The 57,671-nt window shown below is 45.2% G+C and carries 48 protein-coding genes (2 of these 48 only partly in view); 19 read left to right on the forward strand and 29 right to left on the reverse strand.

The features are described from left to right. Positions 1–1,249, reverse strand: partial view of a BCCT family transporter gene (locus OCU74_RS08795; RefSeq protein ID WP_087479368.1) — the 5' portion only. It extends 326 nt beyond the left edge of the window; the window shows 1,249 of its 1,575 coding nt (coding positions 1–1,249); the start codon lies at positions 1,247–1,249; its stop codon lies beyond the left edge, outside the window. Between the two features lie 484 nt (positions 1,250–1,733). Here OCU74_RS08795 and OCU74_RS08800 point away from each other — a divergent pair, with 484 nt between their 5' ends. Beyond that, positions 1,734–2,210, forward strand: a complete 477-nt coding sequence (locus tag OCU74_RS08800; RefSeq protein ID WP_087479369.1) for a MarR family winged helix-turn-helix transcriptional regulator — start codon at positions 1,734–1,736, stop codon at positions 2,208–2,210. A gap of 131 nt (positions 2,211–2,341) precedes the next feature. On the opposite strand, the gene OCU74_RS08805 is transcribed toward OCU74_RS08800, so the two are convergent. Further along, the gene (locus OCU74_RS08805; RefSeq protein WP_087479370.1) at positions 2,342–2,707 is read right to left on the reverse strand and encodes a MarR family transcriptional regulator; all 366 of its coding nucleotides are present in this window, start codon (positions 2,705–2,707) and stop codon (positions 2,342–2,344) included. A 309-nt stretch (positions 2,708–3,016) separates the two neighbouring features. Between OCU74_RS08805 and OCU74_RS08810 the strand changes: the two genes are divergently transcribed. Continuing rightward, positions 3,017–3,697, forward strand: coding sequence for a DUF2982 domain-containing protein (locus OCU74_RS08810; RefSeq protein ID WP_087479371.1), 681 nt, complete (start codon positions 3,017–3,019; stop codon positions 3,695–3,697). Here OCU74_RS08810 and OCU74_RS08815 read toward each other — a convergent pair. The 8 genes from OCU74_RS08815 to gyrA all read right to left on the reverse strand — a co-directional run bounded on the left by OCU74_RS08815 (position 3,691) and on the right by gyrA (position 13,405). Then, a complete protein-coding gene (locus tag OCU74_RS08815; RefSeq protein ID WP_087479372.1) occupies positions 3,691–4,347 on the reverse strand; it encodes an MBL fold metallo-hydrolase in 657 nt (218 codons plus the stop codon). The two genes, OCU74_RS08810 and OCU74_RS08815, sit on opposite strands and share 7 nt — an antisense overlap. Before the next feature lie 76 nt (positions 4,348–4,423). Further along, entirely contained in the window at positions 4,424–5,512 is a 1,089-nt protein-coding gene (locus OCU74_RS08820) for a DUF1513 domain-containing protein (protein ID WP_087479373.1), read from the reverse strand. Then, entirely contained in the window at positions 5,493–6,542 is a 1,050-nt protein-coding gene (locus OCU74_RS08825; protein WP_087479374.1) for an imelysin family protein, read from the reverse strand. Before OCU74_RS08825 ends, OCU74_RS08820 begins: the two co-directional genes overlap by 20 nt. Beyond that, on the reverse strand, positions 6,539–7,918 hold the full coding sequence (locus OCU74_RS08830; protein WP_087479375.1) for a di-heme oxidoreductase family protein: 1,380 nt from the start codon (positions 7,916–7,918) through the stop codon (positions 6,539–6,541). The genes OCU74_RS08825 and OCU74_RS08830 overlap by 4 nt, the downstream gene beginning before the upstream one ends. 69 nt (positions 7,919–7,987) lie before the next feature. Beyond that, positions 7,988–9,250, reverse strand: coding sequence for an imelysin family protein (locus tag OCU74_RS08835; RefSeq protein ID WP_087479376.1), 1,263 nt, complete (start codon positions 9,248–9,250; stop codon positions 7,988–7,990). Positions 9,251–9,405: 155 nt separating this feature from the next. Further along, a complete protein-coding gene (locus tag OCU74_RS08840) occupies positions 9,406–10,002 on the reverse strand; it encodes a GTP cyclohydrolase II (protein WP_087479377.1) in 597 nt (198 codons plus the stop codon). Between the two features lie 308 nt (positions 10,003–10,310). Beyond that, positions 10,311–10,487, reverse strand: coding sequence for a hypothetical protein (locus tag OCU74_RS08845; protein WP_087479378.1), 177 nt, complete (start codon positions 10,485–10,487; stop codon positions 10,311–10,313). A gap of 269 nt (positions 10,488–10,756) precedes the next feature. After that, positions 10,757–13,405, reverse strand: coding sequence for a DNA topoisomerase (ATP-hydrolyzing) subunit A (gyrA, locus tag OCU74_RS08850; RefSeq protein WP_087479379.1), 2,649 nt, complete (start codon positions 13,403–13,405; stop codon positions 10,757–10,759). A gap of 402 nt (positions 13,406–13,807) precedes the next feature. Between gyrA and ubiG the strand changes: the two genes are divergently transcribed. The 4 genes from ubiG to yfaE all read left to right on the forward strand — a co-directional run bounded on the left by ubiG (position 13,808) and on the right by yfaE (position 18,734). Then, a complete protein-coding gene (gene ubiG / locus OCU74_RS08855) occupies positions 13,808–14,515 on the forward strand; it encodes a bifunctional 2-polyprenyl-6-hydroxyphenol methylase/3-demethylubiquinol 3-O-methyltransferase UbiG (RefSeq protein WP_087479380.1) in 708 nt (235 codons plus the stop codon). Positions 14,516–14,942: 427 nt separating this feature from the next. After that, a complete protein-coding gene (gene nrdA / locus OCU74_RS08860) occupies positions 14,943–17,228 on the forward strand; it encodes a class 1a ribonucleoside-diphosphate reductase subunit alpha (RefSeq protein WP_087479381.1) in 2,286 nt (761 codons plus the stop codon). An 88-nt stretch (positions 17,229–17,316) separates the two neighbouring features. Then, complete coding sequence (nrdB, locus tag OCU74_RS08865) at positions 17,317–18,450, forward strand: class Ia ribonucleoside-diphosphate reductase subunit beta (RefSeq protein WP_087480084.1); 1,134 nt, start codon at positions 17,317–17,319, stop codon at positions 18,448–18,450. Positions 18,451–18,452: 2 nt separating this feature from the next. Beyond that, the gene (gene yfaE, locus OCU74_RS08870) at positions 18,453–18,734 is read left to right on the forward strand and encodes a class I ribonucleotide reductase maintenance protein YfaE (RefSeq protein ID WP_087479382.1); all 282 of its coding nucleotides are present in this window, start codon (positions 18,453–18,455) and stop codon (positions 18,732–18,734) included. 58 nt (positions 18,735–18,792) lie between these two features. Here yfaE and OCU74_RS08875 read toward each other — a convergent pair whose 3' ends face one another. Both OCU74_RS08875 and OCU74_RS08880 read right to left on the reverse strand, forming a co-directional pair. Next, positions 18,793–19,071 carry a 30S ribosomal protein S6 modification protein gene (locus OCU74_RS08875; protein WP_087479383.1) on the reverse strand — a complete coding sequence of 93 codons (279 nt, stop codon included), beginning with the start codon at positions 19,069–19,071 and terminating at the stop codon, positions 18,793–18,795. 268 nt (positions 19,072–19,339) lie between these two features. Further along, positions 19,340–20,575: a CinA family nicotinamide mononucleotide deamidase-related protein gene (locus OCU74_RS08880; RefSeq protein ID WP_087479384.1), complete on the reverse strand. Its 1,236-nt coding sequence runs from the start codon at positions 20,573–20,575 to the stop codon at positions 19,340–19,342. A 327-nt stretch (positions 20,576–20,902) separates the two neighbouring features. Between OCU74_RS08880 and OCU74_RS08885 the strand changes: the two genes are divergently transcribed. Continuing rightward, complete coding sequence (locus OCU74_RS08885) at positions 20,903–21,445, forward strand: glycine cleavage system protein R (protein WP_087479385.1); 543 nt, start codon at positions 20,903–20,905, stop codon at positions 21,443–21,445. Positions 21,446–21,664: 219 nt separating this feature from the next. Further along, positions 21,665–23,272, forward strand: coding sequence for a methyl-accepting chemotaxis protein (locus OCU74_RS08890; RefSeq protein WP_087479386.1), 1,608 nt, complete (start codon positions 21,665–21,667; stop codon positions 23,270–23,272). 59 nt (positions 23,273–23,331) lie between these two features. Here OCU74_RS08890 and nspC read toward each other — a convergent pair whose 3' ends face one another. The 7 genes from nspC to OCU74_RS08925 form a co-directional block, all read right to left on the reverse strand. Further along, on the reverse strand, positions 23,332–24,465 hold the full coding sequence (gene nspC / locus OCU74_RS08895; RefSeq protein WP_087479387.1) for a carboxynorspermidine decarboxylase: 1,134 nt from the start codon (positions 24,463–24,465) through the stop codon (positions 23,332–23,334). A 198-nt stretch (positions 24,466–24,663) separates the two neighbouring features. Then, on the reverse strand, positions 24,664–25,908 hold the full coding sequence (locus OCU74_RS08900; RefSeq protein WP_087479388.1) for a carboxynorspermidine synthase: 1,245 nt from the start codon (positions 25,906–25,908) through the stop codon (positions 24,664–24,666). A gap of 16 nt (positions 25,909–25,924) precedes the next feature. Then, a complete protein-coding gene (locus OCU74_RS08905) occupies positions 25,925–28,813 on the reverse strand; it encodes a pyridoxal phosphate-dependent class III aminotransferase (protein ID WP_087480085.1) in 2,889 nt (962 codons plus the stop codon). A gap of 583 nt (positions 28,814–29,396) precedes the next feature. Next, complete coding sequence (nhaA, locus tag OCU74_RS08910) at positions 29,397–30,560, reverse strand: Na+/H+ antiporter NhaA (RefSeq protein ID WP_087479390.1); 1,164 nt, start codon at positions 30,558–30,560, stop codon at positions 29,397–29,399. Positions 30,561–30,706: 146 nt separating this feature from the next. Beyond that, positions 30,707–33,157 (reverse strand): ABC transporter permease, encoded by a 2,451-nt coding sequence (locus OCU74_RS08915; RefSeq protein ID WP_087479391.1) that lies wholly within the window; start codon positions 33,155–33,157, stop codon positions 30,707–30,709. Continuing rightward, positions 33,138–33,809, reverse strand: coding sequence for an ABC transporter ATP-binding protein (locus OCU74_RS08920; RefSeq protein WP_087479392.1), 672 nt, complete (start codon positions 33,807–33,809; stop codon positions 33,138–33,140). Before OCU74_RS08920 ends, OCU74_RS08915 begins: the two co-directional genes overlap by 20 nt. Positions 33,810–33,889: 80 nt before the next feature. Continuing rightward, on the reverse strand, positions 33,890–35,257 hold the full coding sequence (locus OCU74_RS08925) for an MATE family efflux transporter (RefSeq protein ID WP_087479393.1): 1,368 nt from the start codon (positions 35,255–35,257) through the stop codon (positions 33,890–33,892). A gap of 245 nt (positions 35,258–35,502) precedes the next feature. Between OCU74_RS08925 and OCU74_RS08930 the strand changes: the two genes are divergently transcribed. Further along, the gene (locus OCU74_RS08930) at positions 35,503–36,954 is read left to right on the forward strand and encodes a DUF2867 domain-containing protein (RefSeq protein WP_087479394.1); all 1,452 of its coding nucleotides are present in this window, start codon (positions 35,503–35,505) and stop codon (positions 36,952–36,954) included. A 19-nt stretch (positions 36,955–36,973) separates the two neighbouring features. Here the strand turns inward: OCU74_RS08930 and OCU74_RS08935 are convergent, their stop codons facing one another. The 3 genes from OCU74_RS08935 to rsuA all read right to left on the reverse strand — a co-directional run bounded on the left by OCU74_RS08935 (position 36,974) and on the right by rsuA (position 39,671). Continuing rightward, positions 36,974–37,639 carry a DUF2913 family protein gene (locus OCU74_RS08935; protein ID WP_087479395.1) on the reverse strand — a complete coding sequence of 222 codons (666 nt, stop codon included), beginning with the start codon at positions 37,637–37,639 and terminating at the stop codon, positions 36,974–36,976. Between the two features lie 8 nt (positions 37,640–37,647). Further along, positions 37,648–38,853 (reverse strand): Bcr/CflA family multidrug efflux MFS transporter, encoded by a 1,206-nt coding sequence (locus tag OCU74_RS08940; RefSeq protein ID WP_087479396.1) that lies wholly within the window; start codon positions 38,851–38,853, stop codon positions 37,648–37,650. A gap of 116 nt (positions 38,854–38,969) precedes the next feature. Further along, a complete protein-coding gene (rsuA, locus tag OCU74_RS08945; protein WP_087479397.1) occupies positions 38,970–39,671 on the reverse strand; it encodes a 16S rRNA pseudouridine(516) synthase RsuA in 702 nt (233 codons plus the stop codon). An 88-nt stretch (positions 39,672–39,759) separates the two neighbouring features. Between rsuA and OCU74_RS08950 the strand changes: the two genes are divergently transcribed. From OCU74_RS08950 to OCU74_RS08965, 4 genes are all read left to right on the forward strand, one after another. After that, on the forward strand, positions 39,760–41,505 hold the full coding sequence (locus OCU74_RS08950) for a DEAD/DEAH box helicase (protein ID WP_087479398.1): 1,746 nt from the start codon (positions 39,760–39,762) through the stop codon (positions 41,503–41,505). A gap of 172 nt (positions 41,506–41,677) precedes the next feature. Next, positions 41,678–41,956 carry a 50S ribosomal protein L25 gene (gene rplY, locus OCU74_RS08955; RefSeq protein ID WP_087479399.1) on the forward strand — a complete coding sequence of 93 codons (279 nt, stop codon included), beginning with the start codon at positions 41,678–41,680 and terminating at the stop codon, positions 41,954–41,956. A 502-nt stretch (positions 41,957–42,458) separates the two neighbouring features. Next, positions 42,459–42,614, forward strand: a complete 156-nt coding sequence (locus OCU74_RS08960) for a hypothetical protein (RefSeq protein ID WP_159457377.1) — start codon at positions 42,459–42,461, stop codon at positions 42,612–42,614. 363 nt (positions 42,615–42,977) lie between these two features. After that, entirely contained in the window at positions 42,978–43,202 is a 225-nt protein-coding gene (locus OCU74_RS08965) for a hypothetical protein (RefSeq protein WP_087479400.1), read from the forward strand. 35 nt (positions 43,203–43,237) lie between these two features. Here the strand turns inward: OCU74_RS08965 and OCU74_RS08970 are convergent, their stop codons facing one another. Beyond that, on the reverse strand, positions 43,238–43,489 hold the full coding sequence (locus OCU74_RS08970) for a DUF1289 domain-containing protein (protein WP_087479401.1): 252 nt from the start codon (positions 43,487–43,489) through the stop codon (positions 43,238–43,240). A 344-nt stretch (positions 43,490–43,833) separates the two neighbouring features. Here OCU74_RS08970 and OCU74_RS08975 point away from each other — a divergent pair, with 344 nt between their 5' ends. Further along, positions 43,834–44,271 carry an META domain-containing protein gene (locus OCU74_RS08975; protein WP_087479402.1) on the forward strand — a complete coding sequence of 146 codons (438 nt, stop codon included), beginning with the start codon at positions 43,834–43,836 and terminating at the stop codon, positions 44,269–44,271. A 45-nt stretch (positions 44,272–44,316) separates the two neighbouring features. On the opposite strand, the gene OCU74_RS08980 is transcribed toward OCU74_RS08975, so the two are convergent. The 3 genes from OCU74_RS08980 to OCU74_RS08990 form a co-directional block, all read right to left on the reverse strand. Beyond that, positions 44,317–45,258: a class I SAM-dependent methyltransferase gene (locus OCU74_RS08980; RefSeq protein WP_087479403.1), complete on the reverse strand. Its 942-nt coding sequence runs from the start codon at positions 45,256–45,258 to the stop codon at positions 44,317–44,319. 10 nt (positions 45,259–45,268) lie between these two features. Next, entirely contained in the window at positions 45,269–45,970 is a 702-nt protein-coding gene (locus tag OCU74_RS08985; protein WP_087479404.1) for a TIGR01621 family pseudouridine synthase, read from the reverse strand. A 111-nt stretch (positions 45,971–46,081) separates the two neighbouring features. Further along, positions 46,082–47,425, reverse strand: a complete 1,344-nt coding sequence (locus OCU74_RS08990) for a sodium-dependent transporter (protein ID WP_087479405.1) — start codon at positions 47,423–47,425, stop codon at positions 46,082–46,084. Between the two features lie 678 nt (positions 47,426–48,103). On the opposite strand from OCU74_RS08990, the gene OCU74_RS08995 reads away from it, so the two are divergent. The 3 genes from OCU74_RS08995 to OCU74_RS09005 all read left to right on the forward strand — a co-directional run bounded on the left by OCU74_RS08995 (position 48,104) and on the right by OCU74_RS09005 (position 53,419). After that, positions 48,104–50,272, forward strand: coding sequence for a methyl-accepting chemotaxis protein (locus OCU74_RS08995; protein WP_087479406.1), 2,169 nt, complete (start codon positions 48,104–48,106; stop codon positions 50,270–50,272). Between the two features lie 409 nt (positions 50,273–50,681). Further along, positions 50,682–52,136, forward strand: a complete 1,455-nt coding sequence (gene cls, locus OCU74_RS09000; protein ID WP_087479407.1) for a cardiolipin synthase — start codon at positions 50,682–50,684, stop codon at positions 52,134–52,136. A gap of 83 nt (positions 52,137–52,219) precedes the next feature. Further along, a complete protein-coding gene (locus OCU74_RS09005) occupies positions 52,220–53,419 on the forward strand; it encodes a cystathionine beta-lyase (protein WP_087479408.1) in 1,200 nt (399 codons plus the stop codon). A gap of 123 nt (positions 53,420–53,542) precedes the next feature. On the opposite strand, the gene pspC is transcribed toward OCU74_RS09005, so the two are convergent. From pspC to pspA, 3 genes are read right to left on the reverse strand one after another with little or no spacing between them, the layout of a single operon-like run. Further along, positions 53,543–53,965: an envelope stress response membrane protein PspC gene (pspC, locus tag OCU74_RS09010; protein WP_087479409.1), complete on the reverse strand. Its 423-nt coding sequence runs from the start codon at positions 53,963–53,965 to the stop codon at positions 53,543–53,545. Further along, positions 53,922–54,161 (reverse strand): envelope stress response membrane protein PspB, encoded by a 240-nt coding sequence (gene pspB / locus OCU74_RS09015; RefSeq protein WP_087479410.1) that lies wholly within the window; start codon positions 54,159–54,161, stop codon positions 53,922–53,924. The genes pspC and pspB overlap by 44 nt, the downstream gene beginning before the upstream one ends. Before the next feature lie 9 nt (positions 54,162–54,170). After that, on the reverse strand, positions 54,171–54,845 hold the full coding sequence (gene pspA, locus OCU74_RS09020; RefSeq protein ID WP_087479411.1) for a phage shock protein PspA: 675 nt from the start codon (positions 54,843–54,845) through the stop codon (positions 54,171–54,173). Between the two features lie 239 nt (positions 54,846–55,084). Here pspA and pspF point away from each other — a divergent pair, with 239 nt between their 5' ends. Both pspF and sapA read left to right on the forward strand, forming a co-directional pair. Beyond that, on the forward strand, positions 55,085–56,092 hold the full coding sequence (gene pspF / locus OCU74_RS09025; protein WP_087479412.1) for a phage shock protein operon transcriptional activator: 1,008 nt from the start codon (positions 55,085–55,087) through the stop codon (positions 56,090–56,092). A 121-nt stretch (positions 56,093–56,213) separates the two neighbouring features. After that, on the forward strand, positions 56,214–57,671 hold the 5' portion of the coding sequence (gene sapA / locus OCU74_RS09030; protein WP_087479413.1) for an ABC transporter substrate-binding protein SapA. 165 nt of this gene lie beyond the right edge of the window; the window shows 1,458 of its 1,623 coding nt (coding positions 1–1,458); its start codon is at positions 56,214–56,216; its stop codon lies beyond the right edge, outside the window.

Consider the following 57,671-nt stretch of genomic DNA (forward strand, 5'->3'; position numbering starts at 1 on the left):
TCTGGAACATCGCCAAAGAGACTTCGGTGATTCCTTTATGGCCAAGTTCCCCAATCTGATGCACAGCCTGATCAATCGCCATTCCGCCGAATACCGACATCCAGACTAATGTTACCAGCGTTGGTACAAACAATACCGCGGTGATAAATTCCCGCACGGTGCGTCCTTTCGAAACTCGGGCAATGAACATACCAACAAATGGTGACCAGGAAATCCACCAGGCCCAGTAGAAGACAGTCCAGCCCTGGAACCAGGCTTCATCTTCCCGGCCATGAGGATTACTCAATGGCAGAATATTTTCGATATAGGAGAGTAACGTCGTTTTAATCGAGTCAAACGTGACGGCATAGCCAATCAGACCAACAGCAATCAATAGGAAGAAAGCGATGATCATATTGATATTCGAAATAACTTTCACGCCACCATCAATACCACGGACAACAGAGATTACCGCCAGCATTGTTACAACAACAATCACAACAACCTGTAATCCCATCCCCGCTTCAATACCAAAGACATGATGAATACCACTGGCAGCTTGCTGTGCGCCAAGCCCCAAAGATGTCGCCAAACCAAACAGGGTTGCAACAACTGCAAGAATATCGACCAAATGTCCGGGCCATCCCCAGGCACGATCACCCAGTAACGGATAAAAAATTGACCGGATAGATAATGGTAATCCTTTGTTGTAACAGAAGAATGCCAGTGATAATGCAACAACACCATAAATTGCCCACGGGTGAAGTCCCCAGTGGAACATTGTTGCTCCCAGAGCAAGTTGAGCCGCTTCAGGTGAGTTGGCAGCAACATTCAACGGTGTTTTATACCATCCGGTATAATACGCAACCGGTTCTGCAACACTCCAGAACATCAGGCCAATCCCCATACCGGCTGCAAATAGCATTGCCAGCCACGACATATAAGAGTAGTCGGCCGTTGCAGACTGCCCGCCCAGACGGATTTTCCCATATGGCGATACAACCAGAACTAAACAGAAAACCACAAAAATGTTTCCGGCCCAAATAAACAGCCAGTCGAAGTTACCAATGATTTTCCATTTTATACCATCTAAAACAGACTTCGCTGTCTCAGGATCAGCAATTAACACCGCCACAAGGAACAGTAAAATCAGCCCGGCACTAATCCCAAACACAGGATTGTGGACATCAAAACCCCATTTTTGAACATTATCCTGCCCAACGGTGTAATCTGTACTATCTATACTATATTTATCAATACCTTTGGTCATAATTCCCCTCATTATGATTTAGCTGTCAAATTATTATTACCTATCCATAGGTAAACCAGCCAAAAATCATTCGTATACATAATGAATAACGCATACCGTTCAAAGAACAATTTATCTTAAATAAATTAATAATACCATCAAATGGTTAAAATATAAGCCAAAAATTAGATAATACAGGATATTATGGTTAAAAATGGGACAATTCAAGAGAAGTACGCCAGGAAATTTGTTTTGTGTACTAATATTTTATGTAAATTGCTTAATGACGAGAATCTTGTGCCACAGGTAAGAGTGGAGCTACGTTGCAACTGAATGACATTCATGCCATCATTTTCATAATTAAATCAACAAAGCACCTGCACAGGTTTTCTTTTGTAAATAAGCCACAAGAAAAACTATGACATCAATGCTTTTCTTCTGTGAACAAGTAAGGTAATGTCCGCGTTGTTTATATTAGTAATCACTCAAAGCCTGGATACCGATTTTGGAAAAACATGAAGAAGTACTGGTAGCTATACGCCAGATTATCCGAGCCATTGACCTCCATTCAAAAAAACTGAGTAAAATTGCCGGCCTGACCGGACCGCAGCTTATTCTGATGCGCTCAATTGAACAGTTGGGCGAAGTGACCATACGTGAACTTTCAAATCATACGAATATGAGTCAGGCAACAGCAACGACTATTCTGGATCGTCTGGAAAGAAATGGTTATGTGCGCAGGGTTCGAAGCATCGCTGATAAAAGAAAGGTTCACGCTCATCTGACCGAGCTTGGTCAGGAACTATTGCATAAAGCGCCTCAGCCACTACAGGATAATTTTGTTTCTCAGTTCCAACAGTTGGAAGAATGGGAGCAGACCTTACTGTTATCTTCGATTCAACGCCTTTCAACGATGATGAATGCAGATAATATTGATGTTGCACCGATGCTGGAAATCGGCAGTATTCTTAAAAATGAATAGCTAAAAATGAATAGCTAAAATAGATCACTAAGAATAGTTAAAATCGGACCACTGATATTCAGAACAAACATTCGTATTCAAAAAATCCGGGTGTATCATTTTACACCCGGTAGCTTTCTGCCGCTGTATGCTCAGGCTCGCTTATAAAGGACTTTATTCCCGGCAAGCTGAACTTTTTCGACCAGATTCTCTTCTAATAGTTTTTTCAGTGCTCCTGTAGCCCAGGAAGCAGCTTTTGTTTCTTCCTGCCCGGCTTCCAGCCCGATATTCTTCGGATTGATACCATCAACATGCTGAGTGACAATGTCCAGGACCTGAGCCTGTTTCGGGGTTAGGTTCGCATTGACTGCTACAGTCTTTGCTGGCTCTGACTTACTCGGAGAAACCGGAGTCGGCGCTTGAGGTTCAGCCTGTTTTGAATTGGTCAGATTTACAGCAAATGCTTTCATGCGCTTTTGCAACTTCTTCTGCACATTACGCTTATGAGCAAGTCTCATCGAATATTCTCCATTACTACTGCCGAGACAGTATTCATTAAACAAAGTGCGGTTTATATCAAAAATCTGTCCTAATTTATAGACAGCGGAAATAATTTGGTGTGAAAACTCAACTTTCCATCAAATTATGGATAATTTTAATACAAAACAGTTCAATTAGTCTGTTGGAGAAAAATGAGAGAGCTGTATCTTCACATCGCTTAAAGATACTATAACCACTTCTGGGTTCAGAGTACCTCCAGAGCAGTAACTCCGGCAATTAAGATGCTCTGATACGAAATCATTATGGACAAATATAGTGGAGCAGATATGCAGACGGTTCATCTTTCAAATTTTGAATTTGACCTTCACCAACGCTCTGTGCGATTAACAATCATCGCATATGCGACTGTTTGTCTGATCATTATCATGACAGCTGCTACTTTTGCGCTGGCTCTGCTTTACACGGCTCTACTATCAGGTCTTGCAACGCTACTCTATTGGATCATACGGAAAAGTCAGGTGAGATATACACTGACAGCAACTCACTTCCAACAACACAATTTCCGGGGTGGCTGGGTTGTAAAATGGAACAACATCAGGGAAATCAGTCAATGTACCTACGATATTGACGGCTGGCATCAGCCCCTGCCGTGGATAGGTATCCGGCTGAAGTCTTACACACCTTATCTTGATAGTATCTGTCCACGAATCATTAGCGAAATTCTACTTTCTCAGCGAGGTCTGCTTTATCTGGGTATGAAACAGCACAATGCGCAGATGTCTGAATTTGAAGACATCGTGCTGGATCCGAGTTTGTTTAAATCAGAAGGCGGGAAAGTATATTCCGGGTTACTGGCAATGCTGGCAAACCGGATGCGCTATCAAAGAAATTACCACGGATACGACTTATTCATCTCTATGAGTGATCTGGGTATCCATGGAGATGAGCTTATTGGCATGGCCCGGCGCTATATTGCCGCAGCAGAACCGGACCATCCACCTCAGTAAAGAGGCATCTCATCGGCAACAAAAGGATTGGAAGCCCGTTCGTGTCCGAAGGTTGACTGAGGACCGTGTCCGGGAATAAATGTGACATCATTCCCCAATGGCCATAGTTTGGTTTTTATCGACTGAATCAGCGTATCAAAATCTCCCTGAGGGAAATCAGTCCGCCCGATACTGCCCTGAAATAACACATCACCGACAAAAGCGACTCTGGCTGACTCACTGAACAGACACACATGGCCCGGAGTATGGCCCGGAGTATGGTAAACCTGAAGCACCTGATGACCAAAAGAAACCGAGTCACCATCATTCAGCCATTGATCGGGCTCAAACGCATAAGTCGGGGGAAAACCAAACATCTGACTTTGATTCTCCAGCCCCTGCAACCAAAACAGATCAGCCTGATGAGGCCCAATGATATCGACCTGACCCAATAGTTTCTGCAATGCCTGAGTGCCGCCGACATGGTCAAGGTGCCCATGTGTTAAAACGACGTGAACAATTTGAACCCCCAAAGTCTGAATTACTTCTGCAAGCTGCTTCTCATCGCCACCGGGATCCACAACAATCCCTTCCATTGTTTCGTCACACCAGACAATGGAACAGTTCTGGGCAAAAGGGGTTACGGGTACAATCTGATACTGAAGAGACATACTTTTCCTTATGAAACCACACGTCAGCGCACTATGACACTCCGACGCGGGTTTGACAAGGACTCCAAACAGGAACTCAGATTGCAGACCAGTGATTATCCCACTGAACATTCACGACTGAAGTCTCTGCCGGAGCAGGATAACGCTCATGGACAACCTTCGCAGCACCGGAGCTGATCTGAAACACACCATTCTGAACAACAACACCAGACGCATCAGGAAGTGCAGCCAGTTCCACCAGCTCCAGCGTTTCTTTTGACCAGATGCCATAGCAGTTTCCGGGAGGAGATGTAGCCAGGATCCACTTATCTGTCGCAGCAATACTGGCAACATAATGATTGAATCTGGCCCAGGATTCCGGCTCAGCTTTCAGCGTGATCATCTCTTCTCCGGGACGGTGCATGGTAATCAGAGCCGGATAATCATCGGGCGTTCCCCGGTATTGCTGACCGCAAAGTACAGTATCAGCGCCATCATGAGCCAGATGACGAATACTCAGATGATGATCACCTAAAGTAACCTGTTCCAGAATTTTTCCCTGAGAGCTCATGTAAGTTAATGATGGCCGCATTGTGTCCGCATTCAGTGCTGTTCTACCATAGGTATGCACACCACCGACACCAATGGCTAATGTTCCGTCCGGCTTGATGATAACTTCATGAGGTCCAAGGCCAAAACCGGAAAACTCAGCTACTTTCTGGTAATCGTGCCGGACATCATAGACACCAATAATTCCCTGACTGGTTTTTCTGTCCCCTTCCGTCACATAAAGGTAATCACCATCAAGCGAGTAAACACCATGCCCATAAAAGTGACGTTGTGACATTGCTGTAACGACTTTAACGGGTGCTCCGCTCATATAATCAAAAACCAGCATGAACATTCCGGGACGGCGACCAAAAGCTACCGCCTGTGAAGCTGCAGGATGGATTGCTACACCATGTCCTCTCGCCGGTAATGGTAAGGTATGTAAAGCATTTCCCTGAGAGTCTGCAACCACAGCCTGATAACGGTTGCTCTCGGTCACAGCACACCCGACGAGTGCCGGCCGGGCAACAGTACGCCGGGTTAACGCACAACCATAAGGCAGCACCGGAACAACCGCGGAAAACAACGCCGCACGCAGTAATTTTCTTCGGGTTTGATCAGTCACCATCGGTTGCATTAAATCCTATCGCCACGCCCAGTCCAACCGAGACTTCATCATGCAAAAGATAGCTCAGCTGCTCCAGTTTATTACGCAAAGATAACGTCTCGCGGTATCCGGCCTTAGTCTGCAAAAACGCAAATAAACCTGACTGTTCAGGCCACGCTGCCAGAATGGATTCAAACTGTATCTTCATCCGGTCAGCCAATGCACTCATTTCCCGCTCCCGCAGAAGATAGTCAAGTCCTTTCCCCTGAGCCAGATACAACGCCTGCATCGCTTCTACATTCGCTTTCAGGTGACTCAAAGAACTACCTGAACGCCATGACTCAGAGAAATAAGGTCTGGGATGCCCAATCTTAGCCATCGGCCGGATTAATTTCGACAATGTATATTTCAGCTGATTGGATAGCAGAGAAATATATTCAGAAGTCCAGGCGGACTGATCCAGAGACAGCCATGGATTAACCTGCCATGCAGAAAACAAAGCCGATGCGCGTTGCGCAAAGTTCTCACCAATCGCCGGAGCCAGCCGACATCCCGTTTCCATCTGTCCGTTCAGGAAAGGAGAATGACGATCATAAAGTAACCACTCGATCGCACCGACTCCCTGTACAGCAACACTTTGCTCAGCAATTTCCGCTACTGTCCATGTTCTATCCTGTTGCAACAACCCCTGCATCTTAAGTCCGGTGGTATTTTTCTTATCCGGCCAGAACTGAATATTCCAGCTCTGTTCCAGTGCCTGTGCCGGACCTCTCGCCTGTCCCTGAAGTGACTGCCATACATGCATCGCTTCCAGCCAGGATGCTCTTACCTCATCAAGAGACTGATGTTGTCGGCAATAACCGTGAATATCTGCTGCCAGTTGACGAGCGTTGCGGGCAAAATCTCTGGCTGCATGAAATTCAATTGCATACACATATTGGCTATCATGGTTAGACTGTTCAGGTAACTGAGCCTGCTTTTCGGTCGTTGACTGACATGCAGTTATCCCCAGAACTGCTAAGTATAGGATGATCCGTTTCACATCTGATTCCCTGTTCATAACGAATTTAAAAATGTAATGAGCGCCTCACGTTCGGAGAGACTCAGGTTCAGCACCCGCTGTTGTGCCGGTTCAGCTTCACCGCCATGCCATAATATAGCTTCCATCAGACTTCTGGCCCGCCCATCGTGTAAAAAATGAGTCTGCCCGCTCACCTCTGCCGTGTAACCAATTCCCCATAATGGCGCAGTCCGCCACTCCCGTCCGCTGGCCAAAGCCTCCGGACGGTGGTCTGCAAGTCCCTCACCCATATCATGTAATAATAGATCGGTATAGGGATGAATCCGCTGGTTGCTCAAAGCCGGTCGCCCGGGAGAATCTCCTGTGTCTAACTCAGGTAAGTGGCAGGATGTACAACCGACTGACCGAAATAAGTTTGCTCCTTGCCTGACTTGCGGATCATCGACATGACGCCGGACAGGTACAGCCAGATGCTGACTGTAAAATTCAACAAACTGCAGAATATTATCGCTCACTTCAGGATGACCGCCATCAGGCATGGTCCGACAAATAGATTGTAATGGTGTACAGTTTGGCTCCGGATAGAGCTTACTGGTCAGTCCCAAATCACCGAGAAAAGCAGATGCATTCTGCTGCATCAGTGAGGGTTGGCCAGCCTTCCAGCCAAACCGGCCAATTACCGTTTCTTTCTGGCGGATATCCCACACCCGGTTCAGCTTTCCTGAAATACCATCGTGATCCTGATCTTGTGGATCAGCAAGCTGAATCAGCGTTGCTTCGGGAATCATTTCCAGTAAACCAAGACCAATCATCGGCGGGGCAATCCGTGCAGAGAACTGAGTCTGAGGATGAAGCGGACCATAGGCAAGATCACGAATCTCCAGATTCGGTTTGCGGAGTATCATCTGTGTTCCGTCAGCAAAAGTAACCGGAACTTCCTGATAGGTGATATATATTTTACCTTCGGGCTTTTGATTGGGCAGAGCAAAATCCTGAAGCTGTCCGCCGTAATTCGGTTCAGGAACAATACCCAGTTTTTGATAGATTTGCTGATCCGCAGCCGTCTGAACCGGAATACTCAGACGAACCAGCATAGAGACAGCTAGTCCTCCAGGCGTTTCCGGTGCATGTCCCCGGCCATCTTTGATATGACAGTTCTGACATCCATTGGTATTAAAAAGTGGACCTAATCCGTCCCGGGCATCTGTCGATGACGGAGCCGGAACCCAGGGATTGCGGAAGAAGCTGTTACCGACACTAAAATCCAGGCGCTTCGACAGCGGTAGATTAGTTGCAGGTTGAGAAAAAGCATTCGCTCCGCTTTTTGTTGTACTGGTTTGCCCTCCGGAGAGAAGATCTGCTGCAAAAAGAGAGAAAGAAAGAAAACAACAGATACCGGCAATGGTAGCCTTCATACGACATCGCTTCCTGATATAAAGCACAAGCGTTATTCCCTGTTCAGGGAATAACGTAAATCTGGACACTTAAAACTCATGATCAGCCGTATCTGGATTCAAGTTACTAATACCCAGAATTCCCGCCGCACGCTCAATCGCACCTGTTTGTTCAACCAAAGCAGAAATAGCCTGATTCACCAAAGCATTGCCCTGAACATTATCCGCGGCAATCAACTGATCAAAATGTTGATTTTGCTTCTCTGCGGAAATCACCAGTTGATAAACCTGAGATCGGGTTGTATCAAACTGTTGCTGGATTTCTTTAGCGGCAGCTTTATCTTGCTGAGCCACAAGCTGATGAATACCTGGTCCGGAGATTAATGTGCCGTCAATGCGTTTATAAAGGCCGGTGTAAACGTTATAAATCCCCTGTTCATCGTAGTAATGTGAGTTATGGGTATTATCAGAGAAACAGTCGTGTTCATCTTCAGTTGAGTTTGCTTCCAGAGCAACTTTCATACGCTCACCGGCTAATTCACCCAAAGACAGAGATCCCATTCCGAATAGCATCTTCCGCAAACCGTTTTCCGGAGTATCAGCCAATAATGTCTGCCGGTAGTTATTCTTCACATCCGCAGACCACTGCTTCTCCATCCACTGTAGATCCTGGACAAGCAATTGCGTAGCTGCGCGCAGATATTCACCTCGACGGGTACAATTCCCATGGGTACATCCGCTGCCGACGATATAATCCGTATAAGGACGCAGGCCGGCTCCCGGCTTGGTTCCGTTCAAATCCTGTCCCCATAACAAAAACTCTATTGCATGATAACCCGAGGCAACGTTAGCTTCTGAGCCACCAATTTCATTCAGACTGGCAATCAACTCAGGTGTGATTGTTGTCGTATCAAGCGAAGAAGCCCCGATTCTTAACGTCTTATTTGCAATAATATTTGCATTTGCTCCTTCATTACCCAACTCATACTGATAATCGGAAGACACATAATCAATCAGACCTTCATCTAATGGCCACGCATTTAGCTGCCCTTCCCAGTCATCAACAACACTATTACCAAAACGAAAGACTTCTGATTGCTGATAAGGTACCCGGGAAGCTAACCAGGCTTGTTTAACCTGCATCATTGTCTTTTCGCTGGGGGCAGTCAGAAACTGGTCAACAGATTGAGACAGATTCTTGGCAGCAGTGAATGCATCGGCATAAACTGCATGGGCTATATCTGCATAATGAGTCACAACCTGCCGCTCAGTCACTACTTTTGCGAAAACCGGGGAACTTGCACATACAGCTGACAGCACAGCTGATAAACATAAGACTGATTTTACTTTCATGGAAGCATCCTTGTTGAATAGAGCTGTAATACTAATGTGAATTATTATTATTTACATGAGAGGATATTACATATCTTGTTTCCGTTTTTCAAAGTAAATATAAAAAAACCCCACAATTGTGGGGCTTTGTATTTTTTCTATGAATCAGTTCACATCTATAGTGAGAGCTTATGCTTACCGTGACTTACTTTGGCTTTCAGGTAATTGGCATTGCCGGCCTTAATATGTGCTGCCGTATGAACAACCTCGACAATCTCAATACCTTGCATCTTCAAATCATTAACTTTCTTAGGGTTATTTGTAACCAATCGAATCTTGGTAATATTTAATGCTTTCAGCATCTGTGCAGCTTCAGAAAACTCTCTTAAATCATCTTCGAAACCAAGTTTCCGGTTTGCTTCATAAGTATTCAGCCCCTGACTTTGCAGCCGGTACGCATCAATCTTATTATACAGGCCAATACCCCGCCCTTCCTGACGCAGGTAGAGAATAATTCCACCACATTCTCCCATCTTAGTAATCGTTTCTTCTAACTGCTCACCACAGTCACATCTTGATGAGTGAAAAACGTCACCGGTCAGACATTCCGAATGCATTCTTACTAAAGGAATCTCTTGATTTAAGTCTGCAGATTTAAAAATCAAAGCAACGTGTTCTTTATCTGTATTCAAACCGTTAAAAGAGAGGATCTCAGCATCAATATCACTTTTTGCTCCGACTTTTAAATCCACTCTGGCTCGCACATCCGCCATATCAATACTCTCTTACTGAAGATATTTTCTATATCTATAGAATCAAAATGTTTATTCCGCTCTTTGCGTTCACCTCTTTAATATGGGGGTGAAGTCACATCATTTCAAACAGAAAATACCACCAGATGCCAAAGAGCAAAAGAGATTATTCTATATAGACTCAGATCACTTCAGGGCATTCAGATGAAGTAAGGTTTAGCAGACGCGGACGTAAGAGAAGGGACTTGTACCATATTCCAACAATGAATTATAAAAAACCCGGTGAATCAGTCGATTACCGGGCTTCATTTATTCAAAACTGCTACCTATCAATGTGTCTGTGACTTCTTCCACATGATCAACTCAATCCAGACTCTTTCAATCTGTTCCAGCTCCTCATCGGTCAAGAGCGATAATGTCGAAGATGTATTAGGAAATGTATATGAATGCTGCGTCATAATCTGCTGGTAGAAGTCTTTCTTCAACTGAATCACTTGAGGGTCCACTGCATATCATCCATTATCGGTAACAAGTAAAAAAATTTTATCATTTTCTCATTTGTTGTCCTGTCTAAATTAAATAAATGGAACTATTATCACATTTGTAATTAGATTTTTTTGCTATGGCTATTGAGTAACTTATTAATTTATTTCTCAATTAGACTGTCAAGCCCTCAATTAAATCAGAAACCACCTCCAACTATAAAAATTCTTGTATAAAAAACCGGGCTAATTAGCCCGGTTTTAAAAGAGTCAATGATATGATTTATTATCAATCAGACATCGTCAGATGACTCTTGTTCATCCGAAGAGGATGAAGATTGCTCATCCGAAGATGATGAAACTTCAGTAATTTCATCATTCGAAACACCGTCTTCTTCGCTAAGAATGTCACTCTCTTCAACTTCATCAATCCGTTGTAAGCCAACAACCTTCTCATCTTCAGACGTACGGATCAGCGTCACACCCTGAGTATTACGACCCACCTGACTAACTTCTCCGACACGAGTCCTAACCAGTGTTCCGGCATTAGTGATCATCATAAATTCATCACCACTATCAACCTGAACAGCGCCGACAACACAACCATTACGCTCAGAGACTTTGATTGAAACAACGCCCTGCGTCGCACGACCTTTAGTCGGGTATTCATCCAGAGCCGTCCGTTTACCGAAACCATTTTCTGTCACAGTCAGAATATCACCCTGCTCAGAAGGAACGATCAGCGAGACAACCTGGTCATCAGCGGCAAGCTTCATTCCCCGGACTCCAGATGCAGTTCTTCCCATCGCCCGGACATGCTGTTCATTAAACCGAACAACTTTACCTGCTTTCGAGAACAACATGATTTCACTCTGACCATCAGTAATATCTACCCCAATCAGTGAATCATCTTCACGCAGATTGACCGCAATCAAACCGTTGGAGCGAACATTAGCAAACTGATCCAGTGAAGTTTTCTTCACAGTGCCGTCTCCGGTTGCCATAAAGATAAACTTATCTTCAGAATATTCAGCAACCCGAAGAATCGCAGTAATACGTTCATTCTCTTCCAGTGGCAGAATATTATTGATCGGTTTACCTCTCGCTGTCCGGGTTGCATGAGGTAACTGATAGACTTTCAGACGGTAGGTTTTACCACGGGTCGAGAAGCACAGAATATTATCGTGTGTATTCGCAACCAGAAGACGTTCGATATAATCCTCGTCTTTCATCTTCGTGGCACTCTTACCTTTACCACCACGACGCTGAGATTCGTAATCACTCAATGACTGATATTTCACATATCGTTCATGAGATAAAGTCACAACAACGTCTTCACGAGCAATGAGTTCTTCCAGATCAATATCATGCGAAGCTGCTGTAATTTCAGTCAATCGTTCATCACCGAAACCGCTTCTTACCGCTTCCAGTTCCTCCCGAATAACTTCCATCAGTCTTTCAGTGCTGGAAAGAATGAGCATCAACTCTGCAATCTCATTCAGCAGTGTTTTATATTCATCAAGAATTTTTTCATGCTCAAGGCCGGTAAGACGGTGCAGTCTCAATTCCAGAATCGCCTGAGCCTGCTGTTCTGTCAGATAATACTGACCATCCCGGACACCGTATTGAGGTTCCAGCCAGTCAGGCCGTGCAGCATCAACACCCGCACGTTCCAACATTGCAGAGACATCACCTAAAGCCCAGCCTCTTGCCAACAGTCCGGCTTTTGCTTCAGCCGGTGTCGGCGCACGACGAATCAACTCGATCACTTCGTCGATATTTGCCAGAGCCAGCGCCAGACCTTCCAGTATGTGAGCTCGTTCACGGGCTTTGCGTAATTCGAAAATCGTCCGGCGGGTTACGACTTCACGGCGGTGATCAACGAAACATTTCAACAATTCTTTCAGGTTGAATAGTTTTGGCTGGCCATTGTCAAGCGCAACCATATTGATACCGAATGTCGTCTGAAGCTGTGTCTGAGAATACAGGTTATTCAGAACCACTTCTCCGACGGCATCACGCTTACACTCAATGACGATCCGCATTCCGTCTTTATCGGATTCATCCCGCAGTGCGCTGATACCTTCGACTTTTTTATCTTTGACCAGCTCTGCGATTTTTTCGATCAGACGCGCTTTATTCACCTGATACGGAATCTCTGTGACAATAATGGTTTCTCTGCCATTCTTATCTGTTTCGATATCCGCTTTGGAACGCAGATAAATTTTACCGCGTCCGGTTTTATATGCGTCAATGATGCCTTTCCGTCCGCTAATCATTGCGGCAGTCGGGAAGTCAGGACCGGGGATATACTCGATCAACTCATCGATCGTGATATCTTCGTTATCAATATATGCCAGACACCCATCAATGACTTCCCCCAGATTATGCGGCGGAATATTGGTTGCCATCCCCACGGCAATCCCGGAAGAACCATTGACCAACAAATTCGGAACTTTGGTCGGCAAGACCGCAGGAATCTGCTCGGTATCGTCATAGTTCGGGACATAATCAACCGTTTCTTTATCCAGATCGGCCAGTAATTCATGAGCAATTTTCGCCATCCGTACTTCGGTATAACGCATTGCTGCTGCAGAATCACCGTCAATCGAGCCAAAGTTTCCCTGACCGTCGACCAGCATATAACGCAGTGAAAACGGTTGTGCCATCCGTACGATTGTATCGTACACTGCACTATCACCATGCGGGTGATATTTACCGATAACATCTCCCACAACACGGGCAGACTTTTTATAGGGCTTATTCCAATCGTTCCCCAACACGCTCATCGCGTACAGTACTCGCCGATGCACAGGTTTTAGTCCGTCACGTGCATCAGGAAGTGCCCGACCAACAATGACCGACATTGCATAGTCAAGATATGAGCCTCTCAGCTCATCTTCTATACTGACAGGCGTGATCTCTTTAGCTAGATCGCTCATAGAGCCATTATCCCTCTATAGTTTGATCGTATATTCGATACGTATAAGGCCCGAAAATATAACACAGATTTTGCCACTTCGGCATAACTTTCCCTCTCCTTTTCTCAGCTTGTCACACCGGCTGGGATTCAACTGCTTATATTTTACTCACATCCTGGAGAGCCGTTGATTCCTCAGTGCATTTTTTCGACAAACCACAAATAAATATCTCCACAACAATCTGCATATTATCTGATTAAAACAGATTCATTATATGAATAGATTGGGTGAGTTGATCTTTTTCTTTGAAACACTGAAACTTTCGGGGTCATCGCATTCCTGTATAATGCGGTGAACAAAAAGCGTATGCATCCACAAAAAGAGCAATTGCTACAAATACAGATATCAAGAGCGGATCTAAAAATGACAACGATACAAAATGTTGACCCGAAAGAAATTCAAAAATTTGAAGAAATGGCCTCCAGGTGGTGGGATCTGGAAGGAGAATTTAAGCCATTACATCAAATTAACCCGCTCCGGCTGAATTATGTTCTGGAAAAATCCAATGGATTATTTGGCAAACAAGTTCTGGATGTCGGATGTGGCGGTGGCATTCTTACAGAAAGCATGGCCCGGGAAGGTGCAACCGCAACCGGGTTGGATATGGGGAAAGAGCCTCTGGAAGTCGCCCGGCTCCATGCTCTGGAAAGTCACCTTCAGATTGACTACGTTCAAAGAACAATTGAAGAGCATGCGCAGTTAAATCCAGCAGCTTATGATGTCGTCACCTGTATGGAAATGCTTGAGCATGTCCCAGAACCACTTTCTGTAATTCAGGCATGTGCCCGGTTGGTTAAACCCGGTGGGCATGTATTCTTTTCGACACTCAACCGTAACTTTAAATCTTATCTGTTTGCAATTATCGGGGCGGAAAAGCTACTACAGATTGTTCCGGATGGCACCCATGAGCACGACAAATTTATCCGCCCTTCAGAGTTACTCCGAATGATTGATCAAACATCACTACAGGAATTAGGCATCACCGGATTACACTATAATCCGCTGACTCAGACCTATCGTCTCGGGAATCGAGTTGACATCAATTATATTGTTCATACGACCTTGCTGTGATTCATGCCGATCCCTTTGCACAATTAGCGTGCATCAGTGTTCTGATGCACAAAAATCATGCATATTGATGAAATTAACATCAGACCTCCGATCTGATCATTTTCCTGCAAAGATCAAGCTGTTTTTTTTTCATTTTAGTGGAACTTCACTCAAATAAATAATACCTGTTTTCCCTATTCTCTTGCGAACGTCGCTTCTCAGTAAGCAGCTACTAACAAAAATTTTTCATACGATGGTTATCCACAAGATGTCCCCTGCTGACAAACTTGAAATAAGTGCACAACAGCACTATCTTGTAATCCGCAAGGTACGAAGACCCTATATATTGTGTTTGACGCATAATGTCATTTATATCAGATAAGCAAGACCACAAACCTAAAACGACTCAAAACCGGTCTTATCAGTTTTGTTAGGGAAGTAAAGCAGAATGAACCAACAACTCACAGTTACGAAGCGCGACGGCCGTAAAGAGCAAATCGATCTGGATAAGATCCATCGAGTGATCACATGGGCAGCAGAAGGATTACAGAATGTCTCGGTTTCACAAGTTGAACTCCGGGCTCACATCCAGTTTTATGACGGAATTACAACTTCCGATATTCATGAAACGCTGATCAAATCTGCAGCAGACCTAATCTCTGAAGATTCTCCCGATTATCAATATCTTGCAGCCAGACTTGCCGTTTTCCACCTGCGGAAAAAGGCCTATGGTCAGTACGAACCGCCGACACTGTTCGATCATGTCACCAAACTGGTTGGCATGGGGAAATATGATCGTCACCTTATCGAAGATTACACTCAGGACGAATGGATTGAACTCGGCAACTATATTGACCACCGCCGGGATCTGAACTTCTCTTATGCTGCGGTGAAACAGCTGGAAGGAAAATATTTCGTTCAGAATCGCGTCACCGGAGAAATCTACGAAAGTGCGCAGTTCCTGTATATTCTTGTTGCGGCATGTCTGTTTGCAAAATACCCTCAGGAAACCCGACTGGACTATATCAAACGCTTCTATGATGCGACGTCACAGTTTAAGATTTCACTACCGACACCAATCATGTCAGGTGTCCGTACACCAACACGCCAGTTCAGTTCCTGTGTTCTGATTGAATGTGGTGATAGCCTGGATTCAATCAACGCCACTGCAAGCTCCATTGTCCGCTATGTTTCACAGCGCGCCGGAATCGGTATCAATGCCGGGCGTATTCGCGCCCTGGGTTCGGAAATTCGTGGCGGAGAAGCATTCCACACCGGTTGTATCCCTTTTTATAAATACTTCCAGACCGCTGTGAAATGTTGTTCTCAAGGTGGTGTGCGTGGTGGTGCTGCAACGGTATTTTATCCGCTATGGCACCGTGAAGCTCAATCCCTGTTAGTGCTGAAAAACAACCGCGGTGTTGAAGAGAACCGGGTACGCCATATGGATTATGGGGTTCAGCTCAATAAATTGATGTATACACGTCTGGTACAGGGAGGAAATATTTCTCTGTTTTCTCCTTCCGATGTTCCGGGACTTTACGATGCCTTCTTCCAGGATCAGGCAGAATTTGAACGTCTGTATTCCCAGTATGAAAATGATCCTTCAGTCAAGAGAGAAACAGTAAAAGCAGTTGAGCTCTTTACTCTGCTGATGCAGGAGCGGGCCTCAACCGGACGAATCTATATCCAGAACGTCGATCACTGTAATACCCACAGTCCGTTTGATTCTAGTGTAGCTCCGGTCCGTCAGTCGAATCTGTGTCTTGAAATTGCTCTGCCAACCAAGCCATTAAGTAATGTTGAAGACGATGAAGGTGAAATTGCACTTTGTACTCTGTCAGCATTCAATCTGGGTGCAATTCAGTCGCTGGATGACTTTGAAGAGCTTTCCGAACTTGTTGTTCGTGCACTGGATGCCCTGCTTGACTATCAGGATTATCCGTTGCCGGCTGCACGTAAAGCGACAATGAATCGCCGCACACTGGGCGTCGGTGTCATCAACTATGCCTACTATCTGGCAAAACATGGAGTGAAGTATTCAGATGGTAGTGCCAATGCACTGACCCATCGTACTTTTGAAGCAATGCAGTATTATCTGCTGAAAGCGTCCATGAATCTGGCGAAGGAACAGGGTCGTTGCCCGGCTTTCCATGAAACTAACTATGCAAAAGGCCTGATGCCGGTTGATACCTACAAGAAAGATGTCGACCAGATTTGCGCTGAGCCTCTGCATTACGACTGGGATCAACTGCGCTCAGATATTATGGAATATGGCCTGAGAAACTCAACACTGACCGCGCTCATGCCATCAGAGACTTCTTCCCAGATCTCAAACGCAACCAATGGTATTGAACCGCCACGCGGCTATATTTCGGTGAAAGCATCCAAAGACGGAATTCTGAAACAGGTTGTTCCTGATTTCACTGAGCTGAAATCTAACTATGAGCTGTTGTGGGATATTGGTTCAAACGATGGTTATCTGCATTTGGTCAGCGTGATGCAAAAGTTTGTCGATCAATCGATTTCTGCAAACACAAACTATGATCCAACCCGTTACGAAACCGGCAGGGTTCCGATGAAGAAACTACTTCAGGATCTTCTGACTGCATATAAATTCGGGGTTAAGACTTTGTATTATCATAATACCCGGGACGGAGCGCGAGACGATCAGAAGGATGTCACTTCATCAGCAGCTGATGACGATTGTGCCGGTGGCGCCTGTAAGATTTAACTGGCACACCCTATAGGTTTTTTTCTCTGTCAACAAATACCAGCTTTACACCCTCTCGGGAGAGAGGGTGAAACAGATTGAGGCAACTATGGCTTACAGCACTTTTACACAAAAGAAAAATGATCAGCTCAAAGAACCCATGTTTCTTGGCCAACCTGTAAACGTGGCACGCTATGACCAGCAAAAGTACGAAATCTTCGAAAAACTAATTGAGAAACAACTCTCCTTCTTCTGGCGCCCGGAAGAAGTTGATGTATCAACAGACCGGATCAACTACAACAATCTGCCGGACCATGAGAAACATATTTTTATCTCTAATCTGAAATATCAGACACTGCTCGATTCGATTCAGGGACGCAGTCCGAACGTTGCACTGCTTCCTTTAGTTTCGCTCCCTGAACTGGAAACCTGGATCGAAACCTGGTCTTTCTCCGAAACAATCCACTCTCGTTCATACACACATATTATCCGTAATATTGTGAATAATCCGGCAACTGTATTCGATGACATCGTTGAAAATGAGCACATCATTAAACGGGCCAAAGATATTGCCCATTACTATGACGAGCTAATTCAACTGACAAACGATTATCACCGTTTTGGCGAAGGCGAACATGTTATTGATAATCAGACTGTCGTTGTCAGTCTATATGAACTGAAGAAAAAGCTTTATCTGTGCCTGATGTCCGTCAATGCACTTGAAGCAATCCGTTTCTATGTCAGCTTTGCCTGTTCTTTTGCCTTTGCTGAGCGGGAGCTGATGGAAGGAAATGCAAAAATTATCAAGCTGATCGCCCGCGATGAAGCACTACATCTGACAGGAACGCAACACATGCTTAATCTGCTGCGTAATGGTCAGGATGATTTTTCATTTATCCAGATCGCAGAAGAATGTAAGCAGGAATGCTATGACCTGTTTAAAACAGCCGCCGAACAAGAAAAAGAGTGGGCTGATTATCTGTTCAAAGATGGCTCAATGATTGGTCTGAATAAAGACATTCTCTGCCAGTATGTTGAGTATATTACCAACATCCGTATGCAAGCCGTCGGACTGGAACCAGCTTACCCTGAAGCAGTCAATAACCCGATCCCATGGATCAATGCATGGTTATCTTCAGACAATGTTCAGGTTGCACCTCAGGAAGCTGAAATCAGCTCATACCTTGTCGGCCAAATCGACAATGAAGTCAATCTTGACGACTTTGAAGGCTTTGAGCTGTAATTATGCCAACCATCAAAATCAACCAGACACTGACAATAGAGTCCAATAACTCTCAAACCTTACTTGAGAGCATGGAACAGGCAGGACTGAATGTTGAATATAATTGCAGAGACGGGCACTGTGGTGCCTGTCGCTGCAAATTATCAGCCGGAAAGATCGAGTATGTGGGTTTTGCGATGGCTTATACCCAGTCTGATGAAATATTACCTTGTATTTGCCGGGCAGGCAGTGATGAAGTAGAACTTCAGGAAGTTCACTACCAGCATAAAGTGAAGCGGGCTTAACCAGCCTTTAGTCAGAATAAACATATTCTGACTTCGGATACGACGGCAGTTATGAGTTTTACAGCCGCATCCCGGCTTTTCCGGTATCGAGTAGTTGTTGTTCTGTTCCCAGCAGTTGATCTGCTGTCAGCATTGAGATTGCCTTATCGGCGATTTTACGTCCATCATCACCAAATAGTGACATATGATATCCCAGATCGCTAATCAACCCGTCTTCTGTCGGCGTGTCTAACCAAAGAGAAACCAGCTTATCACTCATATCCTGATAAGCTTCTCCCAGGATCACTTGTTGACTCGCAACTTTGTACCAAACAAGAATCTTCGAATGACTCTGCATATCAGCCTCCTGCCGTATTGATTCCACGAGTCTTCAGTTTAGCGTGAATATAACGCCCTTGGATATATCCATTTTGGTGGGAATTGGGAAAAACTCACAAAATCATCGGATTAAAGATTAGACAATTTGCGCATAAGGAATAATCAGATTTACTTTGAAATTATAAGACGACAATTCAAAGTATTACTCTGATGAAATGACGTTCAGAGCTGGTATCTATATGAAAAATCAGGAGCAAAACAGATGCTCCCGAGTATAATAACCTGATTTATAAGGAAGCCGCCGGAATGTAGATCTGCTTCTCCGACAGCGTTGATGAATACTGTCCAAAGACTGGTTTAGAAGATAAATAACGAAGTAACATATCCGCAGCAATCGTTCCGATCAATATTTTTCGTTCATCGGCACTGTATTCACGTCTGAATTTTAACTGTTGAGCCCACTCCCCTTCAGATGAGGATAACGCAAGTGTAAAACCATCCTCACGAAGTTCTCCGCTAACCAGCGCCAGCTCAGTTTCACTTTTCTCTTTGGTTGCACTTGCTAACGCCAACGCTGCTGCAACCGGCTCCTGAGATGACATTTTTCCTGAGACTTTCGAACTCAATACCCAGCTACTGCCACACAGTGAATAAATTTCATCATCACTGAAAAGCCAGTTAGCAAGCCAGCCCCGGGTTGACTGTTCAGCAATTGCCAATGTCTTGCCGGCTTCATGCATCACCTGTGAAAGCTGTGCCAGCATCGGTTGATCAATACTGACCGTACACTCGGACAAATGAGAGAAAATTTCTTCCACCAAAGTATACATTTCATTGTCCTGACCAGCGGGACCAAATAACTTAACCTCAATAAAAGGCAGATAAGACCGGAATCCCAACATGTATTCATCGGGAAGTTCAACCTGATGAAGCTGATCTTCTAATACGGATTCAGATGTACCTAATGTATATAAGCGGTGGCAAACCAGATCAGAGACTTCAGGGAACTGCTGGTTTAGGTCAGGCAGAACCTGCTCGCGAACCATACGTTTAAATTCAGATGGTACGCCCGGGGTGAAGTAACAAAGACACCCGTGAATCTCGATTTTAAATCCACACGCCGTACCAATAGGGTTGTCGAGAATAGTCGCCTGCTCAGGTAGCATTGCCTGCTTAACGTTGCTTTCCGCCATTACCAGATTCCGCTGAGCAAAACGAGTTTTCATCTGTTCAAGCCAGTCAGGAAACAAGACCAGTGACTGCTCAGCAACTTCTGCCGCTATTGCAGCAGAAAGATCATCGCCGGTTGGACCCAATCCTCCATTTACAATCAGAACATCAGAGTTCAGGGCCAGCATCAGGATTTCATCACGCAGTACCTGGCGATTATCTCCCGCTGTTGAACGCTTGGTCAGTGGATAACCCTGCTCAAAAAAAAGATTGGATAACCATGTTGCATTCGTATCCTGAATATCACCATGGAGGACTTCTTCGCCAGTACTAAGCATTGCAACTTTAAGCATAACCAAAACCTTTCATTCATCCGCAACAAACTCTGCAATGAAAAGCGGCCCCTGATACTACCGCCCCGAAGAGGTTCATATTCCATTCCCTCTTCTTCCATTCCAGATGTTCACATTGCTACATCATACAATACGTGGGAGGAAAAGACTTCTTATTCTCAGCCTCATTTTCTTTGATTTCAACCTGATAGATGTTTAGCCATCCATATAAATCAGATCGAACAAAAGATCAGATCTAACTAACAAAACCGTAAAACATTCAGGTAATCACGCCACCCCAGCCTAAAATAATAGTATCAGAGAAGAGATCTGGTAAGGAGAAAACGGATGATTCACATGTTTATTGTCAGCTTCATCGGTGATGCAGTACCTGCCGATATCCATAAATTAGCCGCAATTACCCATGAAAATGGTGGGCAGTGGATCACCAGCAAAATCAATTATCTGGAAAACCGTGTTGCTGCTTTAATCAAAATTGCAGCTCCTGAAGAAACCGAAATGTATATAAAAGATGCATTTCTGTCGCAATCTAACTTATCAACCATGATCACCGATTGTGAATCCCATGATGCCGAACAAAAAACCGAATATAACCTGAGAATTGACGCTAATGACAGAGCCGGAATTGTCAACGAAATTACTCATCTGCTTGATAGCCAGAGAATCAGAGTCATTGATATGAACTGTCAGCGGATATTTATTTCTGACAGCCATGGAGTCAACTCCAGCCTGTTTACCGCACATATTTCTCTGCGGTTGCCCGAAACACTATTAATTGATGATGTGATTAATGAACTGGAATCTCTTAGTGAAGATACACAGGTGATGATAGATAATTCATCCATCCGTACATCGAATACCACACCATAAATCAGGGTATTTCGACGAAATTGCTACCATTTCTCGATAAACAACCATTTTATTTGATAAAAATAACATTAATAGATAGGTTATTATATGACCTATCTACCAAAATAAATTGTTGTCGTGGCGGACATGACTATATGAGCCATTATGAAAGAAGATAACGGATAACATTCTGGAATAATAATAACAAGCACCTCACCCGAGTGCTTGGAGGTAAACGTCATGTCGATGCTAAGAAATATGAAAGTTAGCCTGAAACTAGCTTGTCTGGTTTTTGTCGCAATCATCGGTTTTATTGTATTACTTGTTATTGCAGACCAAACACTGAAAAGAAACTTGCTTCATGAAAAAGAACAACGAATGTCTGCCGTCGTTGAGTCTGTAATTTCTCAAATCACTCACCTTGACCAAACACTCCCTCTGGAAGAAGCACAAAAACAAGCCAAAATAGTTCTTAACTCGATTCGTTTCGATAACGGCAACTATTTATTTACGATCAATAAATCAAGGTATGTGATCGTGCACCCGTTGAAACCACAGTTGAATGGGAAACAAATGGGTCAGCCCAATAATCCGGCAGATAAACGCTGGTTTGACTTTGTAGAAGCGGGTCAGAAACCAAATGGTGGTATGGTACTTTACCGTTTCGAAAATTTAGATGGCAAAATGGCCGATAAGCTTTCCTATCTGAATAACTATGCTCCCTGGGGCTGGATTATCGGTTCAGGGATGCTTGTCGCAGACATTGATGAAGAAATATTCTCACAACTGATCAAAATGGGGCTTTCTACACTGGCAATTGTCATCGCGATGATCATACTCGGGGCAATTATTTCCCGTGCGATTGTCCTTCCGCTAGATAAAATTAAAGATGCGATGCGCCATGTCGTTAATGGCGACATGACCGTTGAGATTCCTATTAGCGGAAAAGATGAGATTGGCATTCTTGCCCAGCGAATCAATGAAAGTATCAGTGCGGTCCGGACTGCTTTATATGAATCGGTCACCTCTGCGAAACAACTCTCTGAGGCGGCAAACCGAATTGCTGCTTCTGCTGAAGATACCAGTCAGGCCGTGAGTTCTCAGAGAGACCAACTGACTCAGATAGCTACCGCGATGAATGAGATGAGTGCAACTGTCGCTGATGTAGCCAATCATGCAGAGTCGACCGCAAAAGATACGATAGAAGCAAGTCAGGAGGCAGGATTGGGCGATAAGGATGTCTCATCCAGTGTTGATAGCATTAAATTACTCTCTAAAGAGCTGGAAGTTGCTTCGGATCGGGTCAATAAACTGAAAGAAGGCGTCATGGAAATCAGTGAAGTGACTTCAGTTATTAGCGGAATTTCCGAACAAACCAATCTTCTGGCTCTGAATGCTGCCATAGAAGCTGCCCGGGCAGGAGAACAGGGACGTGGTTTTGCCGTCGTTGCCGATGAAGTTCGCAATCTGGCCAGCCGTACCAACCAGTCCACCGAAGAAATTCAGAGTACAATTAACCGCCTGCAACAGTTAGCTGTCAGTACAGCGGATGCCATGCAGAAGAGTCAGGATCTTGCATACAACAGCGTACAATGTGCAGAAGGATCCGGCAGCGACCTAAAATTAATCGTCAACCATATCCAGCATATCAGCGATAAATCTGCACAAATTGCAACTGCAGCAGAAGAACAGAGTGCAGTTGCCGAAGAGATGAATCGCAATATTTCAGGGATCAACGATGCGGCTCTGGAAATGTCCAGTTCAGCAACAACACTCGCCAGAGAAAGCGAAAACTTAGCTGGCATGTCCCGGCAACTGGATGACAAATTGATGATGTTCAAACTCTGAGAATTTCTCAGCAGCCACAGCTCTAAAAAAGCCCGGTACGATGACCGGGCTTTGCTGGATTACTGAACACACCACTGAGACAATGAACGTTTAAAATCAGCATAATCAAATTCGTTGAGTTTTTGCACCTCACCACTGCTACGCTCACAATATACCGAAGGCATACGCAAGCCATTGAACCAGTTCAGTTTCACCATGGTATAACCTGCACTATCCACTAAATGAAGCTTCTGACCGATTTCCAGTGGCTGATCAAACTTCGCAATACAGAATTGATCACCAGCCAGACATGAGCAGGAACCAATGACATATTCGTATGAGCCATTTTCACTACTTTCATAAACCGATGCCGGTTCATTGTAGATTAATGTATCCAGCCGATGAGCTTCGGTTGCAGAATCCACGATGGCTGTTGTCATCTCGTTTTCAACAATATCAACCACTGTGACAACCAGATCGGTTGTTTGGGTGATAATCGCTTCTCCCGGCTCAAGATATAATTGCACTTGATGTTTCCCGGAAAACTCTTTGAGAGCCTGCCCCAGTTTCTCAACATCGTATCCCGGCCAGGTAAAGAAGACTCCACCGCCAAGACTGACCCACTTGAGACGATCCAGATATTCACCAAACTGTTGGGAAATAGCATCTAAGAGACGAATAAATGCATCAACATCTTTGTTTTCACAATTCATGTGAAACATAGCGCCATCAATTGAATCGAAAACTGCCGGGTCAAGATGATCGGCCTGAACACCCAACCGGGAAAACTGACGCGCCGGATTTGCTAAATCCTGGCCAGCATAGCTCACTCCCGGATTCAGACGCAGACCCAATGAAGCCTTCTCTTCAACCAGATGGCGATAGGCCGCTAATTGCGATTGTGAATTAAAAATCATCTTGTCACAGATATCTGCGACAGCTTTTACATCATCTTCGCTGTAACCGACGCTATAAGCATGGGTTTCTCCGCCAAATGTTTCGTAGCCCAGCTGAACTTCATAAGGGCCAGAGCTTGTTGTACCGTCCAGATAGGGCTTGATAATGTCAAACACTCCCCACGTGGAAAAGCATTTGAGCGCAAGAACCAGCTTCACACCGGAAATTTCCTTCAGATGTTGAGCAATTTCAAGATTACGAATCAATTTAGATTCATCAATCATAAAATAGGGTGTTTTTAATTCACTTTTTTGCATGACTTAACTTACCGATTTATCGTGTTCACCATGTTGAACCCATCAAATCTCATATCCGGACCAAGCCATATAAAAGAGGATCATCTCTGGCATTGAATGGCCAGAGTGCGCCGCTAAAAAACAGCCATAACATCAAATGCTACGGCTGTCTGATAAGCTTGACTTTTATCGTTCGGTTACAAGATATCGTCAGGACGATTATTTCAGAATCTGAATTTCAGGCTGCCTGACTTCCAGTTCCTGCATGTCCCAATCCAAACCAATTTGTGGCATGGTTTTCAGGAATGGATCCGGATCCAGCTGTTCCATATTGAACACACCAGGTTCGGCCCATTGTTTCTGGAAGAACTGAATTGCAGCAGTAATCGCAGGAACACCCGTTGTATAAGAAATTGCCTGATGTTCAACATCATGGTAGGCAACTTCGTGGTCAGCGATGTTATACAGAAAAACACTCCGTTCTTCCCCGCCTTTTTTCCCCTGAACCCAGGTGCCGATACAGGTATTACCTTTGTATCCCGGAGCTAAAGAGGTTGGATCTGGCAGCAATGCTTTCAATACATGTAATGGCTGAACTTCTCTGCCATCAGGCAATGTTACAGGGTCAGGGCTCAACAGACCGATATCACGCATCACATTGAAGTAATTCAGATAACGATCACCAAATCCCATCCAGAACTCGATTCGTTTTGCCGGGATAAACTCTTTCAATGAGCGAACTTCATCATGAGCCATCGAGTAAACTTTGTGTCTGCCCACTACAGGAAAATCAAATTCATGCATCCGTGTATGGCAGCCTACCTGTTTCCACTCATTGTTATCCCAGTAAAACGAATCCCCCTGAATTTCCAGCATATTCGTTTCCGGGTCAAAGTTAGTCGCAAACTTTTTCCCGTGATCGCCAGCATTCACATCCATGACATCAATACTGTCAATCTCATCAAAGAGATGTTTCACGGCGTAAGCGGCAAATACACTCACCACTCCGGGATCAAAACCGGCTCCCAGAATACCTGTAATACCGGCTTCTTTAAATTTGTCACGGTATCCCCACTGCCAATCGTAGGCTTCAGGGACCTGCTGACCTTCAGAGCAAAGATCAACCGCAACAGAAGTATCCAGATAGGAAACTTTGGCCCGATAGCAGGCTTCCATCACATGGATGTTGACCCACGGAGGGCCAACATTAATGACTAAATCAGGCTGAACCTCGTGAATTAACGCGACCAGAGAATCAATATCGTCAGCGTTGACTTCACGAGCTTCTAACTTCTTTTGCGTATCTTTCAGATTTCCTTTACGACGCACCGATTCGATAATCTTTTCGCACTTGGTTATTGTCCGGGATGCAATCGTAATATCACCTAAAATATCGTTGTTCTGGGCTGCCTTATGGGCAACAACCCAACCAACACCTCCTGCTCCAATTTGTAAAATTGACATAGTCCTATTACCTTAATTATCCGACTAGTTCGCTGGTTAGCTGTGTGATTTTCTCCATTAACGATTCAAAATCGCTGATGTCTAAACATGGATTCAAAATTGTCAGTTTCATAGCGGTCTGACCGTTTATCACGGTTTCGCCAAGTACTGCAACACCTCTGGTTAACGCCTCAAGACGTACCTTCTGGTTCAACGCATCCAGATCAGTCACTGCTGGATGTACTGCGCGGAACAAAACTGTAGACAATGATGGCTGAGATAACAACTCATATCCCGGATCATTATCAATCAACTGTGCGACCTGTTGTGTTTGCTGGATTAAGTGATCATACATCTCACCCAATGCAACAGGCCCGACACTTTGCATCGTCATATAGACTTTCAAAGCGTCAAAACGTCTGGTGGTTGAAAGCGATTTATCGACCAGATTCGGCAATGTGTCGTGCTCCCGGTTCAGATAATCTGCATGATGCAGCAGATATTTGAAGTCTGCTTTATCCTTCACCAGGAATGCACCACAACTAATTGTTTGATAGAACAATTTATGAAAATCAACCGTAATTGAACGAGCACGTTCGATACCACTTAAACGCTCAGCATGACTACTCAGGATAAGAGCTCCACCATAAGCACTGTCGACATGCATCCATAGACCATGCTGTTCAGCAACATCAGCAATGGTATGCAGATCATCAATTGCGCCATGATCGGTCGTCCCTGCTGTCCCCACGACAGCAAACGGAATCAGACCTTCAGCCTTTGCCTGCTCGATTACGCCAGCCAGTCTGGACGCATCCATAGTCCCGTTTGGTAAGGTATCAACGGTCAGAACCGCTTTCTCTCCCAACCCCATCCAATATGCTGACTTTTGTACGGTAAAGTGGGCATTTTCAGAACACACAATCCGTAATTTATCAGCATAATCAGGCAAGCCCAGCTTCTGAATCGAGTGGCCGCTCAGTTTATCTGCAATCCAGTCCCGGGCCAGTTGTAAGCCCATCTGGTTGCTTTGAGTACCGCCGCTGGTGAAAACACCATCAGCTAAATCCCCTAGCCGGTACTTGGTACACATCCAGTCAATAACACGCTGCTCAACATAAGTAGCTGCCGACGACTGATCCCAGGAATCCATTGATTGATTCAATGCACCAATCATGGCCTCTGCTGCAACGGAGGACAGCAGCGGCGGCGTATGCAAATGTGCAATACAGTTCGGGTGTTGCACAATAATTGAGTTTTTGGCAACCAATTCTGCTGTATCAGAAATAACATCGGTCAACAGTGCATTTTTATGATCTAAATCTACGGCATAAATCGCTTGTTCCAGTTGCAAAGGATCCATACCGGAATATGGCGCCTGAACAGCGTCAAAGATTGACTTCATTGCAGCCGTTGTATGATTCATGACCTTTGAAAATTGCTGACTTCCCTGATAACCGGTATGGATAAAATGCTTTTTCCATGCAGCCTGATTCTCTGCTTCCGGAACTTTTTCACCACCACCGGCAGCCAGAATCGCTTCTTCCAGAACACGGAGTGCAAAATCAATCTGTTCATAAGAAATAATGATCGGTGGCAGGAAGCGGATGACAGAGCCTTCACGCCCACCCTTTTCAACCATCAGGCCTCTTTCCAATGCTGCACGTTGAATTCTGAGAGTCAACGCACCATCTGCCTGCGGCTCACCAAATTTATTCAGTTCACCCTGTGGATTCTTGATTTCAACACCAAGCATCAGGCCTTTACCACGGACTTCAGCGATACAATTTACCCGGCTTTGGATCTTCTCCAGACCCATACGCAAGTACTGTCCTGCAATATTTGCATGCTCAACCAAATTATCACGCTGAATAATTTCAAGCGCTTTAGCACCTGAAACCATTGCCAATTGGTTACCACGAAACGTACCGGTATGTTCGCCAGCACGCCATGTATCGATTTCTTTTTTGAATACCAGTAACGACATTGGCAGACCACCACCAATCGCTTTGGACAGACAAAGAATATCCGGGATGATTCCCGCTTCTTCAAAAGCAAAGTTGTAGCCGGTTTTCCCAACACCACATTGCACTTCATCAAAAATCAGTAAGATGCCGTGCTCATCACAAATACGGCGTAGCTCACGCAGCCAGAAAGCAGGAGCAGGAACAACACCACCTTCACCCTGAACCGGCTCGACAATAATCGCGGCTGGCTTCATGATACCGGCTTCATCGTCTCCCAGCAGACGTTCAATATACCGAATGCTGGCACGGGCACCTTCTTCACCACCAAGGCCAAACGGGCAACGAATGTTATATGGGAATGGCATGAAATGAACATCAGACATTAACCCGGTACGACGGGCTTTGGTACTCAAATTACCCATCATTCCCATGGTGCCGTTGGTCATTCCATGATATGCGCCACGAAACGCAAACATGGTATTGCGACCAGTAGTCTGTTTAGCAAGCTTGATGGCGGCTTCTACAGCATCAGCACCGGAAGGTCCACAAAACTGAATCGCACAATTTTCTCCCAACTCTTCAGGAAGAAATGCCCGCACCTGCTTAATAAAGTGATCCTTTGCTGGTGTTGTCATATCCAGCGTTTGATAAGGAAGTCCCGAATCTAACTGTTCTTTGAGCGCCTGATTAATTTCCGGATGATTATATCCGAGCACTAAAGTACCGGCTCCGGCAAGACAGTCGAGAAAAACCTGACCACGTGTATCCTCAACCAAAGCGCCATATGCCTGCTTAATTGCAATCGGCAAACGGCGGGGATACGAGCGCACTTCAGATTCGTACTTTTCTTGATCTAAAAGTACCTGATCCGGCGTTAAATCATAAACACCATTCACATTTGGTGTTTGTGATGAAAAAACTGTTGAAAGATTTTGATTGACTTCAAAGGCAGTACTCATCTGCGCCCCCTCAGAAAAAATGCCCATCATTAGAAAATAAAAGTATCAATAATAAAGATGGGTAATAGCAACCGGCCTCCAACATCACCTGACAATCAGATAAATAACTGACAGACGTGTACAGAGACACCATAAAATAAACGGAAAATCAGCGATTGCTGGGAATCAAGGTTCAGTAATGCTTCTGTCTTGCTGAACAGGACACTGAGGAAGAACAAAGCTGATTAATGAAGATAAAATATGTGATTTCAACGTTGGGTTGCCCATTTTGATGCCGCTCCCACGACTAGAGTATCCCGTCTATCAGCAAAAGGACTTGCCGATACCTACCCTACGTAATGACACAATCAGCCCGAATGTTCACTACGCGTATCCCTCAGAAAATGCAACTCACTCCGAGATTGTCGCGAAATCTAACATACAAAGGACACGACTTGCAATTATTTTCTGTGAGCAACCCCAAGAAAAAACACACGAAAGTCTGGCTCCCGTGTGTTTTCAATAACATCTGGTGACATCTATTCTTGCCGCAAAATAGTCATGGTAAAAATATTAGGAGGCTATTTTGAAACATCTGAGGTTATCACCGTTCAGAAACCGCCACGTTTTCTGCTGGTGAAGACACTCTCAATAAAATATATCCAAGGACGGCGGCCAGAGTTGACCCCATCAGAATTCCCACTCTTGCATACGTATCCAGTTCTTCGGCAATTTCACCAAACGCCAGTGAAGAAATAAATATCGACATGGTAAAGCCGATTCCGCACAACACAGATACCGCAAAGATTTGCTTTAGTTTTACACCTTCAGGAAGTTTTGCAAAACCGAATTTCAGCGCAAGCCAGCTAAAACTAAACACGCCTAAAGGCTTTCCAATCAACAATCCCAGAGATACACCTAACGGAACCGTATGAGTCAGAATCTCAGTTGAAACCGCAGACATTGAAATACCAGCATTAGCGAAAGCAAAAACCGGCAAAATGGCAAAAGCGACATATGGATGTAACCAATGCTCCAATTGCTTTAATGGCGACGACCCACCATTTTTCCCCTTCAGAGGAATCGCAAAACCAAGAATGACACCGGCTAGTGTTGCATGTACTCCCGATTTCAGCACGGCGACCCAGAGAATCGCTCCAACCACCAGATAAGGTGTCAGACTCGTCACGCGCTTATAACTTAACAGAACAAGAAGCCCAACCATCGTCAGTCCGACAGATAAAGCGAGTGTTGACAGATCACTACTATAAAACAGGGCAATAATAACAATCACACCCAGGTCATCAATAATCGCCAGAGCCAGTAAAAAGACCTTCAGACTGAGCGGAACCCGGTTCCCGAGCAATGCCATAATCCCTAAAGCAAATGCAATATCAGTGGCTGCCGGAATCGCCCATCCCTGAACTGCCAGAGAGTCATTCTGATTTAGCAACGCATAAATTAGTGCCGGAGCTAGCATACCACCAACAGCAGCAATTGCTGGGAATACAGCTGTTTCCCGTTGCTTCAGAGCCCCTTCGAAAAGCTCCCGTTTCACTTCCAGACCAATCAACAGGAAAAATACCGCCATTAAGCCATCATTGATCCAATGCCGTAGTGACAGACCAAGTAACGGTATATGTAAAACCTCTTCATATAATGCCTGCTGGGAAGAGTTTGCGATCCACATGGCTAAAAACGATGCTAATACAAGCATAAGCCCACCGCTTGATTCCATCTTGAAGAATTTCCGGATCATGTCTGTCATTCTGGTACTCCTGTTGAGTCACTCTACATTTTGAAACATACATATAACCATTTTAACAACTCACTGGAATATATAAAAATCGATTCTAATGATATTTTACTTCGGAAAAAACGAAGAGAAGAAAGAAAAGAAGAGTTTGTCAGAGATTACAGAGAATCTCTGAAAGATTTGATCGGAGCTCCTAGAGTGAGTCTGATCACTGGAATCGCTCCCGCTATCACCAGAGCAGCGATAGACCATAATGCTGTTGTCAGATAACCGGAGTACATCATATATAGTTGCACCGACCAGCCGAAAGTCTGTCGGATCACCATATCCATCACGAATACTGACAACGTAATCCCCAGAGGAATCGCAATAAACAGAGAAATGATACCGAAAGTCGACAGTTGTAAACTACCAATCATGATCAACTCTTTTCCCGATACACCAAGGTAACGCATAAGAGTCAGGTGTTTTCTCCTCGCCAGCTCTCCGGACAAAGTAGCGAAAAAAATACCAATGACTGCAATCAGCAAAGTGATCTTACTGAGTTTATCTGCTATCGAAAAAGTCCGGTCAAACGTTTTCATGACTGCCTGATGGATAGCACGATTATCAAAAACACGATCACTATCCAGATAGAAGGTATCCAATAGTCGTTGTTTCAGACGATTTTCAGCTTCAGAATCCGACGATTTTGTCGTCACATTCAGAATAATATCCCCATGAGAACCAAATATCTGATTCCAGGCAAACTCTGAAATCAGAACCTGATAGAAAGGATTTCCATAATCATAATAAACCCCGGCAACGTACCACCCCTTTCCCAGAGGTGGTGGTAATGAGATCAGCTCCCCGGGACGGATCCCCAGCTTCAGAGACATGGACTCACTAATCAGCAAACTTTTACTATGGTGTAAATATTCCCAAAAATCAGGAACAGCAACTTTCATGGTCGTCGCGCCGAGTTCAATATCCGTCGATCCTGTACTGACAACCTGAATCAAACCCTGATCTGACGGAATATCCCGCTCCCAACGCTTCCATACAAAACCGACTTCATTCTGCTGATGCAGCCAGTGAATAATATCAGCCTGGGAAGATGGCGAGGCGTAAACATACATATCTGCAGCAAGTCGCTCATTCAGCCAATGCTCCGTCGTTCCCCGGAAGCTACCGACTAAAGTTTCCACACCAATATTCGCAGTAAGTGCGATTAAGAATGCCATGGTCGCGATACCGCGATATCCCATGCTCGCAGCAGCATCAGCAAAGAACCAGCGACGTTTCACATCTTTGAGGCGATAAGAAAGTAAATCACAGACTTTCCAAAACAGAAACGGCGTAATTAATCCGACACTAATCAGGATCATCGCCGGAACTACAAACCCAACCCAAAGCTGTTTGACAAACAGGTAGATCAAAATTGCAGTACCAAATAATAAGATCGCCGCAATCGCCTGACACGCAAATTCTATCCCGGCAAACCGGACCAGAGAAACCTTTGCAGTTAAACGAATCGATGGAGATTTTAACAAACGGATAAGTGGCCAGATACAGGCAGCTAAGGCACCAATCGTTGCCATAACCAGACTATATATGCCCCAATGCCAGTTCCAGTCGATAAAAAAGCTTTCCTGATCGTGCATAACGGTTGCGTAAACAGAAGGAATCAGACGGTCAGCCAGCAACAATCCCAAGAGGTTACCGGAAATCCAGGAAAACAAGATCAGCAGACTCAGTTCTACCATCAATGCCTTCGCCAGCTCGACACCGGACACACCGGCCTGACGCATCATACCAACCAAAGGCTGACGTTGAATAAAAGAAAGAGAGATTGCCTGATAAAAAATAAAAAGCCCGACCAGAAATGCCAGTACACCAATTACATCCAGATTCAGTAGGAAGGCTTTGGTTAAAGAACCGACATCAGAGCGATACTGACGACTAATTGTCAAAGCGGGTGGCAACAGCTGTTTTAGCTTCTGTAAAGTTGCATTAGGCATATCCCGACAAGCGATAGCCGATAATAAGTCCGTTCCGGTCAGAGAGCGAATCAGAGACAGGCTAGTCATCACCCGACTCCCGTAAACCCAATCGTATTGATCAATAATTACCGGTCCCAGACGCTCTCCGGACGAGATAGTCATCCAATCACCGTTTTTTAATTGCTCATGTTTTGCCAGCTCCCGGCTGATAATCACAGAATGCGGCGCAATTAATAACGGCAGAACCTGCTGTTTCCAGACGGATGGTTCCGATGTACTGTTGCCCATACTGGCCGGATCCATACCGACAACAGTGATACTCTGTCCACTCTGAGTTGCGGTCTTGAAGCGACTAAAAGGCACACATTGCTGGAAACCTGACTGTTGCAATTGTAGGTAAAATTGATATGGGATGAGGTTTTCTATAGAGCGGGAACGAATATGGTAAGGAAGCGGATTGGCAAATAACTTTTCTCCATGAGCATAACTTTTCCGGGCATGTTCCGTAATCGCTGTCACACCAATCAGAATAGAAACACCCAGTGTCAATCCTAACCATACCAGCAAAATCTGTAATGGCGAACGACGGTAATGACCCAGCAGTACTTTAACTACGGGGCATAGCATGGAGCTGTCCTCCCTGCAAACGGACACATCGTTCCATATAGCTGGCCACTTTTTCACTATGTGTAACCAGCAACAAGGTATACTCCAGTCTGCGGGACAAAGATGTTAACAAGCGGATAACCGCCTCTGCATTTTTTTCATCAAGACTTCCCGTCGGCTCATCGGCCAGCAGTAGCTTCGGTTCCATATACAGAGCTCTGGCAATCGCTGCCCGCTGTTGCTGTCCCCCGGAGACTTCTTCCGGATATCGTCCAAGTAAGGGCATTAAATCGAGGGCAGACAAGATCTGACGCCACAATCCCTGATCTTCGGGAAGCCGGCGTAACTGACGGCAGAAACGAATATTATCCGCAATATTCAGCGTCGGAAGTAAATTAAACTGTTGGAAAATGTGGCCGACATAATGCCGCCGGTAAGCAGCACGATGGTGTTCAGAAGAGCTGTGCATAGGGAAATTAGGGAACCATATTTCCCCTGAATCGACAGAATCAATCCCGGCAATCAGATTCAGAAGCGTACTTTTACCAGAGCCGCTTTCTCCCATCAATGCAACTTGTTCACCAGATGTCAGTTTGAGCGCTGCGCCTTGCAAAACAGGGTGAAACTCTTCCCCATCCAAGTAGCCTTTACACAGGTCTGTCAGTTCTAACATCTCATGAGTCCACAATCACAAATCTCGGGGTGTGAATCTACACTAAAAACCATAATGGAGAAAGTGTTTTGCGGTCTTTATCACAAATCGGCTTCAATCAGATTTCTCATCCATTTCTTACTTCGTATGCGCAGAGTCGACCCAAACCATTTGACAAAATCTTCAAGTAAAAAAGCCAGATAAACCCACTCTGGAGAGACATGAAATATCATAGCCATCATCGCTGTGACCGGAATACCAATTACCCACTGCGCACATAAATCCTGATACAGGCAGAATTTCACATCACCACCGGGGCGCAGAACACCCGCAATGGCAGCCATCGGAAAAGAACGTAGTACAATTCCCAGACTAAGAATTGTAATAAACTTTTCTGCAAGCTCACGGGTTTCCGGGGTCAAAGCAGCAAATGAATTCAAAACAGGAATCTGCAAAAAGTACAGCAAAACCGCGATAACCGTACCGGAAAGTACACAGAATGCCGTCAGACCGATGGCCTGATAATAAGTTTTATCAAAATCTTTAGCGCCCAGTTGGTTACCGACTAAAACTGATGATGCATTGGCTACACCAATCAAAAAACTCAGTGAAATCGATTCTACCGGCGTCATCACAGAAAGTGCAGCCAGTCCCTGAACCCCACTCTGCCCCATAATCGAATGATAAACAAACAATCCTCCGGACCACATCAGAAAATTAAATGTTGTCGGAAGCGATAATTTCAAAAAGCGCTTAACTTTAGACCAATGTACTGTTGCGATCAGATCGTTCAACCGGAATGCCAGTAAATGTTTTTTCCGGTAAAGGTAGCCATACAATGTAACGATTTCGATCACACCACTGAGTACCGTGGCTATCGCAGCCCCGGAGATCCCCATCTCCGGAAATCCGAAATGACCAAATATCAGTACCCAGTTCAGAAAAACATTAGAACAAATACCGATGGCACTGAAAAAAGTACTAATCGCTGGTTTATGCATGGCACGCAGTCCGACAGCCATACTACTAACCATGGCAATCGCATACATACTCACCGATGTAATCTGTAGATACTGGCCGCCTAACCGGGTCACTTCAGCCGAATCTGTCGCCAGTGACATAATCGATTCAGGAAACAGAATAAAGAGTAAAGCAGTGACAGTTGCAAAAGATGTTGAGACCAGCCAGGTGAGTGCAGTACTTTCCCTGACACCCTGCCGGTTTCCCGCCCCCCAGTATTGTGCAGTCAGAAGCGCGCCTCCGGTCGTTACCCCTACCAGCATGACTGTTGAGACAAATGTTGCCCGGGCTGCAACGCCCACTGCGGCAATTTCAGATTCCCCTAACTGGCCCAGCATAATGACATCAACTAATCCCCGGCTGGAAAATAAAATATTCTGCAATGCAATGGGAATCGCAATCGCAAGCAGCCGACGTAAAAAATCGCCCCTTATAGAGGAAAAAATCATGATAACCTTAGACAAAGAAGCACTCCGAATACTGGATTATTCCGAAGCCTGAAATGATTCGGGGAGAAACATATGCTCACGGAAACTTAGAAACACGGCGAGTATAACATGTGCCCGGTGACACCTCCATATGTATTATGTATGCTGTTCTCTATCACCAGATCATCTCAAGGCACCGAATTCAGTACGTTTTGAGAACATTTGGAACACCCGCATTTTCATGACCTAAGAATTACGGACTATTTATGAAAAAAGTACTCGTCCTTGGTGCATCCGGCTATATTGGTTCACAACTTGTTCCACAGTTACTGGAATATGGTTACACCGTCACAGCTGCTACACGCCATATTGAGTCATTAAAAGCACGCCTGGAACCTCACCCCAACCTTCAGATTGTTTATCTGGATTTAGCCGATCCGCAAGCGACACAAGATATCGTTCCACATTTCGAACTGGTTTATTTTCTGGTTCACGGTATGGCTTATGGCGGCGATTTCTTCGACTACGAATTACAACTGGCAGAAAACTTCAGGCAGGCGGCAGAAAACAGTCCTATCAAACATATTATCTACCTCAGTGCCATTCAACCCGAGTCCGGAAATTCCGAGCACCTCAAAGCCCGGAAAATGACTGGTGAATGTCTGCGCCAGCTTACTATTCCAATTACCGAACTCCGGGCCGGAGTTGTTATCGGACCGGGTTCTGCGGCTTTTGAAATCATGCGGGATTTCGTCTACAACCTTCCGGTTCTGATCACACCTCACTGGGTCGATTCCAAAGCCAATCCTATTGCACTGGAGAACCTGAATTACTATCTGCTGCGCTTTGCCGAATCCGCTCCGGCAGGTCACCAGTTATTTGAAATCGGTGGTCCGGACATTATCAGCTACCGGGAGCAGTTCCGGACAATTTGCCAGATTGCTCACCAACCTTTTCGCCTTTGGTCAACCCGGCTTCTGACACCCCGCATCGCTTCCTACTGGTTAGGTATGATCACATCGGTTCCCAGCAGCATAGGCAAAGCTTTGCTGGCCGGACTGACTCACGATTATGTTGCCGATAATCATAAAATTACTCAGTTGTATCCACAAAAATTACTGAGCTACTACGATGCCGTTCAGCAGACAATTGCCCGGGAAGGACGGTTCGTTCGCAGTCAGGTCTGGGGATTTGACCCTCATGCCCTCAACCGCTGGCAACCCGGTTACGGATATTATCCCAAGCAGGCAGGAGCAACACTTCGGACAACTGCCAGTACAGAACAGCTATGGACTGTGATTGAAAAAATCGGACGCCGGCCCGATGGTTACTTCTTTGCAAACAGTCTATGGCGAACACGGGAATGGCTTGATTTCTTTTTCGGTGGTGGAAAACCAGTCAGAAGAGAACCTCAGGGACAGCATCTTAAAATCGGGGATTATATCGATTCCTGGAAAGTAATCCGGTGTGAAAAACCTAAATTCCTCTCACTATTTTTTGGAATGAAAGGTCCGGGACTCGGACGGCTGGAATGCACAATTACTGAGCATAAGACTCACCGGACTCTGGACATCCGCGCCTGGTGGCACCCACAGGGATTCTATGGGTTACTTTACTGGTTCGTCATGATGCCTGCGCATCTATTTATTTTTAGAGGGATGGTCAAACGGATCTGTCGGCAGGCAGAACAACAAAAAACACCACCTGCCGATTCCTGAATCCTCTGGAGGATCGTGGTTAACCGGGCTGAAATCCAAGCGGAATTTCAGCCAGTTGCTCTCCCCGGTTTCCCGGATAAATTAGATATTCCCCATGATACTTTACGTTCGATTTGTAATTTGTCTGTTTGTGTACCATAAATCCGGCACGCCATGCTTTATCAATAAACTGCGCATGGTTGCCCCGGACAAACAGACTCATTGGCCGGACAAGTACTGCACCGTCAAAACAGGACTCACACTGCTCAGCACAAAGCGCCAGAGAATTCGGACTCTCAGTAAATAACTGCACTTTGCCACATCCAACCAGAGGTTCTGCCGTTGAGATATCCCAGCCTTCTGCGGTCATCTCATCCAGAAACTGTTCGATCTGCTGATCAGTAATTTCCTGAACGGATTGATTATCCACAGAGAAAAAACTGTGGTAATAGGCGGAGATCTGCCGGAATATTCGCTCCAGGCCTGCATTATTTCCCTGAGAACGCCCCGCTTTCTGCCAGCTGGTCAGATCATTTCCGACACAACGATGAAACCGTTGCTGTTTTAAAGCGTTGGTTACCCAGCGAATCAGAAAATGGTTATTCGCTACAGGCGCATCAGCCAGTTTACCATGCTGGTGTGCCTGTGATAGTTCTGCCAGCGCCGTATCGACCAGACGCTGTATTTCGTCATGATATGTCACCATATTCTTTACTACTCTCTTGTCGAAACCCAGTAACTCAGCCCGGATAATATTGCACATAGTCCCATACTCAGAACCATCGGCCAGACAGCATCCCCCGGCATTGCAGCAACGATAGCGCCAATCAGCGAGCCAATCCCAAAACGAAATGTTCCGGCCAGAGATGAAACTGTACCGGCCATTTGTGCATGACCACTCATTAACAACCCCATAGAATTACTGCCGATCGTTGAAATCATCCCGATAAACAACACCACAAAAGGAACGATTCCCCACAATCCCCACTCGTACAGCCAACCGATAAATAATCCTGCACCCGCGAGAAACTGTACCCATAGACCAAAGCGGAGCATAAATACCGAACCAACTTTTTTGACGACACGGCTATTGATACTGGTCATTAGCATAATCGCCAGTATATTGAGACCAAACAGATAACCGAACATATCCGGACTGACTCCGTAGATATCAACATAAATAAAAGAACCGGCAGTCAGGAAAGAAAACATTCCGGCAAAAGAAAAACCGCCACATAACATCAGACCGAGAGACTGAACTGACAGGCATAGCCGCCAATAATTTTTCAGTGTCGTTTTCAGGTGTAATGGCTGGCGATTCTCATGTTGTAACGTCTCAGGAATTTTCCATAAAACCATAAGAATGACTACCAGTGCAAAACCAGTCAGAACCCAGAAAATCGAACGCCAGCCGAAAAATACGGCAAGATGGCCACCTAGCATTGGTGCAACCAACGGAGCCAGTGTAATCACCAGCGTAATAAAGGACATCGCTCTGGCAAAATTTTCACGGTCGAACATGTCACGAACAACCGCCTGAATGACAACAGCCGCCGCCGCACCGGCAAATCCCTGAGCCGCCCGGACGGAGGCCAGAGCGTCAATATTATCGGCACTGGCACAAACCACCGAACCAATCCCAAATAAGACGATACCGAGTAACATCACCGGCCGACGACCATAACTATCCGACACTGGGCCATGAATGAGCTGACCAATGGTAAAACCAGCCGTATATGCAGTTAACGTCATTTGTACAGAGCCGGCACTAACCCCCAGATCTTTAGCAATTACAGGCATTGCCGGAAGATACATATCGATGGCCAGCGGCGTAATCGCCCCAATCGCTCCTAAAACGATAAATAGCAACAAATCCATCCGGGGAGAATTGTCATGCTTCAATCCTTGTTCTGTACTCATAAATCTCCTGTTCTTCGCTATCTTCATGACTTAGATGAAGACTATAATGATTACGGCAAAAATCAGCTCAGACCTCACCGGCAGTTTTTCCGTGCTACTGCCAACTTTTCGTACCACTAACTTTGCCAGACTGACTGGATCTCCTCATCGGTCAGATAACGGTACTCTCCCGGCTCTAATGACTCATCCAGCTGAATCCGTCCGATTTGCTCCCGGTGTAAGGCAACAACTTTATTACCGATTGCTGCGAACATCCTTTTTACCTGATGATACTTTCCTTCATATATTTTCAGGCGGACTTCTTTTTCACCAAGTATTTCAAGCTGAGCCGGTAAGGTCAGCTCTCGTTCATTACGTAACTGAATCCCCTGTTCAAATTGTGTGATAGCATCGTCCTGCAGCGGGTCAGCCAGCCAGACACGGTATACCTTGGCACACTGATGCTTGGGCGAAGTAATGCGATGAGACCACTGACCATCATCGGTGATCAAAACTAATCCGGTTGTATCGACGTCCAGCCGACCGGCAAAATGCAGATGCTTCAGGTGCGGTTCACCACCCAGCAGCATGAAGGCAGTCTCATTAAAACCGTCTTCGTGTGAACATACAAATCCCTCAGGTTTGTATAGCATGATATATTTCGGCCCGTGCAGAACTACCGGGCGCTCCTGCCAGATCACTTCATCTTCTGAAGCGATTTTCAGCGCACCACTCTTCTGAACCTGTTCATTAACTGAGACTTCACCACTTTTAATAATTTTTGTTGCTTCTCTACGTGTGACGCCCAAAGCATCACATAAAAATTTATCCAGACGCATGCGTACCTCATGATGTTGAAGTGCGCTATTATAGCCTTCCGTCATCCATTAGTTGAGCAGTTTCACATTTTTCTTAAGTATTGAATTTATGTATACGCTTCGTCCCTATCAGGCAGATGCCGTTAAAGCGGTCATCCACTATTTTCGTCAGCACACCTCACCTGCCGTGATTGTTTTACCTACCGGTGCAGGTAAAAGTCTCGTGATTGCAGAACTCGCCCGACTGGCGAAAGGACGGGTCTTGGTATTGGCTCATGTCAAAGAACTGGTTGAACAAAACCATGAGAAATATGAAGGGTATGGCCTGACCGGTGCTGTTTTTTCTGCCGGACTGGGCAGAAAAGAAACTGACCAGCAGGTAGTTTTCGCGTCAGTTCAGTCAGTTTCCCGCCATCTGGCGGCTTTCAGCCATCAGTTCTCTCTACTCGTCATCGACGAATGTCACCGGGTTCCGGACAATCAGGACAGCAGCTACCAGAAAGTAATTACTCATCTGCAAACCCATAATCCCGGAATCAAAATTCTCGGCTTAACAGCGACCCCTTACCGGCTGGGCATGGGGTGGATCTATCAATATCACACCCGGGGACAGGTTCGCAGTGAACAGCCCCGTTTCTTCCGGGACTGTATTTTTGAACTGCCAATTCACTATTTGCTGGATGAAGATTTTCTGACCCCGGCCAGAATCATCGATGCGCCGGTACTCAGCTATGATTTTTCCCAGCTCAAACCGATGGCTACCGGCGCTTATAAAGCGACTGAACTGGATATGGTCATTTCTCAGGCCAAACGCGCAACACCACAGATTATTGCTCAGGTCATTCAACAGGCTCAGAACAGACATGGTGTAATGATCTTTGCTGCAACCGTTCATCATGCAAGAGAGATCTATTCTCTGCTTCCTGAAACAGAAACCGCCATTATTACCGGTGAAACCCCAACTCAGGAACGGGACTTACTCATCCGGCAATTTAAGCAGCGACAACTCAAATACATGGTTAATGTATCAGTGCTGACAACCGGCTTCGATGCACCTCATGTCGATCTGATCGCAATTCTCCGGCCAACAGAATCCGTCAGCCTGTATCAGCAGATTATCGGACGGGGACTGCGTCTTTCTCCCGGTAAAAGTGATTGCCTGATTCTCGACTATGCCGGTAATCAGTATGATATGGAACAACCTGAAATCGGAGAACCCAAACCGGATAGTCAGAGTGAAATCGTTACCGTGCCTTGTCCGGCCTGCGGCTTTAATAACAATTTCTGGGGAAAACTGGATCCACAGGGGTTTCTTATCGAACATTACGGCAGACGCTGCCAGGGCTACTTTACCGATGAAGAAACTCAGGAACGCCATCATTGCGGTTATCGTTTCCGGGCCAAATACTGTCACGAATGTGGTGCTGACAATGACATTGCTGCCCGTCTCTGTCACGAATGCCAGAGCGTGCTGGTCGACCCGGATAAAAAACTCAGAGAAGCTCTGAACCTGAAAGATGCACTGGTGTTTGAATGTCTGAATATGGACATCCATCTCCATAAAGATAATCAGGGTAAGAATCAGCTTAAAATCACCTATCACGGAGAAAATCAGGCTCAGGTCCATGAGTTCTGGTCATTAACGACCAAGAAACAGAAACAGCAATTCCAGCAACGATTCGTCAGACCTCATCTGGCTGATAAACACCGGCCATTCAATGAATCATCACCGGGTCGGGTCGTTGCCCATCAACACCGATTCCGATTACCGCAGTTTATCATTGCCCGTAAAGTCGGCCGTTTCTGGAAACTGAGAGATAAAATTTTTGCTGATGAACTGACGCCAAAAGCTTAAGGCACATCACGAAAGGTCAACACGACCTGTAATAAAAGATACTTATTGCTCACAGGGTCAGAGAATGGTAGTATCCGCGCTCGTTTCATCGTCTGTATGAAACGGACTTTGTCTGGCAAGGTCGCATTGCCAGACTTTACCAAACCATTTACTAAGTTTGAGAGTAAATATTATGAAATTTGAAGCAGTCGTACGTACTGAACTAGGTAAAGGTGCGAGCCGCCGCCTACGTCACGCTGGCCAGTTTCCAGCTATTGTTTACGGTGGTGATGCAGCTCCTGTATCTATCGCACTAAACCATGATGATATCATGAACCAAATGGACAAGCCTGAATTCTACGAAGCAATCACACTTGTGATTGACGGCGCAGAAGTTAAGGTGAAGCCACAAGACGTTCAACGTCACGTGTACAAGCCAAAAGTTACACACATGGACTTCATCCGTCTCTAATTTCTCAGGAAATTAGCCGGATAAATCCAGCACCTTTTGCATAACAGATAATCGGCCTTACCAACCGTAATATCTACAGTTTAGAAACCCCGATGGCTACCAAACATCGGGGTTTCGCTATTTTTACAGGCTATATCCTGGGTAGTGCAATCACCATTTTCCCCTACATTGTGATACTAAACATGCAACTCTGCGTGAAATGGTGAAATTTCATACAATAAATCGTAACCTATTTCGCACTATCGCTATTTTTCTGTCAGAAGTTCTCGGAAGAAACTACGGCTTCTTTTATACTCGCCAGTGTCAATCAAAAGTGACATAACGATCAATAGGCGAACAAAAACAAAAAAAGTTTATTAATTATAACAACAGCAATGAATCTAAAAGATAGATAACAAATCAAGATTCATTCTGCTTCAGGTCTCTAGCAACGGTAAGTTTGGCTAACGAATGAGCAACGCTCTCGTTAGCCTTTTTATTTTTACCTTGAGGGGATTTGAAGATGAATACTGAAACACAAGCCCAAAAACAAGTCGTGGAAGGTCTCAGAACAATTAGCGATAATTTCCAGAAAGCAGCAGATCATCTACGCAATGTAGAGAAAAACTGCCGGGAAGCCGCAGAAAAACTTCAGCAAACCGTACGACAAATGGCATAGTTTTTAACAGACGAAAAATCAGTACACTATGTGACTGCTGAATGAAGAGATAGCCATCTGGCTATCTCTTTTTTTTGCTTCACCTTCCCTTGCTGCTTCAGGAAAATATTCCCGACATCCACAACATAGCCATTGATACAAAATCAGAGGCATAAGAATAACTATCTCAAATATATCAACTAAATCTCTGCATTTTCTTTCAATCATCCATATTGCTCATAGTTTGATGTCTAATATTTCTTTCGTCTTAAAGAGTTCTTTGCCCCAGATCAAATATGATAAAAGTCTCGATAGCCACATATTGACGAACCCAAACGAGGTGTCTATTTTTTGTACAATCATCATTCACAGGAGGGAATAATCGTGAAACGCTCAAGCTCAACGTATCGGCTTCAAATGATTAAAGAGGTAGCTCTCAGAAAGCAGCAAATTCAGTCTGATGATCCAATGGCAAACTACATTCACCATCTATTAAATGAACAACCTCTGCATGACAAGTCAACAGATTACCATCATAGTTTCACCGGCAATCATTTTGACGAACGAATTGGCGGCTGGATCAGTGATCGATGGAGTCTCAACAAATGACCCATTCTTCCCATCAGTTTTATTAGCAATACAAATCAGAAAAGGTCTCGCTGCGGGCTCTCAGGCGCTATATCTTCCGTCTCTCCAGAGGCGTGTTTCTTCGCCATTTTCCGGCGATAGCGCATTTTGCATAATTTTATGACGTGCAATTTCTCTGCCGGGGCCATTTTCAACCAACGTAAACGCTCATCCCGGTTTCTCATACATCCCCGGCAATATCCTTTCTCATCGGCTTCACACACCCGGATACAAGGGCTGGGAATATCAAAGAATTCGAGCTGTTCCATGTATTATCCCCAAATTAATTGACGTCGCTGCAATGATGACAAACAAGTGAGCCCCATAAAACAGACCATACGATGAGAGCAATGGACACAGACAACCCGGCTGAAACTTCAGATAAGAAGGCTATATCCGTCCAGTTATTTCTATCAGATGATTGAAATATCAAAATCCTTCTTTACAATCCTTTCGGTAGTTGGTTTACTTCAGACCAAATTTCATTTGCATATGTTCAGATCTATCCTGATCAAAGGTTACCGGATATATTCTTCCAGCATCCACATTGCCTGTAAATCTATATGCAAAAAGAATAACAACGTCACAAATTTAACAATTTAAGGTTGGTTATATGAAGCTTAGTTCAAAAGCTATCGTCACGACAATGACTCTCGCGGCTTTACTGGCAGGATGTGCCAGTAAAGATAAACCGATTCAGTTGACTGAATTACAAACGCCACGCTGGAGTCTGACCGAACTGGATGGCAAAGCTTTAGAACTTCCCAAAGGGAAAAAAATACCATCACTGAGTATCGATGAAAAAATGACAGCAACCGGATTAGCAGGCTGTAACGACTATGTTGGTGAAGTTGAACTAGATGTGGATTCACATGAGTTTCGGGTGACACACCTGAACTCAACAATGAAATTATGCCTGAAAAACGAAATGGCACTGAATAGTACCATCATTTCAGCTCTCTCAGAGTGGAACCGGATCGATATTGACAAAAATATTCTCACCCTGAAAGGAAAAAAACATACTCTCGTTTTTCAGGCTCAAAGCAAATAACAACACTTCTTCCCGGCGCCTGACACGCCGGGAATCCGTTGAATATCATGCTAAACGATGGAAAACGAGCGCTTTCAGGCTAGCTTCAGGATCAACATCGGCAAATTCAGGTGGGTTATCCAAACGCTGGTTCAATGTAAAAACCGGAGCTTCATCCTGCATTGCCTGAATCAGAAAATCACTCGGAACTGCCGGAGAGTTTACACAAGCGAGAACCTGACCATCTTTACTTAACCACTCATCCAAACGCCTCAAAATCTTCCGGTAATCTTTTGTTAAAGCAAAGCTCCCTTTCTGAAAGGTTGGCGGATCAATAATCACCAAATCATATGGGCCGTACTTCTTAATTTTTCCCCAAGATTTGAGCAGATCATGTGCCAGAAAATGAACAGAGCTGATATCGTGTTGATTCAGAAGATGGTTCTCCCGCCCTTTTGCCAGGGAAGATTTAGCCATATCCAGATTGACAACCTGAGTAGCACCGCCAGCCACCGCTGCAACAGAAAATCCACAGGTGTACGCAAAAAGATTCAGGACCTTCTTTCCTGCAGACTGCTCTCTGACCCAACGCCGGCCATAGCGCATATCAAGAAATAAACCGCAATTCTGGTTCCGGCCAATATCCAGCTGATAGTTCAAACCATCTTCTGTAGCAACCGGCCGGGGAGTCAATGTTCCCCATAGTACTTCAGCAGGAGTTCCCTGAGCATAACGATGCTGAAGAACGATACTTTTCCCGCCACACCGTTCCCAACACGAGCTTTGCGCAAACTGATGTAATCCTTGCCGCAACTGATGCATAAAATCATCATCGGCTGCTTTAAAAAGACTCACAACCAGTTGCTGTGACAGCCAGTCTGCCGTCAGTTGCTCCAGACCGGGCCAGCATCGTCCCCGCCCATGAAATAATCGTCTCATCTCTTTCAGTTCAGGATGAAGCTGTTGCTCAAGATGCTGGAAAAACTCTGTCAGTTGATTGATATACATAGAATAAAGTTCAACGCTTTAATTTAACTTCCGGCCAGTTCAGCGACCAGGGTTCTGACCATAATCCGATACCGCGGATGATCGCTGGCTCCTGCCATTTATCTCCTGCAACATCATCGGTTCTCGGATCACAGATAAAGGAATGCCACTCACCGGCATAAGGGAATTTCAAAGCATAGGCGTGCAGATAACCCCGATCTGCTTCACTGCTGCTGTTATAGATTGAATCTCCGACAATCGCAGAACCAATTGATTTCAATGCGACCCGAATTTGGTGTGTCTTCCCGGTTAACGGACGGCAAATGAATAAACGCTCCCCATCTTCACCTGCTGTCGAAAAGAACTGGGTAATCGCCGGGTTGCTTTGTCCGGTAGTCAACATCCATCCAGAGCGACGGGACCGAACCATATCTCCACAGATCAATCCCTGTTTCTTTTTCGGTTTTTTACTTCCGATAGCCAGATAATATTTCTCGACCATTCTCTCGGCAAAACATGTCGACAAAATCCTGGCAGCTTCAGCAGAACGAGCCAGTAGCAAGAGTCCGGATGTCATTTTATCCAGCCGGTGTACCAGATAGAGAGGTCCGCTCCCCAATGCCTGACGGATTTCATGCACAAGCATCGTTTCTCCATCATCTTTATGGACGGAAACTCCGGGATATTTATGAATCAGCACAAAGTCTGAGTGAACAAATAATATACGAAACACAAGGCCCTCCAGGCGAGGGAGTATAGAGTGAAAGCGATGGAAACAAAACCAGTGAGAACAAAAAACCTTCCCTCGGGAAGGTTTTTCTGTCAGACATTCCCGGCTAACGCGTTACATTAGCGGATAAACAAATACCATAATGATAGCGACCGGACAGATGAAGCGAACATACCACGGCCAGATTTTCCAGAAGAAACCTTGCTCAATTTCAGGATTTCCCTGTTTAATTTCATTGAGCAGTTGATTACGTTTCCAGATCCATCCGACAACAATCGCCCACACGGTACCAAGCAGTGGCTGCATGTAAACAGTTGTCAAATCTGCAACAAACCCGAAAAGTTTGCCAAAATTCAGGCAAATCACAACACTAATCAGCAGAATCACACCACCAATCAACCAGGTTGCTTTTGAGCGCTGAAATCCTAATTCATCCTGCGCACAGGAAACCGGTACTTCAAGCATAGAAATTGCCGAAGTCAGTGCAGCAATCACCATCAGGACAAAAAAGCCGAATCCAAGTAACAGACCAACCCCGCCCATCGTATCAAACATCGCAGGCAGGACTTTGAAGACCAGATCACCGGAACTTTTCAGTGCGCCGCTTTCAGTGAAAATATCAACGCCATTGTTCTTAGCCACAAACATTGCCGGTAAAATAAGTAAGCCGGCAGAGAAAGCAACTCCCGTATCAATCGAAGCCACCTGAGCCGCCGTTTTAGGAATGTTCACATCCTTCTTCAGATATGAGCCATAAACCATCATCGAACCACATCCCAGTGACAGAGAGAAAAATGCCTGTCCCATCGCATCAACAAACAATCCACCGTGGAGTTGAGAAAGGTCAGGAACCAGATACATTTTTAGCCCTTCCATTGCCCCATCCTGTGTGAAGATATAAAGAATCATCACTCCGAATAAGACAAATAAAAGCGGCATCAGTCGTGTTGACCAGCGCTCAATCCCATCAGCAACTCCCCGTTGTACAACCAAAATGGTTAACAGAGAAAAAATGACCGTAAAAACCAGATTGCGCGAAGTACCAAAATCCACCAGCCAGCTTGAAAACTGGTGAAATCCAACCATATCGATAGTCGGAGCGATCGCATAACTGACCAGCCAGCCGGCGATGATTGAATAGAAACTCAAAATAAGTGACGCTGTCACTATTGCAATTAACCCAAAGCCCCCGGCAAAAGCCCGGTTTCTGGTCCAGATCGATCTTAGAGAAGAGATAGGGTTTGCTTGTCCGTAACGTCCAATCGTCAATTCTGCTACCAGCATCGGAAATGCCAGCAGAAAAACCATCGCAAGATAGATGACCAGAAAAGCGGCTCCTCCATTACTTGCGGCTTTAGTGGGAAATCCCCACACATTACCTAAACCGACAGCTGACCCTGCAGCTGCCATAACAAAGCCAAGTTTCGAAGAAAAATGACCTCTTGCATTACTCGCCATATTTTATACCGATATTGTGTTTACACTGAACGAATCAGGCGAGTGTAAAAAAACCTGTACACTCAGCAATAATTCTACTGATTCTCAAAGCGTGGCAAGTAAAACAGTTTGTCCTTAAAATTGGAAGGCCCAACGGTTTTATTTATTAATAATGTTCTATTTTATCGATTTATATGCCGTTTTTTTGCCCAAAACATCTTTTGTTTATCTATCTATTAACAAGAAAACAACAGAAAATATCCATCCACTACCATCTCACCCTTTGAAGCAGCTAATTAACTGATAAATTTCACTATTTTCTTTTATCTGTTTGTCATTCTATAAAAAGTTGATATAAGTCACATTTATTAATCACTAGTTTATTATGAATCATTAATATATTAACCTATCATTATATAAGCCCTGAGGCTTTGTCGCATCAGAGCCATCGGCTAGGTCAATAATCGATTCACTATTCATACAACTAATGTAATCAATTAAATATCAATCAGGCTATATATTAAATCCATGTTTATCCAATTTGATGAAGTACTCATCTTCATTCATGTGGTGAAACAGAGACTTAAAGCATGAATATTAACCATATTTTTCGTGCTTCAAGTGTCTAAATTGTATACAGAAGCACATGAAAGATGATGTAATGAGTAAGATTGGAATGATTATACAGGGAAATAGTTTATGACATTTAAATCGATTCAGACCAAGATAGCGCTCGCCGCAGGTATATGTTTATTCATTACATCAGGGCTTTTGGTCGGATATAGCGTCTACTCCTCTTCGGTAAGTCAACAGCTCGTTTCTCAGCAAGTTTCGACTATTGTAAAATCAACCACCATCAGTCAATTGGAAGCCACTGCATCCAATTATGCCCAGTCAATCAGCCGACGTCTTGAAAAAGGACTCGATGCAGCACAAACGCTGGCGGATGCTGCTTCTGCTTCAAAAACCTACGAAGAGGCAAACCGTACACTGGTGTTGAACAGAAATTCTTTCAATGAGATGTTGCTGAAGATCCTTGAACGAAATCCGGATCTCAACGGTTCTTACAGCTGCTGGGCACCAAACGCTTTTGACCAACAGGATTTTCTGAACGCGACCGGCCTTGATGGCAATAACGAAGAAACCGGACGCTACACACCATACTGGACCAGAGATCGCTCAGGAAAAGTCGAAATCCAGCCGCTGGTCGAATATGATTCGACCGAATCTCATCCCAATGGTGTAATGAAAGGTGCCTGGTATCAGGTACCGGAAAAAACGCTGCATAAAACGGTTACAGCCCCACTTCCTTATGTTGTTCAGGGAAAGAATGTCTGGCTGGCAACGCTATCGGTTCCCGTACTCGTTAACGGGGAGTTCAGAGGCGTCGTCGGTACGGACTACAATCTCGATTTTGTGCAACAGATGAGTCAGCAGGTTTCATCCGAACTTTATGACGGCCAGTCACAGATTTCAATTCTGACAGACACAGGACTTGTTATTGCAGATAGCCAGAAACCGGAGTTCATCGGACAGTCAATCCGTGAGTTATTTGGTGATAGTAGTGATGAAGTATTACAGGTTATTAAACAAAAAAAACCGATGACCCAATCTGATGATCAGGATAACCTGCTGGAAATATATGTCCCGATATCACTGGGGGACAGCGGTGTTACCTGGTTTTTCTTAATTCGTGTCGATCAGAACCTTGTTCTTCAGAACGTAAATCAGCTTTCTCAGGAGCTTGCTGATAACAATCAAAAAGGAATGACCTGGCAAATTATCATCGGCCTGGGGATTACAATCCTTGCCATTTGCGCATTGTTCCTCATGGCCCGGAGTCTTACCCGCCCTATTCTGGCAGCAGTAAACATGGCTCAGACCATTGCCAGTGGTCAGTTCCATAGCCGTCTGAACTACCACTCTGCCGATGAAGTCGGTCAACTGTCCGATGCATTGGATAATATGGCTGACAGCCTACAGAAACAGGTATCGGTCGCTGAACAGATTTCCCGCGGTGATCTGAATCTGACCGTTGATCTCGCCTCTGAAGACGATCAGCTCGGGCACGCATTGGCGCAGATGGTCAATGACCTCAATTCGTTGGTCAGTCAGATTCGCAACCGTTCCGGAGTCATCACTCAGAACGCAGACACGATTGCCGGACTCAGTCAGGATCTGGCGAATGGCGCCACAAACTCTTCTTCATCTATTACCGAAATCAGTGCAACAATCGCCGAGATTACTGCACAGATCAAAGAAAGTTCGGCTCATGCAGAGCAAGCCAGCACTCTTTCTCAACAATCGCTCCAGTCGGCTGAAAACGGAAATGAGCTGATGGCCGAGCTCAGGGATGCAATGCAGGATATCGAATCCTCAGGAAACGATATCAACAATATTATCCAATCCATTGAGGAAATCGCAGAGCAGACCAACCTGCTGGCTTTGAATGCTGCAATAGAGGCGGCCCGGGCCGGAGAACAGGGACGCGGTTTTGCCGTCGTGGCCGATGAAGTACGACAGCTGGCAGCCCGGAGCGCACAAGCGGTCCAACAGACTTCCTCACTAATCGAAACATCATCTCAAAGAACCCGACGGGGGATTCAGTTATCCCAACAAACCGCAGAAGCGCTCAATATCATCGTCCAGAGTATCAGTGAAGTTTCCTCACTGGTGAATGAGATTAATCAGGCGGCAACCGAACAGGCAGAGGGAGCAGAACAGATTAACCTTGGTATCCACCAGATTGACGAGGTCACCCACCAGAACACAACCAATTCAGAACAATGTGCTCAGTCAGCTCAGGAGCTGACAGAACAGTCAGAGCAGCTCAATGTTTTGATTCAACAATTTAAACTCAGAGGTTAAAAAGCCAAGAGACACCCCGAATCCCCAAAGTTCCTCCCTCTTCTGTTTATTGTAAGAATTTACAGAGGAGGGATAATCTTGCTTTCCTAAACCAGACTTTCACTTTAATATCCCATAGGAAATAAGTCGGATATACAATGGTATACCCAAGTGACCTCAAGATGCGGTTTCAGCGAGAATCATTGGGCACAGAGGCAAGGCAGAGATTTGAGTCATAGCTCTGTTCTATGGTAAAAATCTCTAACACAGTCTATGTGCCCAATGAACTCGCCCTTCGGGAGTGCTTCAATCGACTCATTTCTGTGTCAAATGTCGTTGAAAGGGGAATGCCATTCCTGCCGACATTTTCCTAGAATGGAGTCGATTGAAGGCACTCTGAATTCAGCATCTTGAGGTTACTTGGGTATATATGGATAAAATCTATCACATCCTCACTTTGGTCAGCATTGGGATTTACTGGCTACTTGTTGCACTTGTTACTTTTCGGATTGTATTAAAGAAAAGAGCAGTCAGTGTTTCTCTGGCCTGGCTCATGGTGATCTATATCCTGCCGATTCTTGGTGTTTTTTGTTACTTCCTGTTCGGAGAGCTGAATCTGGGAAGGAAAAGAGCCGAACGGGCAAAAGCCATGTCTCCCTCTTTTAGTGATTGGTTTACACAGTTAAACAGCTGTCAGGCTCACATTACTGAAAACATGGGTGCTCATATCTATAAAATCGATGAGCTTTGTAATCACCGGATGGGCATTCCGGCACTGAGTGGAAATTCACTTTCACTTCAGACCGATCCAAAAGTTATTCTGAACACCATCATTACAGATATTGAACAGGCCCGGTACTCGATCCGGATGGTTTTTTATATCTGGCATATCGGTGGCCTGGCGGATGCCGTCGCTTCTAGCCTGATTCAGGCAGCCAAACGGGGAGTTGATGTTAAAGTGCTGCTTGACTCAGCCGGGAGTCACCGGTTTATCAAAAGCCACTGGTATACGATTATGACGAATGCCGGAGTACAGATCGTACAGGCTCTGGAAGTTCGTCCCTGGCGGATTTTTCTGCACCGCCTCGACCTGCGCCAGCACCGGAAAATTATCGTCATTGATGATACTGTTGCTTATACCGGTTCAATGAATATGGTTGATCCTGCATACTTCAAACGAGATTCAGGGGTCGGACAATGGGTGGACATCATGATCCGCCTCACCGGGCCAACAGTCAACGTATTATCAGCAATTCACTGCTGGGACTGGGAGTTTGAAACCGGAAGAAGGGAGTTTCCGCAGATCCCTCAGTGCACAGTTAACAACGGCCTGCCTCAGCATCCCATTCAGGTTGTTCCTTCCGGTCCGGGTATGCCCGAGTATTTAATCTCACAGGCACTGATACTGGCGATCCATCAGGCAAATCAGTCCATCAGAATTACAACCCCATATTTTGTGCCCAGCTCCGAACTGCTTTCTGCACTAAAAACCGCAGCACACAGGGGAATTCAGATTGAGCTCATCATTCCTCATAAAAATGATTCAACCATGGTTAAATGGGCTTCCCGCTCCTACTACGGGGAGCTGTTGGACATCGGTATCTCAATTTATGAATTTTATGGCGGACTACTACACACCAAGTCGGTTGTGATTGACCAACAGTTTTGTCTGGTCGGAACTGTGAATATGGATATGCGTAGCTTATGGTTAAACTTTGAAGTGACACTGGCCGTTGATGATATCGAATTCACCCGGGAGCTTTATCAGTTACAGAACGAATATATCGAGCAGTCCTATCCGGTGACTTATGAACAATGGAAGGAACGCCCGCATTACAACCGGGTTCTGGAGCGGATTTATTATCTTTTCAACCCATTATTATGACTTTTTTCACGCTTGGGGTTGAAATAGACATCCCTGCCATGTTTTAAATAAACAATAATCAAGTCTGCCTTAAAGGACACTGCATGTCAGAAGGAAAAAAAACTAAATTTGTCGTCGCCGGACGCGATAAAAAATGGACACAGGGAACGGTCAATCCGCCGGTACAACGTGCTTCAACGATCGTTTTCAACTCTGTTGCAGAGAAAAATCACGCAACGATAAACCGGGCAAACAAGACTCTTTTCTATGGTCGCCGGGGAACCAACACCCACTTCGCTTTTCAGGATGCCATGACGGAGATCGAAGGCGGTGCAGGATGTGCACTTTATCCTTGTGGTACCGCAGCTATTGCCAACGCGATTCTCTCTTTCGTTGAAACTGGCGATCATATTCTGATGGTGGATACCTGTTATGAACCCACCCGGGATTTCTGTGAAACCATCATGAAGAAAATGGGGGTTGAAACGACCTATTACGATCCGATGATCGGGGCAGATATCGAAACCCTGATCCGCCCCAATACCAGAATTTTATTTACGGAGTCTCCCGGTTCGATCACGATGGAAGTTCAGGATATTCCGACACTTTCCCGAATTGCCCATGCACATGACATCATTGTGATGCTGGATAATACCTGGGGCGCCGGTGTGAATTTCTCACCGTTTGAACATGGTGTTGATATTTCTATACAGGCTGCGACCAAATATATTGTCGGTCATTCTGATGTGATGCTGGGAACAGCCGTCGCCAGTGAAAAATACTGGGATCAGCTACGTGAACAAAGCTATCTGATGGGCCAGTGTGTTTCTCCGGACGATGCTTATCTGGGGCTACGGGGCATCCGGACACTGGATGTCAGGCTGAGACAACATGCTGAGAGCAGTCTAAAGATCGCTCAATGGCTGGCAGAGCGTCCGGAAGTGGATCATGTACGCCATCCGGCTTTGGAGAGCTGTCCCGGGCATATGTACTTTAAACGGGACTTTACCGGTGGCAATGGTCTGTTCTCTTTTGTACTGAAAACCAGCGACCCTCGTGCAACAACCGCCCTGCTCGATGATATGAAACATTTCAGTATGGGTTATTCATGGGGTGGTTTTGAAAGTCTGATTCTTGCCAATGAACCTAAAAGCTTCAACACATTACGTACTGTCGCCAATCCAAACTTTACCGGAACTCTGATTCGGATTCATGTCGGTCTCGAAGATACCGACGACCTGATTGCTGATCTGGAAGAAGGTTTCCGACGCTATCAGAAAGCGCTGGACAACCATTCCGCATAAATGAGTGGTAAACTCTCCGGCATTTGATTTCAAAGCCGGAGAACGCCCATCCTGTCCACGATTATAAACTCACTACAGACTCAAATTCCTTAGGATACTTCCGGCAAATTTAACAGCAACGGGCTACAGGTTACGAAATGCTTTATTGACCCGGAAAGCATCCGACGTCACATACGCCTCAATCTGACATACTTTTTCTTCTACACGTTCCAGTTCCTGATCCAAGTTCCGGAGTAACTGGCTGGCTGAGGCTCCCTGCTTCCAGGGACGACTTTTCAGTTTATGCTCGCGCTGCATCTGAATCGTCTGCTCATAATCTTCCGGCTGCTTTTCCAGCATCAGGCTGAGGGCAATATAGGCAAGAATCACCAGAAAACCGCCGCCCAGCAATGTGGCAGACAAAACAATAATTCTGACCAGCCATACTTCCAGTTCAAAATAGTTTGCCAGTCCGGCACAAACCCCGGAAAATTTTCCTTGCCGGGGATCCCGGTACAGCGCCTTATTTCCCCTCATAATTCGATCTCCAGTTTGGCGTTTCATCATCCAGAATTTTTTCTAATGTATGAACGCGCTGTTGCAGAGATTCAGCTTTCTCCGACAGGGTTGCTAACTGTTCATAGTCCTCCTGACTCAAACCACCATCCGAACGTTTTTTACTCCGGTAGTGAAGAATCAGCCACAATGGTGCCACCACCACCATGAAAACGATCAGTGGCACAGAGACAAGCATCACTAACATAGTCACTCCTTATTCTGATTCACTTTTCTTCAGTGCCTGTTTCAGCTTAGCCAGTTCACTGTCGATCTCATCCTGCGCCTGAAGCTCGGCAAATTCCTGATCCAGTGATTTCCCATGACCGGTTTGTTCGTAAATATCAGCCTCAGCTTCCAGCTCATCAACCCGTCTTGAAAACTGATCAAACTTAGCCATAGTCTCATCTGTCCGGTTACGGTGCAGATGACGCTGAACGTCCCGGCGTTTGCCCGCAGTCTGAGCCCGAATCATCATAGCTTTCTGTTTAGCTCTGGTTTCCGTGATTTTTGATTCCAGTTTGGTGATCTCACCAGCCAGTTTATCAATCGTCTCTTCAACCAGGGTGTACTCGGTTTTCAACCCTTTGACCATTTCCTGCAATTTCTGCTTTTCGATTAGTGCAGCACGAGCTAAATCTTCTCTGTCTTTTGTCAGTGCCAGAGAAGCTTTTTGAGTCCATTCATCAATTTGACCTTCGAGTGACTCAATTTTTCTCAGCAGCTCTTTTTTATCTGCCAGCACTTTCGCAGAATGACTCCGGACTTCAACCAACGTATCTTCCATCTCCTGAATAATCAGACGAATCATTTTTTCAGGGTCTTCGGCTTTATCAAGTAGTGCACTGATATTGGAATTTACAATATCTGCAAATCGGGAAAAAATGCCCATATGAGGTTCCTCCTGTTTATCCAACTTCACCTGATGTACCACTCCAGTGACTACTCACTGATACATCACTGTTTCATAAGACTAATCAAAACTTGTGCCACTTTTTAATAGTCATAAAAATCAACATATTAACATTTCATACAGTCAATTTTACATGTGAGTATTTGTATTTATGACCAATTATTAGTTAATCTGACCACTACCTTTTCATTGGAATATCTTCTCGTTGGAACAACATCATGAAAATTAATCTGATTGGTGAATCTCCTCATTTTCTGGCAGTGCTGGAGCAGGTTTCTCATCTGGCCCAGATAAACAGGCCGGTCTTAATCATGGGAGAACGTGGAACAGGAAAAGAGCTGATCGCCCAGCGCATTCATTATCTGTCCCAACGCTGGGAACATCCGATGATTTCCCTGAACTGTGCGGCCCTGTCCGAAGGGTTGATTGATTCGGAACTGTTCGGTCACGAGTCCGGCGCTTTTACCGGCTCCAAAGGTCGTCATCAGGGCCGGTTTGAGCGGGCGGAACATGGCAGCCTGTTTCTTGATGAACTAGCTACGGCACCACTGAATGTTCAGGAAAAACTTTTACGTGTCATTGAATACGGGGAATATGAGCGGGTCGGTGGTTCCCAGACACTGAAGACCGATGTTCGCCTGATTTGTGCAACCAATGGAGATTTATTATCACTGGCTGAACAGGGGAAATTCCGTTCGGATCTGCTGGACAGGCTGGCGTTTGACGTGGTCCACCTTCCGCCATTACGGGAGCGGCGAGAAGATATCTTGCTGCTGGCCGAACACTACGCGATACGGATGTGCCATGAAATACAACTTCCCTATTTTCCCGGATTCAGCCAGCAGGTACGCGAAACACTGCTCGATTATCACTGGCCCGGAAACATCAGGGAACTGAAGAATGTGATTGAGCGGGCTGTCTACCGGCATCGTTCTGTCGATCATCCTATCGATCATCTGATTCTGAACCCATTCCAGTCTGAATGGAAACAGTCACAGAGTTCAGACTCAGCCCCACCAGCAAGAGAAAGTATCCATGTACCGGACTCGGTTTCATTTCCTGTTGATTTCAAAGTATGGATGGAAACTCAGGAACGTCAGGTCATTATGCAGGCCTTGGTTCAAGCTAAATATAATCAAAGAAATGCCGCTCTGTTGCTGGGATTAAGCTATCATCAACTAAGAGGCCTCATCAGAAAATATCAGCTCATTACCAAAAATGAGTAATCTATGGATCATTTCAAAGTGTTTTTCGTTGGTTCACTCATATAAAAGTGGTAAATTAGCCGCTTATTTGAGGCAGACTATATTTGGCTTAAGAGCCTCGTTTCATAAATTCGCTTTTAAAATGAAAATACTGACAAAACTCACCTTGAGTTTCTGCGGCCTGGGGCTTTTAACAGGCTGTAATGACCAGAATACCGATCATAGCGAAATCAGACAGACAGGATTCGTGTATTGTGGACAGGGAACGCCAAATACCTTCAATCCACAGTTGGTTGATAGTGGTATTACTGCGGAGGCACTTGGTCCACAGATTTACGACACTTTGCTTGTTCTGGATCCCAAGACACAGCGCCCCTCACCAAATCTGGCCGAACGCTGGACAGTAAATCAGCAAGGCACTGTTTATACATTCTATCTACGTCACAATGTGTCTTTTCAGAACACAAAATGGTTTACACCATCCCGCTATCTGAACGCCGATGATGTCGTGTTCAGTTTTGACAGGATTCTCAGCCCATACAATCCTTTTCATCATGTCGGAAACAGTACTTATCCGTGGTTTGCCGGAATCAATTTCAAACATTTGGTAAAAAGCATCGATGTCATTGATCCACTGACGATTCAGTTTACACTCCGGCGGCCCGACAATAGTTTCCTCGCAAATATTTCGACAACTCATGCAGTCATTCTTTCTAAAGAATATGCTGATCAACTGATCTATGCCGATGAGAAACCGATGATTGACAGTCATCCGGTCGGAACCGGGCCTTTCTATCTTGATGAAATGCAAGTCAGTGATTTTATCCGGCTGAAAAGAAACCCGCTGTACTGGAAAGGACAACCGAAGATGCAGCAGGTTGTTTTTGATATTGCCCAGCGCGGAACAGGAACACTGGCAAAATTACTGCGTAATGAATGTGATGTGCTGAGTACACCAATCTCCAGTCAGATTCCAATCATCGAACAGCAGAAACATATTTCGCTCAGTTCAACGCCAGCAATGAATGTTGCTTTTATTGCCGTCAATACCACTCATCCGGCAATTAGTGATTCCCGGGTTCGTAAAGCACTCAGTTTTGCGGTTAACCGGCAAAATATTCTGGATTCCGTTTATTACGGTACCGGGAGAATTGCTTATAACATCCTGCCACCAACCTCCTGGGCTTACCAGAAAGATACCATTCAGGTCCGCTATGACCGTAATTACGCACTAGGACTTTTGCGTGATGCCGGGTTCAGCAGCGGATTAGAACTATCGATGCTGGTGCCTCTGGAACCGACAGCATATAACCCTAGCCCACGAAAAACGGCAGAGCTGATTCAGGCAAATCTGAAAAATATCGGAATTACCCTGCACCTGATTCCGGAAGAACGGATCGACAGGAAAAACCGGTCAGATTACACCGATGTGGATTTGTACCTGACAGGCTGGTCAGGGCGAACCGGTGATCCGGATAGCTTCCTGCGCCCGATTCTCTCTTGCGATGCCCGGGAAGAAGGGATTAATCTCTCCCGGTGGTGTAATGAAGATTTTGACTTCCTGCTAAATCTGGCACTGGAAGTTGAGCGGCCACGTTAT

This window comes from Vibrio mangrovi (assembly GCF_024346955.1).
Lineage (GTDB): Bacteria > Pseudomonadota > Gammaproteobacteria > Enterobacterales > Vibrionaceae > Vibrio > Vibrio mangrovi.

Bases quoted from the DNA above. Each gene is read 5' to 3' on its own strand.
- OCU74_RS08810 (WP_087479371.1), top strand. From the start codon at position 3,017: ATGCAGACGGTTCATCTTTCAAATTTTGAATTTGACCTTCACCAACGC.
- OCU74_RS08940 (WP_087479396.1), bottom strand. From the start codon at position 38,853: ATGAGTACAGAACAAGGATTGAAGCATGACAATTCTCCCCGGATGGAT.
- OCU74_RS08905 (WP_087480085.1), bottom strand. From the start codon at position 28,813: ATGAGTACTGCCTTTGAAGTCAATCAAAATCTTTCAACAGTTTTTTCA.
- OCU74_RS08815 (WP_087479372.1), bottom strand. From the start codon at position 4,347: ATGTCTCTTCAGTATCAGATTGTACCCGTAACCCCTTTTGCCCAGAAC.
- OCU74_RS08830 (WP_087479375.1), bottom strand. From the start codon at position 7,918: ATGAAGGCTACCATTGCCGGTATCTGTTGTTTTCTTTCTTTCTCTCTT.
- OCU74_RS08960 (WP_159457377.1), top strand. From the start codon at position 42,459: ATGAATACTGAAACACAAGCCCAAAAACAAGTCGTGGAAGGTCTCAGA.
- pspC (WP_087479409.1), bottom strand. From the start codon at position 53,965: ATGATGAAACGCCAAACTGGAGATCGAATTATGAGGGGAAATAAGGCG.
- nhaA (WP_087479390.1), bottom strand. From the start codon at position 30,560: ATGACAGACATGATCCGGAAATTCTTCAAGATGGAATCAAGCGGTGGG.
- OCU74_RS09005 (WP_087479408.1), top strand. From the start codon at position 52,220: ATGTCAGAAGGAAAAAAAACTAAATTTGTCGTCGCCGGACGCGATAAA.
- OCU74_RS08920 (WP_087479392.1), bottom strand. From the start codon at position 33,809: ATGTTAGAACTGACAGACCTGTGTAAAGGCTACTTGGATGGGGAAGAG.
- ubiG (WP_087479380.1), top strand. From the start codon at position 13,808: ATGACAACGATACAAAATGTTGACCCGAAAGAAATTCAAAAATTTGAA.
- nrdA (WP_087479381.1), top strand. From the start codon at position 14,943: ATGAACCAACAACTCACAGTTACGAAGCGCGACGGCCGTAAAGAGCAA.
- gyrA (WP_087479379.1), bottom strand. From the start codon at position 13,405: ATGAGCGATCTAGCTAAAGAGATCACGCCTGTCAGTATAGAAGATGAG.
- OCU74_RS08885 (WP_087479385.1), top strand. From the start codon at position 20,903: ATGATTCACATGTTTATTGTCAGCTTCATCGGTGATGCAGTACCTGCC.
- OCU74_RS08820 (WP_087479373.1), bottom strand. From the start codon at position 5,512: ATGCAACCGATGGTGACTGATCAAACCCGAAGAAAATTACTGCGTGCG.
- OCU74_RS08975 (WP_087479402.1), top strand. From the start codon at position 43,834: ATGAAGCTTAGTTCAAAAGCTATCGTCACGACAATGACTCTCGCGGCT.
- rsuA (WP_087479397.1), bottom strand. From the start codon at position 39,671: ATGCGTCTGGATAAATTTTTATGTGATGCTTTGGGCGTCACACGTAGA.
- OCU74_RS08925 (WP_087479393.1), bottom strand. From the start codon at position 35,257: ATGATTTTTTCCTCTATAAGGGGCGATTTTTTACGTCGGCTGCTTGCG.
- rplY (WP_087479399.1), top strand. From the start codon at position 41,678: ATGAAATTTGAAGCAGTCGTACGTACTGAACTAGGTAAAGGTGCGAGC.
- nrdB (WP_087480084.1), top strand. From the start codon at position 17,317: ATGGCTTACAGCACTTTTACACAAAAGAAAAATGATCAGCTCAAAGAA.
- OCU74_RS08915 (WP_087479391.1), bottom strand. From the start codon at position 33,157: ATGCTATGCCCCGTAGTTAAAGTACTGCTGGGTCATTACCGTCGTTCG.
- OCU74_RS08805 (WP_087479370.1), bottom strand. From the start codon at position 2,707: ATGAGACTTGCTCATAAGCGTAATGTGCAGAAGAAGTTGCAAAAGCGC.
- OCU74_RS08995 (WP_087479406.1), top strand. From the start codon at position 48,104: ATGACATTTAAATCGATTCAGACCAAGATAGCGCTCGCCGCAGGTATA.
- cls (WP_087479407.1), top strand. From the start codon at position 50,682: ATGGATAAAATCTATCACATCCTCACTTTGGTCAGCATTGGGATTTAC.
- OCU74_RS08835 (WP_087479376.1), bottom strand. From the start codon at position 9,250: ATGAAAGTAAAATCAGTCTTATGTTTATCAGCTGTGCTGTCAGCTGTA.
- yfaE (WP_087479382.1), top strand. From the start codon at position 18,453: ATGCCAACCATCAAAATCAACCAGACACTGACAATAGAGTCCAATAAC.
- OCU74_RS08950 (WP_087479398.1), top strand. From the start codon at position 39,760: ATGTATACGCTTCGTCCCTATCAGGCAGATGCCGTTAAAGCGGTCATC.
- OCU74_RS08980 (WP_087479403.1), bottom strand. From the start codon at position 45,258: ATGTATATCAATCAACTGACAGAGTTTTTCCAGCATCTTGAGCAACAG.
- pspF (WP_087479412.1), top strand. From the start codon at position 55,085: ATGAAAATTAATCTGATTGGTGAATCTCCTCATTTTCTGGCAGTGCTG.
- OCU74_RS08825 (WP_087479374.1), bottom strand. From the start codon at position 6,542: ATGAACAGGGAATCAGATGTGAAACGGATCATCCTATACTTAGCAGTT.
- nspC (WP_087479387.1), bottom strand. From the start codon at position 24,465: ATGCAAAAAAGTGAATTAAAAACACCCTATTTTATGATTGATGAATCT.
- OCU74_RS08930 (WP_087479394.1), top strand. From the start codon at position 35,503: ATGAAAAAAGTACTCGTCCTTGGTGCATCCGGCTATATTGGTTCACAA.
- OCU74_RS08970 (WP_087479401.1), bottom strand. From the start codon at position 43,489: ATGGAACAGCTCGAATTCTTTGATATTCCCAGCCCTTGTATCCGGGTG.
- pspA (WP_087479411.1), bottom strand. From the start codon at position 54,845: ATGGGCATTTTTTCCCGATTTGCAGATATTGTAAATTCCAATATCAGT.
- OCU74_RS08875 (WP_087479383.1), bottom strand. From the start codon at position 19,071: ATGCAGAGTCATTCGAAGATTCTTGTTTGGTACAAAGTTGCGAGTCAA.
- OCU74_RS08840 (WP_087479377.1), bottom strand. From the start codon at position 10,002: ATGGCGGATGTGCGAGCCAGAGTGGATTTAAAAGTCGGAGCAAAAAGT.
- OCU74_RS08890 (WP_087479386.1), top strand. From the start codon at position 21,665: ATGTCGATGCTAAGAAATATGAAAGTTAGCCTGAAACTAGCTTGTCTG.
- OCU74_RS08880 (WP_087479384.1), bottom strand. From the start codon at position 20,575: ATGCTTAAAGTTGCAATGCTTAGTACTGGCGAAGAAGTCCTCCATGGT.
- pspB (WP_087479410.1), bottom strand. From the start codon at position 54,161: ATGTTAGTGATGCTTGTCTCTGTGCCACTGATCGTTTTCATGGTGGTG.
- OCU74_RS08990 (WP_087479405.1), bottom strand. From the start codon at position 47,425: ATGGCGAGTAATGCAAGAGGTCATTTTTCTTCGAAACTTGGCTTTGTT.
- OCU74_RS08935 (WP_087479395.1), bottom strand. From the start codon at position 37,639: ATGGTGACATATCATGACGAAATACAGCGTCTGGTCGATACGGCGCTG.
- OCU74_RS08900 (WP_087479388.1), bottom strand. From the start codon at position 25,908: ATGTCAATTTTACAAATTGGAGCAGGAGGTGTTGGTTGGGTTGTTGCC.